Origin of the sequence: Lentzea alba (assembly GCF_047445655.1) — a bacterium.
Taxonomy (GTDB): Bacteria; Actinomycetota; Actinomycetes; order Mycobacteriales; family Pseudonocardiaceae; genus Lentzea; species Lentzea alba_A.
In genome coordinates this window covers 1-48,032 of the sequence record NZ_JAJAEG010000054.1, presented here as the reverse complement: position 1 = coordinate 48,032, position 48,032 = coordinate 1, and the positions used below count along the sequence as shown (strand labels likewise).

At 67.2% G+C, this 48,032-nt stretch carries 29 protein-coding genes and 1 pseudogene; 16 read left to right on the top strand and 14 right to left on the bottom strand.

Annotation, left to right across the window (positions count from 1 at the left end; translation table 11 throughout):
- Positions 1-447 precede the first annotated feature (447 nt).
- Positions 448-588: a hypothetical protein gene (locus LFM09_RS47385; RefSeq protein WP_414103227.1), complete on the bottom strand. Its 141-nt coding sequence runs from the start codon at positions 586-588 to the stop codon at positions 448-450.
- Positions 589-1,019: 431 nt separating this feature from the next.
- Between LFM09_RS47385 and LFM09_RS47380 the strand changes: the two genes are divergently transcribed.
- From LFM09_RS47380 to LFM09_RS47360, 5 genes are read left to right on the top strand one after another with little or no spacing between them, the layout of a single operon-like run.
- The gene (locus LFM09_RS47380; protein WP_414103226.1) at positions 1,020-3,650 is read left to right on the top strand and encodes a helix-turn-helix transcriptional regulator; all 2,631 of its coding nucleotides are present in this window, start codon (positions 1,020-1,022) and stop codon (positions 3,648-3,650) included.
- Positions 3,647-4,852 (top strand): branched-chain amino acid ABC transporter substrate-binding protein, encoded by a 1,206-nt coding sequence (locus tag LFM09_RS47375; protein ID WP_414103225.1) that lies wholly within the window; start codon positions 3,647-3,649, stop codon positions 4,850-4,852. The genes LFM09_RS47380 and LFM09_RS47375 overlap by 4 nt, the downstream gene beginning before the upstream one ends.
- 3 nt (positions 4,853-4,855) lie before the next feature.
- On the top strand, positions 4,856-5,653 hold the full coding sequence (locus tag LFM09_RS47370) for an HlyD family efflux transporter periplasmic adaptor subunit (RefSeq protein WP_414103224.1): 798 nt from the start codon (positions 4,856-4,858) through the stop codon (positions 5,651-5,653).
- Positions 5,653-7,791, top strand: coding sequence for an NHLP family bacteriocin export ABC transporter peptidase/permease/ATPase subunit (locus tag LFM09_RS47365; RefSeq protein ID WP_414103223.1), 2,139 nt, complete (start codon positions 5,653-5,655; stop codon positions 7,789-7,791). The genes LFM09_RS47370 and LFM09_RS47365 overlap by 1 nt, the downstream gene beginning before the upstream one ends.
- A gap of 1 nt (position 7,792) precedes the next feature.
- The gene (locus LFM09_RS47360) at positions 7,793-10,354 is read left to right on the top strand and encodes an NHLP bacteriocin export ABC transporter permease/ATPase subunit (protein WP_414103222.1); all 2,562 of its coding nucleotides are present in this window, start codon (positions 7,793-7,795) and stop codon (positions 10,352-10,354) included.
- Position 10,355: 1 nt separating this feature from the next.
- Here the strand turns inward: LFM09_RS47360 and LFM09_RS47355 are convergent, their stop codons facing one another.
- Positions 10,356-13,067, bottom strand: coding sequence for an AAA family ATPase (locus LFM09_RS47355; RefSeq protein WP_414103228.1), 2,712 nt, complete (start codon positions 13,065-13,067; stop codon positions 10,356-10,358).
- Positions 13,068-13,148: 81 nt separating this feature from the next.
- Positions 13,149-14,042 (bottom strand): ROK family protein, encoded by an 894-nt coding sequence (locus LFM09_RS47350; protein WP_414103221.1) that lies wholly within the window; start codon positions 14,040-14,042, stop codon positions 13,149-13,151.
- A gap of 144 nt (positions 14,043-14,186) precedes the next feature.
- Here LFM09_RS47350 and LFM09_RS47345 point away from each other — a divergent pair, with 144 nt between their 5' ends.
- The 3 genes from LFM09_RS47345 (at position 14,187) to LFM09_RS47335 (ending at position 16,932) form a co-directional block, all read left to right on the top strand.
- Entirely contained in the window at positions 14,187-15,227 is a 1,041-nt protein-coding gene (locus tag LFM09_RS47345; RefSeq protein WP_414103220.1) for a Gfo/Idh/MocA family protein, read from the top strand.
- Entirely contained in the window at positions 15,224-16,066 is an 843-nt protein-coding gene (locus tag LFM09_RS47340; RefSeq protein ID WP_414103219.1) for a sugar phosphate isomerase/epimerase family protein, read from the top strand. Before LFM09_RS47345 ends, LFM09_RS47340 begins: the two co-directional genes overlap by 4 nt.
- Before the next feature lie 98 nt (positions 16,067-16,164).
- The gene (locus LFM09_RS47335) at positions 16,165-16,932 is read left to right on the top strand and encodes a DeoR/GlpR family DNA-binding transcription regulator (RefSeq protein ID WP_414103218.1); all 768 of its coding nucleotides are present in this window, start codon (positions 16,165-16,167) and stop codon (positions 16,930-16,932) included.
- Here the strand turns inward: LFM09_RS47335 and LFM09_RS47330 are convergent.
- The 7 genes from LFM09_RS47330 to LFM09_RS47300 form a co-directional block, all read right to left on the bottom strand.
- Complete coding sequence (locus tag LFM09_RS47330) at positions 16,886-17,551, bottom strand: HAD-IA family hydrolase (RefSeq protein ID WP_414103217.1); 666 nt, start codon at positions 17,549-17,551, stop codon at positions 16,886-16,888. The genes LFM09_RS47335 and LFM09_RS47330 overlap by 47 nt on opposite strands.
- A complete protein-coding gene (locus LFM09_RS47325) occupies positions 17,548-18,438 on the bottom strand; it encodes an alcohol dehydrogenase catalytic domain-containing protein (RefSeq protein ID WP_414103216.1) in 891 nt (296 codons plus the stop codon). The genes LFM09_RS47330 and LFM09_RS47325 overlap by 4 nt, the downstream gene beginning before the upstream one ends.
- 214 nt (positions 18,439-18,652) lie before the next feature.
- Positions 18,653-19,639 (bottom strand): XdhC family protein, encoded by a 987-nt coding sequence (locus LFM09_RS47320; RefSeq protein ID WP_414103215.1) that lies wholly within the window; start codon positions 19,637-19,639, stop codon positions 18,653-18,655.
- Entirely contained in the window at positions 19,636-21,822 is a 2,187-nt protein-coding gene (locus tag LFM09_RS47315; RefSeq protein WP_414103214.1) for a xanthine dehydrogenase family protein molybdopterin-binding subunit, read from the bottom strand. The genes LFM09_RS47320 and LFM09_RS47315 overlap by 4 nt, the downstream gene beginning before the upstream one ends.
- Before the next feature lie 19 nt (positions 21,823-21,841).
- Entirely contained in the window at positions 21,842-22,822 is a 981-nt protein-coding gene (locus LFM09_RS47310; RefSeq protein ID WP_414103213.1) for an FAD binding domain-containing protein, read from the bottom strand.
- Complete coding sequence (locus LFM09_RS47305; protein ID WP_414103212.1) at positions 22,819-23,361, bottom strand: 2Fe-2S iron-sulfur cluster-binding protein; 543 nt, start codon at positions 23,359-23,361, stop codon at positions 22,819-22,821. Before LFM09_RS47305 ends, LFM09_RS47310 begins: the two co-directional genes overlap by 4 nt.
- Before the next feature lie 24 nt (positions 23,362-23,385).
- Complete coding sequence (locus LFM09_RS47300) at positions 23,386-24,438, bottom strand: LLM class flavin-dependent oxidoreductase (RefSeq protein ID WP_414103211.1); 1,053 nt, start codon at positions 24,436-24,438, stop codon at positions 23,386-23,388.
- Positions 24,439-24,716: 278 nt separating this feature from the next.
- Between LFM09_RS47300 and LFM09_RS47295 the strand changes: the two genes are divergently transcribed.
- From LFM09_RS47295 to LFM09_RS47270, 6 genes are all read left to right on the top strand, one after another.
- On the top strand, positions 24,717-24,878 hold the full coding sequence (locus LFM09_RS47295) for a hypothetical protein (RefSeq protein ID WP_414103210.1): 162 nt from the start codon (positions 24,717-24,719) through the stop codon (positions 24,876-24,878).
- The gene (locus LFM09_RS47290; RefSeq protein ID WP_414103209.1) at positions 24,875-25,069 is read left to right on the top strand and encodes a hypothetical protein; all 195 of its coding nucleotides are present in this window, start codon (positions 24,875-24,877) and stop codon (positions 25,067-25,069) included. The genes LFM09_RS47295 and LFM09_RS47290 overlap by 4 nt, the downstream gene beginning before the upstream one ends.
- Before the next feature lie 284 nt (positions 25,070-25,353).
- On the top strand, positions 25,354-25,545 hold the full coding sequence (locus LFM09_RS47285) for a hypothetical protein (protein ID WP_414103208.1): 192 nt from the start codon (positions 25,354-25,356) through the stop codon (positions 25,543-25,545).
- Positions 25,546-25,679: 134 nt separating this feature from the next.
- A complete protein-coding gene (locus LFM09_RS47280; RefSeq protein ID WP_414103207.1) occupies positions 25,680-28,772 on the top strand; it encodes a lantibiotic dehydratase in 3,093 nt (1,030 codons plus the stop codon).
- Entirely contained in the window at positions 28,769-29,650 is an 882-nt protein-coding gene (locus LFM09_RS47275) for a DUF6624 domain-containing protein (protein WP_414103206.1), read from the top strand. The genes LFM09_RS47280 and LFM09_RS47275 overlap by 4 nt, the downstream gene beginning before the upstream one ends.
- 198 nt (positions 29,651-29,848) lie before the next feature.
- Positions 29,849-30,598 (top strand): SDR family NAD(P)-dependent oxidoreductase, encoded by a 750-nt coding sequence (locus tag LFM09_RS47270; RefSeq protein ID WP_414103205.1) that lies wholly within the window; start codon positions 29,849-29,851, stop codon positions 30,596-30,598.
- Between the two features lie 1,237 nt (positions 30,599-31,835).
- On the opposite strand, the gene LFM09_RS47265 is transcribed toward LFM09_RS47270, so the two are convergent.
- Positions 31,836-33,158, bottom strand: a complete 1,323-nt coding sequence (locus LFM09_RS47265) for an FAD-dependent oxidoreductase (RefSeq protein ID WP_414103204.1) — start codon at positions 33,156-33,158, stop codon at positions 31,836-31,838.
- Between the two features lie 297 nt (positions 33,159-33,455).
- Positions 33,456-34,496 (bottom strand): polyprenyl synthetase family protein, encoded by a 1,041-nt coding sequence (locus LFM09_RS47260; protein WP_414103203.1) that lies wholly within the window; start codon positions 34,494-34,496, stop codon positions 33,456-33,458.
- Positions 34,497-35,119: 623 nt separating this feature from the next.
- Between LFM09_RS47260 and LFM09_RS47255 the strand changes: the two genes are divergently transcribed.
- Complete coding sequence (locus LFM09_RS47255) at positions 35,120-36,019, top strand: UbiA family prenyltransferase (protein ID WP_414103202.1); 900 nt, start codon at positions 35,120-35,122, stop codon at positions 36,017-36,019.
- A 571-nt stretch (positions 36,020-36,590) separates the two neighbouring features.
- On the opposite strand, the pseudogene LFM09_RS47250 reads toward LFM09_RS47255, so the two are convergent.
- A pseudogene (locus LFM09_RS47250) lies at positions 36,591-37,406 on the bottom strand (transposase family protein).
- 382 nt (positions 37,407-37,788) lie between these two features.
- Between LFM09_RS47250 and LFM09_RS47245 the strand changes: the two are divergent.
- Positions 37,789-38,094: a hypothetical protein gene (locus tag LFM09_RS47245; RefSeq protein ID WP_414103201.1), complete on the top strand. Its 306-nt coding sequence runs from the start codon at positions 37,789-37,791 to the stop codon at positions 38,092-38,094.
- Positions 38,095-38,402: 308 nt separating this feature from the next.
- Here the strand turns inward: LFM09_RS47245 and LFM09_RS47240 are convergent, their stop codons facing one another.
- Positions 38,403-47,477, bottom strand: coding sequence for a hypothetical protein (locus LFM09_RS47240; RefSeq protein WP_414103200.1), 9,075 nt, complete (start codon positions 47,475-47,477; stop codon positions 38,403-38,405).
- Positions 47,478-48,032 lie beyond the last annotated feature (555 nt).

Below are 48,032 nucleotides of genomic sequence, written 5' to 3'. Positions count from 1 at the left end.
CTCCCGCCTCACTCATCTCACCACTGCCTTCGCTTCATGGTTACGTCCGCTACTGGCCTCCGTCCGGTCACCTGCATTGCGTGATCGGGCGTCGGCCGCGTGCGTCAGCTCTGCGCTGGTGACGCGGCAAGCGGAAACCGGCCTTTCGGCATACGCGAGCAAGACGCCGATCATGAACTCGCCGAAGTGCCGACCACATCGCTGCCGCAGAGGTTCTCAGCCGATCATCACTCAAGTAGACCCAGCGCATTGACGGCAGAACGTCAACTCGGCCATGGACGGCATCTAGGACCACAAAACAGTGCCCATGAGCACATGCCAGTGCCCCCGGCGCGACCGTTCGCGGCAGTGATCTGCGGGATCCACAGACGTGGCCGGGACGTTGTTTCTCGTGGCGCTTCCAACGTTGCTTGTGCCGCTTGTAGCGCTGTGATGCTGGGAGCCGACTCAGCCCAGGCACTTGAGGATGTGGTAGATCGTCGAGTGCCCGATCTGCCCGTCGTGGTATCGACGCAGGTGCACCTCGATCTTCAGCTGTCGGAAGTGCTCGTGGGGTGTGGTGCGAAGCCCCTCCGCGAGCGCGGCCACCCCAGGTTTCAACCACCTGGGGGCGAGTGGTCTCGACGATCTGCGCGAATCCTGTGTCGTCGACGGAGCGGAACAGCTCATCGACATGGAACGGAGAAGGCAAGCCCTTCGGTATCGAGCGTGTTTCCCTGCGATGGCGCGCTGGAGACTCCTGTCCCGGTTTTTCGACCGGATTCCACTGTCTTCCCAAGGGCTTCCTGTCCACACAGTTCCACAGCCAGATGTGTCTCGTGTGGATGGACCGTGTGCAATAGGCGTTGACCAGCGCCGTCCGACGGTCTCACGCTTTGTCGACGTCGTAGCGAGCGTATAGGTCAGTTGACGTAAAGAGACGTACATCTCACCGCTGGGAACCTGTGGGTCGTTCAGCTGAAGCGGCAGCGGAACGCTTCAGTCCACAGTGGTCGGACGCTGGGAGGAACGGGTCAGGTATGTCGTTGTCGCCAGATGCTTCAGTCGCACCGAGATCATCTGTCCTGGTCGGCCGGGACGAGGTGATGTTGGTGTGTCTGGACGCGCTCGATGATGCCCGGTCGGGAACGGGAAGCACTGTCGTTGTTCGCGGCGGTGCGGGCGTTGGCAAAAGCGCTGTGCTGCGTGAGTTCGGCCGGATGGCTGAAGCGGCCGGGACGGCGACCGTGCTGAGCGCGGGAGGGTGCTACAGCGAACAGGATTGCGACTTCGGACTGGTCGAGAGGCTGTTTCCAAAGCTGGGCGGAGTCGCACACACACCCACGTCCGCCCTCCAGTTGTCGCATGACGGCGGGAAGCCCGTTGTGGTCATCGTGGACGACCTGCAATGGGGCGATCGTCGGTCGCTGCGCTGGTTGTCCGTGCTGGCGGAACAAGCGACCCAGTTGCCGGTCGTCCTCGTCGCCGCAGTGTGCGACGGAGTGCTGGGCGCAGGCGGAAGTGAGGTCGAGGACATTCTCTTCGCTGGTTCACATCACGTGCGGCTCGGCGGCGTGGACCGCTCAGGCGTCCGGCTGATGCTGGAACGACTGCGGGGCGAGCGTCCGAGCGAGTCTGTAGTGACGGAGTGCCTGCGCGACACCCGCGGGATTCCGCGTCTCGTGGCGGCGTTCGCACACGGGGACAACGGCGGCGTGGCATTGTCGACCAGGGTTCGTCTTCGCCGTGCGGGACCGGTGGCTCAGGACCTTTTCGCCTGTGTCGCGGTGTTCGGACAGGTATCGGTGGACGAGGCAGCGCGGTTCTGCGGACATCCCACTGCCGAGATCGTCACCACGTGCTCGACGCTATACGCTGCTGGGCTGCTCGAGTTCGCCGAGACCGAGATCTCCATCGCCCAACCGCTCGTGCGACAGGCCGTGCTGCGGGAGTGTCAACCAGCCGAACTGCGGGCGCTGCACGGGAAAGCTGCGAAGGTCCTGCATGCGGAAGGCGCCGAGCCGATCGAGGTCGCCCAGCACCTCCTCCGCGGAGATTCCAATGCGGAATGCTGGGTGGTGGACGTCCTGCTCGCTGCTGCCGAGCGTGCGATGTCGGCGGGAGACCCGGATTTCGCGGCGCGACTGCTTCGGCGCGCGCTGGCCGAAACCCAGGAGCAGGAGTCGCCCCTCCTGCTGTTCCGGCTTGCTGAGGCGTATGCGCGCACCGATGTCGTCGAGGCCTCCAGAACCTTGGTCGCTGCGGTGAGGTCCGCGCCACCTGAGGCTGCTGTGGTGGATCTTGGCCTGCTCGACGTGATGCTGCTGGACGGGCGTGGGGACCAGGCAGCGATGGTCGCGGCGGCCGTCGACAACCGCGACGGTACCGCGGCGCGGATGCTGGCGCGGACGTCGTGGCGGCACGAGGACCTGCCCGAACCGTTGCGGGCTACCGAGGATTCGCTGCTCTCGGCGCTCGCGGCCATGAACCATGCGATGGCAGGGCTGTCTCGGGAGGCGGTACTGGGCGTCGCGACCGAACTCTCTGACCGTGCTCTGGTGGACACCGACGTGATGTTGGCCCGGATCATCTCCTCGGACCTGTTCGTGTTCGCCAGCAGGCTCAACGCCGCGCAGGAATCGTGTGATCCAGTTGTGGCCGTTGCCGATTCCTTGCGGCATTTGCCCGTCCTGGCGTGCGCACTGGCCGTGCGTGCGCACATCCGCCAGCGCAAGGGCGAACTTGTAGCGGCCGTGCGGGATGTGGAACGGGCGCTGGATGCCGCAGTCACCTGCGGTCTGGACCAGACCGGTGGGGTGGTGCGGTCGATGCTCGCTCGACTGGTCGACATCTCGCTCGATCGGGGTGACACCAGGGGCGCGGCCGATTTGTTGACGGCGGGCCAGCCGATCGCCGCCGACATCGTCGAACCCGGCGGCGAGGTGCTCCTCTTCGCAAGGGCTAGATTGAGAGCAGCCACCGGCGACTTCCGGCGGGCGCGCACCGATCTGGTGCGTTGCGGCGATCTGCTGATGTCCAAGGGAATGCGCAACCCTGCCTGGGTGCCGTGGCGGGGCAGACTCGCAGTGGTGCTGGCGTCCATGGACGCGGAGACGTCGGCTCTGGAACTCTCTGCCGAGGAAATCGCGGCGGCGCGGCAGTGGGGGGCGCCAGCGACGGTGGCGCAGGCGCTGCTCACAGGGAGCGCGGTGGCGCCCGACAGCTCCTTGTTGATGCTCGATGAGGCGGTTGAGTTGCTCACCGGATCCGAGGACGTGTTCCTGCTCAGCCGGGTGCTGCTGCGGCGGGGAAAGCTGCTCTCGCGCAGTGGGAATGTCGTGGCGGCCAGAGCGGAGTTGCGGCGAGCACACGAGATTGCAGCAGGGTTGGAGTGCGAGCACCTTCTCGGGCGCATCCGCGCCGAGATCGCGGCGATCGGCGGCAAGCCCCCGAAAACGAGCGGGAAGGGTGTCGACAGCCTGACAGACGCGGAAAGTCGTGTCGCCCGGCTCGTTGTGCTGGGCCGCAAGAACCGGGAGATCGCCCGCGAACTCTTTGTGCAGGAACGCACCGTTGAGGTGCATTTGACGAGGGCCTACCGAAAGCTCGGCGTCGAGGGTCGGGCTCAGCTCATCAGGCTCTTCAGCGAGTCGGGAGGACTTGGTCGATGATGAAGAGACGTGGTGCGTTGATCGTGGCGTGCATGATTCTCGTGTCGTCGTGTGGCGTTGGCACAGCGAACGATGGTGTGGAAGGCTGCGACCACAGCGATGGCACCCTCGTGATCGGTGTCATCGCGTCGCTCAGCGGTGAGGTCGCGGCTCGCGGCACCGGCCTGCTCAACTCGGTGAACCTAGCCGTCGAACAGGCCAATGAGCGGTGCTCAGTCAAGGGATACCGCCTTGAGATCGCCGCGAAGGACGAGCGCAAAGATCCGGCCACGGCAGTGCGCGCGGCCAGGGAACTCGCAGCGGACCCGAGAACGGTCGGTGTCATCGGTACGCAGGGATCGCACACCGGGCAGGCCGTGCAACCCGTGCTCGCGGACAAGAAGATCGTGCAGATCTCCCCGGCCAACACCAACCCTGCGTTGACGAAGGGGCCTCGCTTCGGCACCGCGCCCGCACGTCCGTTCCCCGCCTACTTCCGGACCTGTACGACCGACGACAACCAGGGTCGGTTCGCGGCGCGCTACCTGGTGAACCAGGCCGGTGTGCACACCGTCGCCGTGGTCAGCGACGGCAAGATCTACGGGGAAGGCCTCGCGGAGGCGTTCCTCGGTGAGGCGCAGCGGCTTGGTGCCGTCGTCGTCGCACGGGTGAGGATCGACGAACACGTCTCTGACCTCGGCGCCGTAGCGGGGAGCATCAGCGCGCTGGCTCCTGGCGCCGTCTACTACGGTGGGGAGTACGGCACGGCCGGCCGGTTGTCCAAGGCCCTCAAGGAAAAAGGTCTCGGCGCGCCGCTGATGGGTGGCGACGGCATCGTCGACCCGGCCTATGTCCGGCTCGTGGGCGTCACGGGCGATCTTGCCACCTCGGTGGGTGCGCCGCCGGACAGTCTCGACACCGCGAAATCCTTCGTAGAGGCCTACAACGAGCGCTACAGGGAGCCGTACGGCGCTTCCGGCAGTCTCGCCTACGACGCGGCCAACGTGCTGATCAGCAGCCTCGCCAGGACCCTGCGGAAGGTCGAGTGGGCGGAGGCCCGCAGGGAGGCTCTCATCGAGAACGTGCAGGCGTACATCGGTGAGGGGGCGAGCGGCACCGTCGCGTTCGACGAGTTCGGCGACACCATCACCAAGCTGCTGACCGTCTACCGGGTCGAGGACGCCGGCTTTGCCGCAGTCCAGACCGGCAAACTCGAAGGGTGACCCGTGCCGATCTCCACTGAAGTCGAACTCCGGGCTGTTGAAGGTTTCGACGAACCTGTCCGGCTCGTTCCGCCACGAGTGCGCGTAGCTGTCGCCGTGGTCGCGCTGGTCGTAGTCGCCGGAGCGTTCTGGGCGTGCTTCGGGTCCCTCCCGCGCACGGTGGGCGCTCCCGGTGTGCTGACCCGGCCAGAAGGCAGCTTCACCCTACAAAGCCCCATCGCCGGCCAGATCACCGGCGTCTTCGTCCGTGAGGGTGCGACGTTCGCGGTCGACGCGCCCTTGTTCACGGTCATGGTTGGGAACACCACGCAGACTGTCAAGGCGATCGGCCGGGGTCGCGCCACCGCTCTGCTCGGCGAGGTCGGCCAGATTCTCGACAAGGGTGACCACCTGGCCGTGATCGAGCGGATGGAGGAGGGGAACTCCCAGCTCGTCGCCGTGCTCTACGTGTCGCCGGACAAGGTGGGGCTGGTCGCGGTTGGCCAGGAAGTAGACCTGTCGCTGCACGCAGCGCCAGCGCAGCAGTACGGCGTCCTGCGCGGCCAGGTGCAGTCCATCGACCGATTCCCCAGCAACCGAGAGCAGATCTCCGAGTTCCTCGGTGACAGCCAGCTCGGCGCCGCTTACAGTCAAGGCGGTCAGCCGTTCAAGGTTGTTGTGCGACTGATGAGGGCGGACACGATCAGCGGGTTCGCCTGGTCGACGCGTCAGGGGCCGTCATTCCAGATCGACTCACGCACCTCGGTCGACGGCACCTTCCACCTCGCGCCGATGCGCCCGCTCGACTGGGTGATCTCCTGATGGCGGCCCGGACACCGACGGTCCTGCAGATGGAGGTCGTCGAGTGCGGGGCGGCCTCGCTGAGCATGGTCCTGTCCCACCACGGCAGGCATGTGCCGCTCGAGGAGCTCCGCCTCGCCTGTGGTGTGTCGCGGGACGGCTCCACGGCCTCCAACGTGGTGCGTGCCGCGCGGAGCTACGGCCTCGCCGCCAGGGGCATCAGAACGCGCGCGGACCAACTCGCCGACCACCCGATGCCGATGATCCTCTTCTGGGAGCGCAAGCACTTCCTGGTGCTCGACGGGTTCGTGCGCCGGTTCGGCCGGACGTACGCACGGCTGAACGACCCGGCGCGCGGACGGCGCACGTTGCGGGCCGAGGAGTTCGAGGCGTCCTACTCCGGGATCGCGCTGACGATGCGGCCTGGGGAGGACTTCCGGCGCGGCGGTCGCCGTCGTGGCGTGCTCGCGGGTTTGCCCGCGCGGCTGAGCGGGATGACGGGCCTGCTCGGGCTCGCGATGACGGCGGGGCTGCTACTCGCGGTGGTGGGTGTGGCGAATCCAGCGCTGCTGCGGGCGTTCGTCGACTCGGTGTTCGTGCGGGGCGACCACTCCGTGCTCGGTCCGGTACTCGGGATGCTTGTGGTGACGCTGCTCGTGACGGGGTTGCTGACCGCGCTGCAGCAGGGTTTCCTGCTGAGGGCCCGGATCGTGGGCGGCACGCTGGGGAGTGTGCGGTTCGTGCACCACCTGCTGCGCCTGCCCGCAGTGTTCTTCGGGCAACGTGGGCAGGCCGACCTAGGTAACCGGGTGCGGTTCAACGACGACGTCGCGAGCGTCCTGTCCAAGGAACTCTCCGGACTCGCCGTCAACGTGCTGATGATCCTTTTCTACGGGTCTCTGCTGTGGACCTACAACCCGTTCCTCACCGTGCTCAGTGTGGGCATTGCCCTGGCACACGTCGCCGCGATGAGGATCGTCACCCAGGTCCGTGCTGCGGCGGTGGACAAGGCCGACACCGACGAGGTCGCCCTGATGTCCGCGTCGTACCACGGACTCCGCACGATCGAGACGATCAAGGCATCCGGTGGCGAGGAGGAGTACTACCGCCGGTGGGCGGGTGCGCTGGCGAAGGTGGTGTCCAGCCACCAGAAGATCGGCGGGCCCACCGCCGTGCTCGCTGCCGTAGGACCGGTGCTCGCCATCGTGAACACGGCGCTGATCCTGCTCATCGGCGGTCTGCAGGCCGTCGAGGGCCTCATCACCGTCGGCGCCCTCGTCGCGTTCCAGGCGTTCACCACCGCGTTCACCAGCCCGTTGACCCAGGTCGTCGGTGTCGCCGGCAAGGTGCAGGACTTCGCGGTCAAGGTGGCCAGGCTGCGTGATGTGGAGAACTTCCCCGCCGAAGGCAGCGATCGTACGGAGCGCCCGGTCGCCTCGCTCGACGGGCATCTGGTGTTCGAGGACGTGACCTTCGGCTACGCCCCGCTGGACGATCCGCTGCTGCGCGAGGTGTCGTTCACGGTCCGGCCGGGGGAGCAGCTCGCGCTGGTGGGCCGGTCCGGCAGCGGCAAGTCCACCGTCACGCGGTTGCTCGCAGGGCAGTATCAGCCTTGGCGCGGCAGGATTCTGATCGACGGCGTACCGCGCGAGGAGCTGGCCCGGCACGTGCTGGCGGCCGACGTGGCATTCGTCGACCAGGACGTCTTCCTGTTCGAGGGCACGGTGCGCGACAACATCACGCTGTGGGACTCCTCGATTCCGGATGACGACGTGGTGGCCGCGTTGCAGGACGCGGCTGTCTACGAGGCCGTCGCCGCCAGATCGGGCGGCATCCACAGCCGCATCGCGGAGGACGGTCGTGACCTCTCTGGCGGCCAGCGGCAACGGCTGGAGATCGCGCGCGCGTTGGTGCGCAGGCCCCGGTTGCTGGTACTGGACGAAGCAACCAGCGCGCTCGACACCGCCACCGAACGTCATGTGATGGCGAGTGTTCGGCGGCGTGGGTGCGCCACGGTCGTCGTCGCGCACCGGCTCAGCACGGTGCGGGACAGCGACGAAATTCTTGTGCTGGAACGAGGTGTCGTCGTCGAACGGGGTACGCACGACGACCTCGTCACGGCAGGTGGCCCCTACAGCGCGTTGATCCGGGAGCGCTGACATGACGCACCTGCTCAAAGATCAGCCAACGGGCACTCCCTCGCTCTGGCTGGTGTCGGCCGGCACTGCCGAGCTGTTCGCGGTCGCCGGAAACGGCCCTTGGCACCACGTCGGACAGGTCGAGGCAGGAACCGTGTTGCTCTCGGTGACCGGCTACGACCTCGTGCTCCGGCCGGACGAGGACGCACTGTTGCGGGAGTTGTCCCTCACCGAGCTCTCCGAGCCGTTGATTGCGGCGGGACTGGGTCAGGGGCTGACGACTGTCGCGGAACACCTGGGCGCCGAACCGCCGCGAGACCTTGCGCGGCACGTGGACGCGTTGCGCGACTGGATCACGGCCGCGCTGGACATCGCGATCGGTCGTCGACTGCACGAGCGCGAACGTCAGGCGGACGCGCACCGGGACGAGGACCGCGCCGTCGCGGAGCGGGCGACGCGGTCGTTGCGGGCGGTCCTGAGCCCGGCGGAACAAGCTGTTCACGCGGGCACGATCCTCAACGCGGGCCCCGTCCTCGCCGCGTGCGCCCTGGTCGCGAACGACCTGGGCCTGACGCTCACCCCACCTCCCCGTCACACCACTTCGGGTGCCGCCCTGGTCGAGGAGATCGCCGCGTATTCCGGCGTGCGAACGCGCGTCCTCACCCTCACCGGTCGCTGGTGGCGCGAAGACACCGGACCACTGGTGGGTCGCAGGGAAGACACCGGTGACTTCGTCGCGTTGCTCTGGCGGCGAGGTGGATACCAGGTCCATGATCCGGCAACCGATACGGGCGAACGGGTGAACGCCCAAATCGCGGCGAACTACGCCGCCCAGGCGGTCCAGTTCTACCGGCCGCTCGCGGACGGCCCAAGGCCGAAGCGGCGACTGCTCCTGCACGGCGTGCGTGGCAACGGGCGAGACCTCGCTTTGCTCGTGCTGAGTGCGCTCGTGGCGGTGGCGATCAACCTTCTCATCCCCGTCGCGACCGGACAGGTGCTTGGAAGACTCGTGCCCAGCGCCCAGAGCGGGCTCATCGTCCAGGCCGGCGCCATGCTGATCGCGGCCGCCGTCGCGGCGGGCGCGTTCGGCGTGGTGCAGAACTTCACGCTGTTGCGCATCGAGGGCCGTTTCGAAGCGGCCCTTCAGTCCGCTGTCTGGGATCGGATGCTGAGGTTGCCGGTCGCGTTCTTCCGCCGGTTCGGCATCGGTGAGCTCGCGTTCATCGCGCTGGGCGTGGGGTACGTGCGGCAGGCCGTTTCGACCGTCAGCGCCACCATCGTGCACTCCACGATCGTCGCGGTGCTCAACTTCGCGCTGTTGTTCCTGCTCGACGTGAGGCTCGCGCTGCTCGCCACGGTGCTGTTGCTGGTCGCTGCCGCGGTGTTCACGGTGCTGGGCGTTCGGCAGACGTCGTGGCAGGCGAAGTCCGTGCGGCTAGGTCACGAGATCATGAGTCGCGTCTTTCAGACGTTGCGCGGTCTGCCCAAGCTCCGGACCGCCGACGCGACGCGGCGGGCGTTCGCGAACTGGGCTGCCGCGTACGCCGCCCAGAAGGAGATCGACAAGAGGGCGGGCCGGTACCAGAACATCGTCGCGGTGTTCAGCTCGACCTACCCGATCCTGTGCACTGTCGCGTTCTTCGCCGTGATCGCCGGTCCCGTGCGGAACGACCTCTCCGCGACCGCCTACCTCTCGTTCAACGCGAGCTTCGCGATCATGCTGGCCGCGACGATCCAGGTCGCGACAGCGGTGACGACCAGCATCGAGGCGTTCCCGCTCGTGGAACGGATCGTTCCGGTGCTGACCGAACCTCGCGAGGTGCGCGCCGGGGCCGTCGATCCGGGCGAGATCTCCGGCGAGATCACCGTGAACCGGTTGACCTTCAGCTACGCGGAGAACATGCCGCCGGTGCTGGACGACATCTCGTTCCACGTCGGCGCGGGAGAGTTCGTCGCCATCGTCGGGCCCAGCGGGTGCGGCAAGTCGACTCTGCTCCGGCTGCTGCTGGGGCTCGAGCAACCGGCGACGGGCACCGTTCTCTACGACGGCAAGGACCTCGCGACGCTCGACGTGGTCGCGGTGCGCAGGCAGTGCGGTGTCGTGCTGCAGCAGGCGATGCCGTCGGAGGGCAGCATGCTGGACGCGATTACCGGCGGCCGCGGGCACACCGAGCAGGACGCGTGGACGGCCGCCGAGATGGCGGGTCTGCGGGCGGACATCGAGGCGATGCCGATGGGCATGCACACCGTCATCACCGACGCGTCCGCGTTGTCCGGCGGTCAGCGGCAACGTGTCACGATCGCGAGCGCGCTCATTCACCGCCCCCGTGTGTTGTTTCTGGACGAGGCGACCAGTGCGCTGGACAACGAGACCCAGCGCGTCGTCGCGGAGAACACCCGGCGACTGAACGCGACGAGAATCGTTGTTGCGCACCGGCTGTCGACGGTGCAGGACGCGGACCGGGTCGTCGTGCTCGACGCGGGCAAGGTCGTGCAGGTCGGCAGTCCCGCCGAGTTGCTCGCGGATCCGAACGGTCTGTTCCACCGGCTCGCCCGGCGCCAGCTCACCGACGATCCCAGCTGACTCAGCTGTCGCCCACCACCTCGCGGAGCTGATGGCGGCCGCGGACGCCGAGCTTCGCGTAGGCGTGGTGCAGGTGGGATCCGACGGTGCGAGGGGAGAGGTACATGCGCTCCGCGATCTCCCGGTTGCGCAGGCCCTGAGCGGCGTGCCGGACGATCTCCTGCTGCTGGGCGGTGAGCTTGGCCAGCGGTGACTCGGCCTGCTGTCCGCCGACACCAGTGGCGCGCAGCTCGCGGCGGGTGATGCCCGACATCCCCTGCACCCTGAGGCGCTCGAACGTGTCCAGCGCGGCGAGGAGCAACGGCCGGGCGTCGAGTGACCGTCGCTGCCTGCGCAGCCATTGCGCGTAATGCAGCTGTGCCATGGCGTGGTGCAGGGGCCACCTCGACGCGGAGAGGTGGGTCGCCGCGACGCGGTAGTGCTCTTCGACGTCGTCGGTGTCGCCCAGGAGGGCTTCCGCGTGGTGCAGGGTGATGATCATTCGGTCGCTGGGGTGCGCGTGGGCGTAGGCGCGGGCGTTGCGGACGATCGGCGCGATCTCCTGGGCACGGCCGCTCAACGCCGCCGCGAGCGCGAGTTCGGTGAGTGACCGGATCGCGAGATAAGGGTGCCGGGGCAGGCCGTCAGCGGTGAACAATGTTCGCAGCTGCCGGAATGCGCCGTCGTTGTCGCCGTTCACCAGCGCTGCGATCCCGGAGGCGCGCTGGACTCTGGCGTGCGTGGCCCCGTTCTCGAACAAGTCCAGCGGTACATCGTCCGTCCATGCGGGAGGTTCACCGCGCAACGCGCTCAGCTCATCCTGCAGCGCTTTCGCGTCGACTGCGAGGTAGCGGTGCCGACGCAGCAGTGCGATCGCGCGGAGTTTGCACAGCAGGTGACCGGCCTGCTCCCAGTGTCCGGTGGCGATCATCGACGCTGCCACGGCTGGCAGAAATCCAAGGTCGATGCCGCGTACCTGCTGAGTGTCCAGTGCAGTCAGCAGCGGTTGCATCGCGGTGACGCACTGTTCCGGTTCGTCTGCCAGAAACGCGACCACGCCATAGCATTTCCGGCGGATGATTTCGGCGTAGCCGTCCAATGCACGGTGCACCGCCGCGTCGTCGGTACGGACTAGGCGTAAGGCGCGCGCCGGGTCCTCCAGCGCGCGGATGAACTCCCGAGCTGCAGGCCGGACATCGCGAGGGAGCAGGTCTGAGTGTGTGCCGTCATCGGCGCAAAGTTCGCCGAACGAGGACGACACGGCCCGGTAGTGCTCCCGCAGACCGGACTGGAACGCGATCGAGGCCATCAGCGAGATCAGCATGAGGGCGGTTCCGGCCTCGGCTGGGTTGGTCGAACTCAGGATGTTGTGCGCCAGGGAGAACGCTTCACATTGGCGGCCGTCGAGCGCCATGGCATGTGCAGCGCTGACGGCCGCTGCCGCGAGCACGTGCTGGTCGGTCGCCGACCCGACGAGCTTTGCGTGCAGGTCCCGCAGCCACGTCGGGTCGCCGACGTAGTTCGCGGCGTGCAGGGCCTTGGCATAGCGACTGGTTCGTTCATCGGTGGCGGGCGTGTACTCGGCGGAACGCTCGAATGCTCGTGCAGCCGCTTCGAAAGCACCGCGTTCCAACGCGGCTTCGGCCGCCTGTGCCAGCGTCTCCGCAACTGTTTCCTCCGCCAGCACAGTGCTTTCCGCGAGGTGCCACGCGCGCCACTCTGGCGGGGAGACCTTTGCGAGTTCACGATGTACAACGGCACGGTGGCCCGCAGACGCGTACTCGTATGCGGTTTGCTGGATCAGTGGGTGGTGGAAGACGATGCGGCCGCGGGCGATGGTGATCAGGTCGGCGCTCTCGGCCGGTTCCCACGCGGTCAGGTCGTTGCCCATGCCGCTGGCGAGCATCACCGCTCGCAGGTCTCCGTCGTGATGCGCAGCGGCATAGAGCAGCAGCCGGGCCGTTTCCGCCGGCATCGCGCGTACCCGGTGCCCGAAGAGTTCACGGGCGCGATGGCTCATCGTGCCCTCGGGTGAGGCCGCACGGGCCAGTTCCACCAGTGCCAGCGGGTTGCCCTGAGCCCGCCGCAGCACGTCGAGCCGTGCGCACCCGGTCACCTGCCAGGGCAACGCGTCCACCAGCTGAGCGGCAAGCGGAGGACCGAGCGGTTCGAGCTCGATCACCGTCGTGGGACCGATCGCCCAGCAGGGACGGGCGAAACCTCGCGTGGTCACCACTATTGCCACGTTCGCGGTGTCTAGGCCACACAGCACGAATGACAGCAGTTCGTGCGACGCGGTGTCGGCCAGGTGCATGTCGTCGACGAGAACGACGGTGGGGCTCGTGCTTGTGGAGATCCGGGTGAGCAACTCGACCGTCGCCGTGCGCAGCACCAGGTGGTTCAGCGTGCCAGGCTCGGCGGTGATGCCGAGCGCGAGGTGCAGCTCGCGGCGGAGGTGCGCGGGCAGCTTGGCGATCTCGGGCAGTACCGGGCCGAAGAGCTGGCGCAGCAACCCGAACGGCCTCTCGGGCTCGGCCTGTCCACCGCATGCGGCCAGCACCCGGCAGCCCGCACGCGCGGCCGTGTGAGCGGCGATGTCGAGCAAGGAAGTCCGGCCGGAGCCGGTCGCGCCGAGCACGACCGCCGACCGCGCGCCGGTGACCGACGCGGTGACCAGGTCCGTGAGAGCGCTCACATGCGAGTCGCGTCCTACTAGACGATGCTCTGGTGTCATGGTGTGCCCGACCATCCCTGGACTGTAGGTAAGCGCTTTCCGGCTGGCGGGTGCCGGACTGATGTACGGGTGTTGTCCTGCTTACACGAGCGTTGCGCTCCGAGCCAGGTCGGCTGCTCCGAGCAGTCCCGCCCGCGCGCCCAGTCCGGCGGGCCTGATGGTCACCTCGGCGCGGGTCGGGTGCGTGCCGAACCCGGCAAGTGCGCGGCGGACGTGCCCGACGAACCGCGGATCGCAGCTCAGACCGCCGCCGACGATGATCTCCTCGGGGGCGAGGCATGCACCGAGGATCGTCAGGCCGTGCGCCAGATGACCGTCGACGGTGGCGACGACCTGTGTGGCGCGGTGGTCTCCGGCCTCCGCCGCGGCAAGGACGTCCTCGCTGGAGTTCCACCCACAGCGGCGCGCCTCGGCGACGAACGCCGAACCGTTCGCGTACCGCTCCCAGCACCCCGTCGCCCCACACTCGCAACGCCGCCCGCCGGGCATGAGCGGCAGATGTCCCCACTCGCCGCCGAGTCCTCGGTGGCCCTTGGTCGGCCGATCACCGACTACCGTCCCGCCGCCGACTCCCGTTCCGATGGTCACCAGCACGGCAAGGTCGCGGACGCGACCTGCGCCGAACCGGTGCTCAGCCCAGGCGGCCGCGTGCCCGTCGTTGCTCAGCCGTACGTCCTGTCCCAGCGTTGTGTGCAGGAGGCCTCCCAGTGGCAGGGCCTGCCAGCCGAGGTCGAGTGCACACAACACGACGCCCCGGACCTGATCGGCCGGTCCGGGTACTGCGACCCCGACGTGGGACACGGCATGCCGTGCCTGCAAGGCCCGCACGAGGGTGATGATCTTGGTGACCGCCGCGCCGCCCCTCCCTGTGACGGTGTGGGATCCGACGTCCGCCGCCGATCCGTCGGAGTCGACGACTCCGCAGGCGATCTTGGTGCCTCCCACCTCGAGGCAGAGCGCGGGAGTCGAGATCATGCGCTGTCCTCCAGGTCTGGTCTTGCCTGTCGTCCGAGACGTTCGGTAGCTTTGGTTTAGTTTCGTATGCGATCGAAACAAGTGGTCGATGGTAGCAAATAAGAAGCATTCGAACATGTCAAGGTGTGGCAGCCTGGAGGTGCTGTGACGAGCCCGGTACGGCTGGGGTTGATCGGCTGCGGCCGGATCGCCCAGGTCGCCCACCTGCCCGCGGCGGAGAAGGCGGAAGGCATCAAGCTGGTCGCGGTGTGTGATCCGGACGCCTCGGTGACCGGCGCGGTTGCGGCTCGTTACGGAATCGGCACCGTGCACAACGACCACACCGCCCTGCTTGCCGAGCCCTCGATCGAGGCTGTCCTGATCGCCGCGCCCGACCGGTTCCACTTCGACCTCACCAGGGCCGCGCTCGCGGCGGGCAAACACGTGCTCGTGGAAAAGCCCCTGGCCAGCACGGTGGCGGAATGCGACGAACTTGTCGCGCTGGTGCGCACGGGCGGGCTCAAGCTCCAGGTCGGAGCGATGAAACGGCACGACCCCGGCCTGGAGTTCGCCCACCGGTTCGCCGACGCGAAACTCGGCCAGATCCGTTCCTTCCACGCCTGGTACCGCATCGGCAGCATTCGGCCCGGCGTCGAAGCGACGTTGTTCCCGAAGGTCTTCGACGACGACATGCGACGGCACGCCGAGACGACGTTCAAGGTCGACCGGGAGCGCTACCTTCTCGCTACCCACGGTGCGCATGTGTTCGACACCGTGCGGTTCCTGCTCGGCGACGTGAAGGCCGTGACGGCGGCGCACCGGGGGTTCGGGCGCGACCACGCCTGGAACGTGCTCGTGACGCTGGCGTCCGGTGTGGTCGGCTCAGTGTCGATCACTGTGGACGTAGCGGGTGACGGGGCCGAGGGGATCGAGGTGTTCGGCGCGACCGGGCAGGTGGCCGTGCGCACCCACTTCCCGTTCTTTCGCAGGGCGTCCGACGTGTGGGCGTACAGCCTCGCGGACGGCGTGGCCACCGTGCCGGTGCTGGCCGACACCGACGCCTACGAACGACAGGTGGAGGCGTTCGCGCGCGCGGTTCGTCGTGATCTGCCCGTCAGCCCGGACGCGGAGGACGGTCTCGAGGCGGTCCGGATGATCGCCGCCGTGGAACAGTCCGTCGTCGCGGGTGCGGAGGTGCTCCTGTGACTTTTCCCGCGCGCCTCGGCGTTTTCGCTCGCACCTTCGTCCGTGACCGGCCCGCGGAGGTGTCGGCCGCCGTCGCGCAGGCCGGGTATTCGCTGGCCCATTGGAACTTCGCGGCGATCGGGCTGCCCACGCTCGGCGACGGCGTGGCCGAGGACGTGTTCGCGGACGTGCGCACGGCGTTCGAGGCAGACGGTCTGCGCATCCCCAGCGTTTCGGGCAGTTTCAACGCGATCGAACCCGACCCGGAGTGGCGCGCCGAGCAGGTCCACCAGGCGGTGCGGCTGATCGGGCAGGCTCCGTTGTTGGGCGCGGAGATCGTGACCCTGTGCACGGGCACGCGCAACACCCAGAACATGTGGCGCTCTCACCCGGAGAACACGAGCGCGTCGGCGTGGCGCGACCTGAGGGTCACGCTCGACGCGCTGCTCGTGGCGGCGGACGAGGCAGGGGTCGTACTCGGCGTCGAACCCGAGGCGGGCAACGTGGTGAACGACGCGTACGTCGCGGCCCGGCTGCTCAGCGAGCTCGGTGTCGACGCGCCGGTCGGCATCGTCTTCGACCCGGCGAACCTGCTCTCGCCTGGCACGCTCCACCGTCAGATCGACATCCTCACCGAGGCAGCCGATCTGCTCGGGCCCCAGGTCGTCGCGGTGCACGCCAAGGACGTGGTGGACAGCGGGTATTCGGCGGCCGGTGCCGGAGGCATGGACTACGGCCTCGTTCTCCGGTTGCTCGACCGGATTCCGCCGGTGCCGGTGATCGTCCAGGACGTGAGCGAGGTTGACGCCGTCAGGGTACGTGGCGATCTTCTCGCGTGGCACCGTGTTGTCAGATCATGACCGGGCTTCGCCGCACGCCGCAGCCGCCCTGACCACAATGCGTGAGCTGCGATCGAACTTCCGGCTCAGGACAGCAGCCGCCTGCTAACGTCGTGGGTGTGCCCGCGGAACAGCCCGTTTTCGCCGAGGAACGGCAGCAGAAGATCCTCGCGATGGTCAACGCGCAGGGACGCGTTCGCATCGCCGAACTGGTGACCTTGCTGAAAGTGTCGGAACCGACGATCCGCAAGGACCTGAGCGCGCTCGAGGAGCAGCGGCTGGTGCGTCGCACGCACGGCGGCGCGATCGCGGTGCACACCCAGTTCGAGCGCACGATCGCCGCGCGCAGCGAGTTGCACGGCGCGGCCAAGGACCTGATCGCCAAGGCGTGCCTGGCGGAGATCGTCGCCGGTGACTCGATCTTCCTTGACAGCGGCACCACTGTGCAGCGGATCGCCGAGGCGCTGGACCAGGTCCACGTGAACGTGCTGACGAATGCGCTGGGCGTCGCCGCGACGCTGGCCGACCGACCGATGGTCCGGCACACGCTGCTCGGAGGTTCGGTGCGGTCGCTGGGTGGCACGCTGGTCGGCCCGGTGGCGATCGAGACGCTCGGCCGGTTCACCGTGAACACCGCGTTCATCAGCGCGAGCGGCTTCACCCAGGACGGCGTGTCCGTTGCCGACGTGGCCGAGGCCCAGGTCAAGCAGGCCGTGATCGAACGGGCGCGCCGGGTCGTGCTGGCGGTGGACAGCAGCAAGTTCGGCGTGCAGGACTTCGTCGCCGTCTGCCCGCTCGACAGAATCGACGTCGTGATCACCGAGGCCGCGTGTGACGACGTCAAGGCGATCTGCGCTGAGCACGGGGTGCGGCTGATGATCGTCTGAGCGGGTGGGGCAGGTGCAGGCCGTCGCCGGTCCAGCGGATTCCGCGTAGATCGCGCACGGTCACGGCAGCCGGCGCGCCGAGGCCGACGCCGACCACCTGTGCCGGCTTTGCGGCGAGACCCGCGGCTATCCCGGTGAGGCTGTCCTCGAAGATCACGCACTCCCCGATCGGCAGACCGAGCGAGGCGGCACCGCGCAGGTAGCCCTCAGGATCGGGTTTGCCACACGTCACGTCTTCGCTGGTGATGGTGACCGGTGGCGGTGGCAACCCGGCGGCGGCGAGCCGGGCCGCCAACAGACCAGGGGAAGCGGACGTGACCACACCCCAGTTCTCCGGCAGGGCTGCGAGAAGCTGAGCAGCGCCGGCGATCGGTGAGGTCATGGCGGCGCCGTCGATCTCGATGCGGTCGATCCGCAGCAGAGCGGGCTTGTGCAGGACCAACGGCAGGTGCAGGCGCACGGTGTCCCATGAACGCCGTCCATGCACGCCTTTCAGCACTTTGGTGGGGTCGAGTCCGTACTCACAGGCCCACTGCGTCCACGCCCGCTCCCCCGCGAGGGTGGAGTCGACGAGGACACCGTCCACGTCGAACAGCACACCGCGGCAGTCCAGCTTCACGGCGCGATCACTCTCTTCAGAGAGGCGCGGTCGTCGTGCTGCGCCAGACCGAACCGGTGCGTCACCAGGCCGTCGGGCCGGATGCGTTCCGTCCGCAGCATTCGCATCGCGCGGTCGAAGCCGAAGGAACGGGTGAAAGGTGCATTGACGGTCAGTTCACCGTGGAGGAAGTCATAGGGGTTCACGGACAGCGGCGCAGTTCCGCCGCCATTCCGTAGATCAGCAAAGTGCAGCCCTCGTGCAGCAAGCCGAGCCCGTGCGACATCGCCGACGGGGACCCGGTCGCGTCGATCATCGCGGCCAGCCCGTCCGGCGCCAGGCTCCGCAGTTCCGCCGCGGCGTCGGGCTTTGACGGCGTCGAGGACGTGACCGTCACCCGCCCGACGGCGGCGCGCAGCAGTTGCGTGACGAGCCGGCCGCCTGGTCTCGTCTCCGACGATCGGCACGCCGCTGTCTGTTTGCGCGCGGAGCAGGTCCAGGCCGTGGATGGCGCAGGAGAACGGCTCGGCGAACCCGTCGGGCGTGGTGACGACGAACGCCTCGGGGTTCTCGCTGAGACCCGGCTGAGCGCGCCGGCGGCACGCGCAGCCGCGGCAGGGGACCACGTTGTCGACGGCGACCAACTGAACCGTGGCAAACCTGGTAGCGCCTTCCCCGAGAGCGACGACCTCGCCCACCATCTCGTGCTTCGGCGCCAATCGGTACATCGGACCGAGCTCGCCGGTGTGCCGGTTTACCCCCGCGCCGCAGACACCGGTGACAAGAACGCCGAGTAGCACCCCGCTGTGTACCAGTTCAGGATCGGTGAAGGGCTGCTCCAGCGGCCGGGTGCACCGGATGGTCTTCAAAACGGCGTTCTTCCGATCGGCGGGGCAGATCAGGTGCAACTGTTGAGCCTCTGGCAGCTGCTGGCGACGGCGACGGCGACGAAGGCGCTCCCACCGAGGAGCGCCGAGAGAGTGAGCGCTGCGGCTATGGCGCGCTTGACCACAGTGGATCTCCGGCTCATTTCGGTTCTCCGCAAGGAAAGGTTCATTTGTGCACAATGGACAGACTTCCGCGAGTGCCCGCCGTGTTCAGGCACGGCGGGCACTCGCGACGTCACCGCGCGGGCAACGTCGCCCTGATCGGCGTGTGGACCTCGCGCAGCCGCTGCCCGGTTCGCGCGTTGCCCGCCGCCACCACCTCAGCGAGGATGGACAGGGCGGTCTCGGCGAGTGAAGCTCCGCCGAGGTCAAGTCCGGCCGGGCCGTTCAGGCGGTCCAGACCGGTGGTTCCGTGCAGCCGCAGCAGCCGCCGGGCGTGGGTGGCCCGGCTGCCCAGCGCGGCGACGTGTCCCGCTCCGCTCAGCAGGGCCGCACGGATGGCGCGGTCGTCGATGCGAGGGTCGTGCGTGAGGGTGACGACGGCATCCGCGGCGGTGAGGTGGATGCCGCCGATCCATTCGTCCGGCCACGCGCGGATCACCTCGCAGCTGGCCGGAAACCCTCCGGACATCACGTGACCGGGGCGTGGATCCAGGATGATCACTCTGCGGTGCAGCGGTTCCGCCAGCCTCGCCAGTACCGCGGCGAGATCGGTGGCCCCGATCAGGACGAGAGTGCTGCGCAGTACCAGCTCCTCCACGAACGCGGGTCCGCCGGTACCGCGCCACGTGGCGGTGTCCGCCACCGACCACGAGTACGGCGGCTCCAGCTCGACGCGCACCGCCAACGGCCGGTCGTCCGCCAGCGCCGAGGTGATCGCGGCGCGGATCGGCGCCGCAGGGGTACGGGTGAGCAGAACCTGGAGTTCGCCCGCACATGCCGGCGTTTCCTCCCACGGCATCAGGTGCGCGCCGGGTGACACCGCGGCCACCTTGGGCGCGGCGCCGTCCAGCACCGCGCGGGCCGCGTCCAGGACCATGCCTTCAACGCAGCCGCCAGACACCGAACCGCGCCACGTGCCGTCTTCTGCGATAGCCATGGTGGCGCCGAGCGGCCGGGCGCCTGGACCGTCGCGGTCCACCAGACGAGCCAGCACGACGTCGTGACCCGCGTCGTGCTGAGCCTCGACGAACGGCCAGATTTCCCGCAGCACGGCGCTCATGCCTCGACGACGCGGTCAAGTCTGATCGGCAGATCCCGTTGACGCTTGCCGGTGGCGTGCCAGACGGCGTTCGCGATGGCGGCGGCAACCGCCACCACGCCGATCTCGCCCGGACCCTTCATCCCGAGCGGGTCGTCGGGCTCGTGGTCGTCGACGAAGTCGGCGTCGATGAACGGCACGTCCGCGTTCGCCGCGAAGTGATAGCCGGCGAAGTCCGCGTTTACGTGTCTGCCGGTGACCTCGTCGCGCACGATCTCCTCCTGCAGCGCGATCGACAAGCCCATGATCATCCCGCCGACGAGCTGGCTGCGGACCATCAGCGGGTTGACCACGCGGCCGACGGCGAAGCGTCCGACCAGCCTGCGCACCCGCACCTCGCCGGTGGCGGGATCGACGGCGACCTCGGCGAAGATCGCGCTGTACGAGTGTCGTTCGCGGTGCGGTCGGGACGTGATCGCCTCCGTGGTGTCGGAGGTGACCGACACCGGCAGCGGTGGCCCGGACGCCAGCTTTTCGCGCAGGTCCGCGGCCGCCGCGACGATCGCCCAACCCCACGACGTCGTGCCCAGCGACCCACCGGCCTGCCAGGCGGGACCGATGGCGCTGTCGCCGATCTTCAGGCGGATCCTGTCCCATCCGACGTGCAGCGCGTCGGCGGCGATCGCCTGCAACGCGGTGCGCGCCCCTGTGCCGATGTCGATCGCCGCGATCGAGACGGTGAACGTGCCGTCCCGCTCCGCCGTGATCGTCGCGGACGACGGGAACGCCGAGGTGAAGAACGAGGTGCCCGCCATGCCGGTGCCGATCAGCAGTCCGCCCTCCCTGCGGCGGCGCGGCCGGTGGTCGCGACCCGCCCAGCCGAACCTGCGCGCACCCTCGGACAGACAGCGGTGGAAGTTGCGGCTGGTGAACGGGAGTCCGGACACCGGCCCGACCTCCGGTTCGTTGCGCTTGCGGAGTTCCAGCGGGTCCATCAGCAGCCGCTCGGCCAGTTCGTCCATCGCGGACTCCAGCGCGAACGAGCCCGGCGCGGTGCCGGGCGCGCGCACCGACGCCACCGGCAGGATGTTCAGCGGCACCACGTTGATCCTGGTGCGGATCGCGTCGGCCGCGTAGAGCGTCTTGGCGATCTCCACGCAGTTCTCGATGAACTCCGCCTTGCCGGAGATCTCGAACGCGGCCTCGTGCCCGATCGCGCGCAGCCTGCCGTCCCTGTCGGCGCCCAGCCGCACGCGCTGGTCGGTGCGCGGCCGCGAGGACGTCGTCAGGAAGACCTCCTCCCTGCTCAGCTGCACGCGCACCGGGCGGCGGAAGACCATGGCGGCCATCGTCGCCAGGATCAGTTGTGGGCCGACCCCGGTCTTCGAGCCGAAGCCACCGCCGACCTGCTCCACCTGGACGCGCACCTCTGCCAGAGGCTTGTCGAACAGTGTCGCGAGAGAAGCCGCGACGCCGTACGGAGCTTGGTTCGAGTCGCTCGCGCGCACCGCGCCGTTCTCCAGCCACACCGTCGCCACGTGCGGCTCCATCGCGCAGGACTGCTGGGCGGGTGTGGTGTACCGCTCGTCCACCACGACGGCGGATCTGGCCAGTTCGGCGTCCAGGTCGCCCTTGTTCGCGTCCGGGCCGAACGTCGGCAGCGCGGGCCGGAGCGCCGGGTGGTCAGGAGAGAACGCGATGTCGGGCGGCTGCTCCACATAGGACACCCGCAGCTGCTCGGCTCCGGCACGGGCCTGTTCCGGAGTCTGGGCGACGACGAGCGCGACTGGCCAGCCGCCGTTGACGATCAGGTTGTCCTGCAGCAGCTGCAACTGGCCGTCCGGCCCGAAGAACGGGGTGCCCGCCTTCGGGTTGAGCCGCGGCGCGTTGCGGTGGTCGATGACACCGATCACGCCGGGCGATGCGAGCGTGGCGCTGGTGTCGATGGCGGTGATGCGGCCACGGGCGATCGTCGCGGTCACCATCGCGCCGTGCACGAGCCGGTCGACCTCCAGGTCGGCGGTGTAGCGCGCCTTGCCACTCACCTTGTCCCGGCCCTCGACTCTGGTGCGGGGCGAACCGATCGCCTTGCCGGGCGTGGTCTGCTCCGCGTCCATCGCCGCTTCCGCGCTGCCGCCGGACGAGACGGACAGCGCGGCGGCACCGAGGCCCATGCCCTTGAGCACCTGTCGGCGCGTGGTCATCGTGTCACTCCCATCCGGGTCAGCGGGCGATGTCGGTCAGCACGGCCTGTATCAGGTTGCGTGCGAGCGTCAGCTTGTAGCCGTTGTGGGGCAACGCTTTCGCGGCGGCGAGTTCGGCTTCGGCCGCGGCGCGGAACCTCTCCGGGTTGGCTGGGCCGCCGCGCAGCCTCTCTTCGGCGATCTTCGCCCGCCATGGGTGCGAGGCGACGCCGCCCAGCGCGATGCGCACCTCGCGCACCTTGCCGAACCGCACCTTCAGATCCGCCGCCACTGACACCGTCGCGAAGGCGTACGAGGCGCGTTCACGCACCTTGCGGTATCGCGACCGCTCTCCTGCAGCGGCGCGGGGGAGTGTCACCGATGTGATCAGCGCGCCGGCCGGTAGCGTCGTCTCCACGTGCGGCGTGTCACCGACTGGCCAGAAGAACCGCGAGATCGGGATCTCTCCCTTGCCGTCCAGCGTCTCGTACTGCACGACCGCGTCGAACAGCATCATCGGCACGGCCATGTCCGACGGGTTCGTGGCGACGCAGGCCGTTGACGCGCCGAGAATCGCGTGGTTGTGGTGCACGCCGTTCAGCGCGGCGCAACCAGTGCCGGGTGTCCGCTTGTTGCACGCCGAGGCCAGGTCTGTGAAGTATGCACACCTGGTGCGCTGCAACAAGTTTCCGCCGACTGTCGCCATGTTGCGCAGCTGCCCGGACGCACCGGCCAGCACCGCCTGCGACAGTGCCGGGTAGCGGCGGCGGATCTCCGGGTCGGCGGCGGCGTCGCTGTTCGTCGTCGTCGCACCGATCACGAGATCACCGTTGTGAGCCTCGCGTACCCCGGCCAGCGGCAGGGAACGCACGTCCACCAGGCGAGCGGGTGTCTCGACGCCACGCTTCATCAGGTCGACGAGGTTCGTGCCGCCCGCGAGGAACTTGGCGTTCTGCTGGCCGGACACCGAGGTCAGCGCGTCGCGGACGGCGGTGGCCCGGCGGTACGCGAACTCCTTCACTTCTTCACCTCCGCACGTCCGGCGGCGTCCAGAACGGCCCGCACGATCGACGGATAAGCGCCGCAGCGGCACAGGTTTCCGCTCATCCGCTCGCGCACCTCGTCGGCGTTGAGCGGGCGGCGCGGGCAGTCGGGGGAGACGTCCTCGGTGACGGCGCTCGGCCAGCCGGCCTTGTGCTCGGCGAGCACACCGACGGCGGAGCACAGCTGACCCGGAGTACAGAACCCGCATTGGAGCCCGTCGAGCCGCACAAACGCTTCTTGGACCGGTCGCAGTTCGTCGTGGCTGGCCAATCCTTCGACGGTGGTGATCTCGGCGCCCTCCGTAGCGACCGCGAGCGTCAGGCACGACACCACGCGCCTGCCGTTCACCAGCACCGTGCACGCGCCGCACTGGCCGTGGTCGCAGCCCTTCTTGGGGCCGGTGTTCCTCGTGTTCTCCCGCAACGCGTCCAGCAGCGTGCGGCGGTTGTCGATGGCCAGCCGGTGCGTTCTTCCGTTGACCTTCAACGATATTTCACTTCGAGTGGCGTCCGTCATCGGCCTCCCCTTCGACTGGTTCGATCAAATCAGCGTGCAGGGGTCGGGAGTGGCCTGATCCTGCCGACCTCTTGCCTGATCGTGCTGACTCCACTTCAGGGCGGGAATCGTCAGCTCGGCGACGAGTTCGTAAGAGCGCAATCGGTCCTTGATGCCGTGCAAGGGTGTCAGGATCATCAGCTCGTCCGGCCTGATCGCGTCCACAAGCGACCACAGACCGGCGCGAACGGTGTCCTTCGACCCGGCGACCATGCGGGCGTACTCGTTGTCCATCCGGACTCGCGCGGCGTCGTCGTAGGCGTGCGCCGAGGCCTGCTCCGGAGTCGGCAGCAGCTCAGGGCGTTTGTCGCCCAATGCCACGCCCATCAACGTCGGCCCTGCGAGCCAGCGAGCCTGCTCGTCTGTTTCCGCCGCGATCACCGGGCACGGGATCATGACGTGTGGTGCGGCGAGTGCGGCCGAGGGCTCGAAGAGATCGCGGTAGAGCGCTACGGCGGCTGCTGTCTTCTGCGGGAAGAAGTGGTGCGCGAACACGTACCGCACACCGAGCTTCGCGGCGAGGCGCGCGCTCGCTTCGCTGGACCCGAGAATCCAGAGCGGAGGAACGTTCTCCTCGGCGGCGATCACGCGCACTGCTCCCGCCCGAGGCGGACCGAAGTACCCGGCGAGTTGAGCCACCTCCTGGGCGAAGGTGTCCTCCTTCGTCAGTGGACGGCCGCGCAGCAGCTCCGCCGTCTTCGGATCGGCACCGTGCGCCCGGCCCACACCCAGGTCGATCCGGCCGGGGAAGAGCGCTTCGAGAGTCCCGTACTGCTCTGCGATCGCGAGTGGGGAGTGGTTGGGCAGCATCACGCCACCCGAGCCGACGCGCAGGCGCCGGGTCGCCGCCGCGACCCGGCCGATCAGGACACCGGGTGCGGCACTGGCGAAGCCCGGCGCGTTGTGGTGTTCGGTGAGCCAGAAGCGGTGGTAGCCGAGCTCTTCGACGTGCCGGGCCAGCTCGATCATGTCGCGGTAAGTCGACCGGACGTCGCCACCGTGCGCCACGAGGGACAGGTCGAGAACGGAAAGTCGCATCCCTGCCAGTGGGCAGTCAGGGCTGCTCGGCCTGCTGGGCATGCGGCTCTCCTCTGAAGGTCGGGAATGGGGACCACCGCACCAAGTCATTCAGCCGGTCTCGCTCGCGTCAACGATGTGGCCGACATTGTTCGGTTGACTGTTCGGGTGCGGCTCATATGGCGTCTCACGTTTCGGGCTAGATGTGTACCGTCATTAATCATCTGAATCGTTGACCGCGCTTGTCATAAATGTTCTTCTCTGTCTGTCCAGACATTGCTGAGTGGAAAGGAACGAACATGACGGACGAAACTCCGAACGGCTCCGGCGATCTGAGTCCTGAGATCGCGGACACCGAGCTGGGCAGCGTTTCCGCTGGTGCCGACGAGCCGCCGCGTTACTGCGGCGCGCAGAGCTGTCAGCCGAACTGGAACGCCAGCGCACCACCGGTCCACGAGTGACGCGCGCTTCCGTCGATCTCGAGGTCGGCGGAAGTGACTTCGCGGCTCCAGTGGTGATCTCCCGTGGCGTCGAGTGGGCGGTCCGGCCGTCCTGTGAGGCACCGTTGGTGACGATGCTCGGCCAACCGGGTGCGGGCTCTCGTTCGAAGGTTGAGGACGGGGACCGCCGAGCGTTCTTCAACCTGTTGTGACTGGTTGGAGTAGGTGCGAGGAGTGCCCGGTGCGCCTGATGAGAGCGTGTCCAGTCCCATTCGGGGCATCCACGAACAAACGCACCCGATCATGAGGATGGAAAGCGCTCACTGAACCGGGCTGTTCGTCTGGTCTCCGCTCGCGTCAACGATGTGGGCGGCATTGTTCGGTTGACTGTTCGGGTGTGGCTCGGACGGCATCACGCGTTCCGGTTTAAATGTTTACCATCGTCGATACTCCGAATCGATGATGGGCGTTTGCAGAGAATGATATATCTGCCTGCATGGGATTTGCTGAGCGGAAAGGAAAGAATGTGACGGACGAAACTCCGAACGGCTCCGGCGATCTGAATCCTGAGATCGTAGACACCGAGCTGGACGCCGTTTCCGCTGGTGCCGACGAGCCGCCGCGCTACTGCACCGCGGCGAGCTGCCAGCCAGAGCAGTGGAAAAGTTCACCGCCCATCCGCGACTGATGTGTGCTTCCGCCGATCCTGAGGTCGGCGCACGCGACTCTCCAGGGCTCCTGGGGGCTCCAAGGGGCGACCTCAAGTTCGCCCCTTGGAGCCGTGGGATTCCGCATTGTCACCACCCGCGGAAGGAGAACGGGATGACGCACGACTTTCGGTGCGCCGATGTCGCGCTGGTGCGCGCAGCGCTCGGATCCGCTGCTGCCGCGGACGAGTTCGCGGGTGAGGGAGATGTCGCGGCGCTGGAGGCGGCGGCGAAGGACGGCCTGCTGCGGGAAGCGGTGGTCGTGGCGAGCCCGTCGCTCGACGCGGCATGGGACAAGGCGCTGTTCAACAGCGGAATGTCAGCGGCGAAGCTGCGTCGCACCGCACATGCCGTGGAGCGTTATCGGCTCAGGTTCTCCTCCCGGGCGACGCCGTTCGGCCTGATGGCGGGAGTGGCGGCGGCGAGCTTTGGACCGCGCACCAGGGTCCGCTGGGGATCGCACCACGTCAGGAACGCGCGGGTGGACCTGGAATGGCTGCTGGGACTGGTGGACCGGCTGGAGCGCGAGCCGGACGTGCTGAGGACGGCTCGGGTCGTCACCAACGACCTCGCTTTCGTCCGGGACGGCAGACTGGTCGTGCCGTGCCGGTCGTCGTTGCCGCCGCTGCGAGCCGCAACCGAGCGCTCGGTGCGTCGGACACCGGCGGTCGCGTTCGTGACGAGGCGGGCCTGCGGAGGTCGCCCGCCGACCTTCGCGGACCTGGAGCACGAGCTGCGTGAGCGTTATCCGGCAGCGGATCCGGCCCGGTGCACGCGGTTGCTCGTCGATCTCGTCGAGGCCGAGGTGCTGCTGACTGACCTACGCCCGCCACTGACAGCAGCCGACCCGCTCGACCACGTGCTGACGCGCCTGCGTGAAGCGGATGAACTGCCGCTGTGGTGCCGTGACCTCGCCGGCGAACTCGCCGCGGTGCGCGACGACCTGGCCGAGTACGTGCGCACACCGCTCGGCGGCGGGCGAGCCAGCTGGAAGGTGGTCACCGATCGCATGCGGAAGCTGAGCGAGGGTGAGCGGTTGATCCAGGTGGACGTCGGCCTGGACGCCGAAGTCCACTTGGGACAGACCGTGCGCGAGGAAGCCGAGGAACTCGCGCAGACGATGTGGCGGATCTCGGCCGGACTGTCGGTGCCGGTCCGGCTGGGGGAGTACCACCACGAGTTCGTGGAGCGCTACAGCGTCGGCAGGCCGGTGCCGTTGCTGGAACTGCTCGATCCCGACGTCGGCCTGGGTGCTCCGGCGGAATACCGATTCCCGCCGAGTCACCGGATGTCGCGCTCCGCACCCACCGCGAGCACGCGGGACGTGGCGCTGCTCGCGCTCGCCCACGAGGCCGCGTACTCGGGCGCGCTGGAGGTGCTTCTCGACGACACGCTGCTCGAACGGTTGTCCGGTGAGGGCGTGCCCCCGCCGTCGTTCGACCTGCTGACGCAGCTGCTCGCCGACTCGCCCGAGGCGATCGACCGGGGTGACTTCCGGCTGCTCGCCGAAGGCGGTGGCGTGCTGGGCGGTGCGTTCGCCGGCCGGTTCGCGCCGTTGCTCGGCGTGGCGGACGAACGATTCGCCGAGATCCTCACAACAGCACCCACCGACAACCCGGACGCGGTCAGGGCGCAGTTGGTCGTCCAGCCGTTCCGCGGACCGGCCGGTGCCGTGGCCCAGGTGCCGCGCCGTTTCGACCACGTGATCACCATCGCGGCGTTCGCCGATCAGGCAGAGGGGCAACTGGGTCTCGCCGACCTCGCCGTGGTGGCCGACGCGGACCGGCTGGCGCTGGTGTCGGCGAGCCTGGGCACCGAGATCGTGCCCACCACACCGTCGATGCTCGCCACCGCGAACCACTCGAGCAACGTGGCGAGGTTCCTCGACGACCTGGGGCGGTTCGGCGGGCGGCAACCACACTGGTACTGGGGGACGGCCGTGAGCTTGCCCTACCTGCCGCGAGTGCGTCGCGGCCGGAGCATCCTCGCCTCCGCCCGGTGGCACCCGGCCGCACCGGAACTGGCCGCTGCACCCGACTTCGACAGCTGGTGCGAGCTCTTCGCCGAGTGGCGTGCCCGCTGGCGGGTTCCTGACCGCGTGCGGATGTACGACCCTGTCACCTGCCTTCACTTCCATCTCGACCTCACCGCGATCTCGCACCTGTCCCTGCTCCGGCACGATCTCGGCCGCAACCCGGACATCAGGCTGGAGGAAGTCCCCGGCGGGGGCGAGTTCGGCGCAGGCTGGCTCGGTTTCCCCGGCACCCAAGGCCACGCCAACGAGATCGTGTTCTCTGTGCAGCGGACCGAACAGGTGCGCACGCGGCCGGTCAAGGTGGCTCCGAGACGGGAGCGCAGGGTGTTCCGGCCTGGCTCGGAATGGCTCTACGCCAAGGTTTACTGCTCACGGGAGCGGCAGAACGCCATCCTGGTGGACCACCTACCACTGCTCCTCTGGCAGCTTCCGTCCGCAGTGGACAGCTGGCACTTCGTGCGCTACCGCGACCCGGAACCCCACTTGCGGCTGCGCTTCCACCTTGCCGCGGCGACGCTTCTGCCCGACGTCCTGGCCGCGCTGCACGACTGGTCGGCTTCGCTGCGCGCCGCGTGCGTCGCGGATCGGCTGGTGCTGGACTCCTACGACCCAGAGCTGGAGCGCTACGGCGGACCGGCCGCGATGGACTGCGCCGAGCAGGCCTTCCACGCTGACAGCACCGCGTGTCTAGACCAGCTGGTGCTGTTGCGCGACAGCAAGTTCCGCGCTGACCCGACTGTCCTGCTCGCTGCGGACTTCCTCGACGCCGAGCGCCGGTTCCTGGGAGCGGACTCGTCCGGTGGCTGGTTGCGCACCGTCGCCACGCCCCTGGAGGTGCACGAGGTCCCGGCGCACCTGCGCGCGCAGGCGAAGGAGCTCCTGGATCCCGGAGGCGACTGGACGCACCTGCGAGCCGAACCCGGCGGCGAGCGCTTGATCGAGATATGGGAACGCCGGGCACCTGCCCTCGCCGCGTACGGCGGGTTGTTGCGTGACCTCGGCGAGCAGGCGTGGTTCGAGCGCGGATCGGTTCTCTCATCACTTCTGCACATGCACCGCATCCGCCTGCACGGCGTCGACCACCGCCTGGCCGAGCACCAGGCGCTGGCCCTTGCCCGTGCGGCGGCGTTCGCACACCAACGTCGGCTACTGCACCGAGGAGACGTTCGATGACGACCATCAGCGTTCACGTTCTGGCCCGGTTCCACGACGGGTGGCGCATGTGCGTGACCTCGTCACTGCCCACCGTGCGATCCGGCGCGGTGGAACCGGGAGAGGTCCGGGCGGCAGCCGCACTCCGGCACGTGGCCGCCGAGACGGGTTACGAGGCCAGGCTGGTGGCCGCGCTGAGCCCGGACGGCCACGTCCTCCCCCTGTCGGACAGCGCGGAGCGGTTCGTCGCCGTCGCCGACCGCGCCTACTTTCCCGCGATGAGAGTGGCGTCCGTACAGTGGTTGCGCGAGTCCGAAGTGGATGGTTCAGATCCGCTCGCCGGGCGGGTGTTCGGGCAGATCGAGGACTTGGTGACCGCGCCAGCCGTCCAGCGCGACGAGGAACTCCGGCGCGAGCTGCTGCGCAGGCACGAGAAGGACCAGGCGGCGCGCCTGGCCTGGTGGACGGACAGGTCCGAACCGAACCGGCTGCGGGTCCTCGAAGTCGACAGGGAGAACCTCCCGTGGCTGAAAGAACTCGTCCTCGCCCAGGGCTGGCCGAGTACCGCGCTCGTCGGAGAGGACGGTGCCGAAGCGGCCTGGTACCTGAGCCTGCACGCCGACCTCGACAAGGCGTTCCAGCTCCACTGCGTGGACCTGCTCGGCGTCGCGGTCACCGAGGGCGCGGTGCCCGCGAAGCACTTGGCCTACCTGGAGGACCGGGTGCGAGTCTTCAGCGGTCGGCCGCAGATCTTCGCCACGTTGGTGTGGACCAACGACGAGGGTCGCAACATCTGCTACTCCACTGTGGACCCCGAGACCGTGCACGAACGCCGCGCCGACTGGGGGCTCGCCAACCTGCCGCCCGCTGAGTTCCAACAGGTGGCCGAGATGAGTTGAGACAGATCAACCCGGCCTGCAAGCGATTGCGCAGTTTGAGTCGTTCGTTTGACTCTGGTTGGGTCATTCGATGCCTACGTCCGGGGCAGATGGGAGAATCAGGCAAGAAACGAAGAGGATCAATCCTGCCTACATGCCTGTTAGGCAGGCAGTATCGGTGTTGTCGAAGTCGAACCGAACAAGACAGGTGGGCAGAATATGCGAGTCGCGATCGTCACTGGTGGAAGCTCTGGTATCGGGCGGAGCACGGCAGCCGAGCTCGCTCGGCGTGGTGCCGCCGTGATCCTCACCTACAGCTCGAACGAAGCTGGCGCCAAGGAAGCGGTCTCGGCCATCGAGGGCGAAGGCGGCACCGCGATCGCCCTGCCACTGGACGTGGGCCGTAGCGACACCTTCCCGGCGTTCCGCGCCCAGGTCACCGAGGTGTTGAAGGTCTGGGACCGCGACTCGTTCGACGTCCTGGTGAACAACGCGGGCTTCGCCCGGACTGCGCTGTTCGAGGACACGACCGAGGACCTGTTCAACGAGTTCTTCCGCGTTCTGTTGAAGGGCCCGTTCTTCCTCACCCAGACCCTGCTACCGCTCATGACCGATGGCGGGGCCGTCGTCAACACCTCGAGCAGCGCGGTGGCGCACGCAGAAGCCGGCTACTCCGGCTACGCCACCATGAAGGGAGCGCTCATCGTCCTGACCCGATTCCTGGCCAAGGAGCTCAGCCCACGCGGCATCCGCGTCAACGCCGTGTCGCCCGGCGCCACCAGGACCCGTCTCAGCGACAACGTCTTCGAACGTCACCCTGAGGTGATCTCAGCCCTCGCGGCCAAGACAGCCCTCGGACGGATGGGCGAGCCCGACGACATCGGAGTGGCGATCGCGGCATTGACCGGTGACGACGGCCGCTGGATCACCGCGCAGAACATCGAGGTGTCCGGCGGCTTCGCACTCTGACCAGATCTACCACGGCGAGTCGGGGCAGCCACTCACGCGGCTGGCCCGTCTCGCCGTCAAACTGCGCAACGCCACAACCGGACCACGCCTCGCGTTTTCTGGATGAACGCGCCACCACTTACGAGCGTTGCGATGGTTCACCTCGTCGTCCGATTGGTTGTCGGGCCCGCTGCGGTGATGGAGAAGCGCGGTCACTACCTTCGTCTGTTCGCGCGGGGCATGAACAAATCCGGGCGTGCCGGACCGTTGGGTGTTGCGCGCAGGACTCGCCCGCTGCGGGTGACCGCCGACATCGGCAAGGTCCGGTGTGGACGTGGATGAGTACGAGCGAGCGGGTGTCGGCGCCTCGACAGGCACTGGACGGCTTTCCCGGACTCTTGATCGCGGCGATTCAGGGGCCCAGGGCTATCGCGGCCGGTGCCAGGTCCTGCGTGACTATCTGCGTCCGCGTCAGCGCACAGGTTCCCGCGCGTGTCCTCGGCGCCAAAGGTTCCGTCGGCCGTCGGTTTGGATCATGTGCATCCCGAGAACTCGACTGGTGACGATCCGCGGCAGCTGGGCCAGACCCTGAGCCCAAGCCCACGAACTGACTGTGCTGCCAGGACATGGTCGCTCGTTCGCCACCGCGTTGTTCGCCCTGCGCGGTGATCGTCTCGAGGAGTGGTTGGCTGCGGTCGACGCCGATGCCCTGCCCGCGTTGTGCTCGTTCGTGATAGGCGTGCGGCGCGACCAGGACGCTGTTGCCGCAGGACTGACATTGCCCTGGAACTTCGGCCCGTCGACCGCATCAAGATGTTCAAACGACAGATGTACGGACGAGCCAGCCTCAGTCTTGTCCGCAAGCGCATTCTGCTCGATGACTGGCATCGCAATCCGGCGGCTTACGGGAACCGCGCCAGATTCCATTTTCACCCGTCGACGGTGGTCACCGTTTCACGAGTCTCTGGCACAGACGAACGGTACTCTCGCCGGCGTGGGGCTGCAGCGTCGAGGGCGGGCGAGTCCACCGTGTCCACGATCGCGGCGTTCTGTCGTGATCGCAGAGGGCCTGGCCCCATCAAACCGATTGCGGTTGCCGTTCGGCAACCGCAGCGGGTAGGGGAGCTGTTGTGCGTCCCAGCGCAACATTTTGGAGAGGTACAGCGGCGCGATCCCGCGACTGCGGGATCGCGCGGAGGCTGTGATTCACCGACCTCATGGCATCGGTTTTCAGCTATCTGGCCTATGAGGTCTGAGATCACGGAAAGGCGGCACTTCGGCGAGGTTCAGACCGGCGAGCCACCGCCGATCGGATGACGGGCCACACCACGCTCGGATGCAGAAGGCTTCCAGGCCCGCTCAGCATTTGCGCGACCATGCCGAATCGTCGGTACACAGCGGGGTGCGTGGGAATCAACCGCACGATCTGGTCGAAGTACCACTGTGAGACCCGTGCCGTCCATGGCTGCTCGTCGGCTGTCCAAGCCGCGTCGGCGCTCGTCGCGACAATCCACGGCATACGCAGGACGTTGGCCGACCTCCGGCGGAACTTCGCCACCACAGCCGACAGGTCACGGTTGCGGGAGAGTACCTGATGCAGGACCTTGGCCTGCAGCGCCACGACCGTCATGCCCTGCCCGTACACGGGATTCAACACGCACACGGCGTCGCCGAGGCAGAGCAATCGATCAGGCCAGCGGTTCATACGGTGGTAGGGCGTCCAGCGGTTGTTCAGACCAACGAACCGGTAGGTCGCCTCCTCCGACGGGGCGGTTGCGACGCATTCGGCGATCGCCGAGTTGCGTAGCGAGCGCGCATAGGCCAGGAAACCCTCGTCGTCCACCGGCGGCCGCTCGCCGCTCGCTCCGATCAACGTGATCTGCCACTTGTTCGCCTCGACCCTGTTGACAACACCGCCCCGCCGAACATCGGGCGCGTACGTGAGTTCATTGTTCGTACTCCAACCCTGGTCGGCATCGGTCGGGATGCTGGCCACGCGGGAGGCGTAGGACATGTTGCTGTCCACGACGATGTCTGCGGGAACGTCGTACCCGGCCTCGGTCAGCCACTTGGACAGCCTGGCGGTGCGGCCTGAGGCGACCACGACCAAATCCGCGTGCACTGTCTCGCTCGGACCGTGCACGCCTCTGACCTCGCCGCCGATCAAGTGCAATCCTTCGACGGAGAAATCTTGCCGCAGTGTTACTTCCGGCAGCGCTAGTACGCGAGCTCGGAGGAGGTTCTCCAAGGCGGCACGGGTGAACGTCTGGACTGGCACGCCGATGTCGGTGAGCGGTGCCCAGCCTGTCGGAAACAGAACCCTGCCGGACTCTCCCAGGTCGAACAGCGGCGCCCCAAGCTCGATCAGTTCCTCTCGCAGCCCGGGGAAGAGGTCCTCTACGACGTTGGCGCCTGCGGCGAGCAGAGCGTGGGAGTGGCGTGCTTGAGGCACACCGCTCCGGTGACCGTCTCCGGCCGGGCCGTTGTCTCGTTCCAGTATCGTGACCAGGGCGCCGTGCTCAGCCAACACTCGCGCCGCCAGCAGACCACCGATTCCGGCTCCTACCACTACCGCCCGCATGCCCTTCACCTCCGTTCCCAGGTAGTGCAGCGGTTGACAGTTCCGTTCGTGGTCACGGTGAGACTCACGTCTGCTGGTGTCCACAGTTCACAATCACATCCACCTGGCAACATCACGACTCCTCATGACGAAATGCTGATGCCGTCGTCGACATGTGCTAGGACCACGCCCTCAGGCCCGCTATTGGAAGGCTGGACGGCCATCTGCAGGGCGCTGGTCGCGTTGAGGTCCGCCGACAGGTTGTCGATGCCGCGTCTCAAGGCTGCGAACCGAAATTCCACCCGCGCGCACATGGCGTCACTTGCTGCGGGTGAGCATCAGATCGGCAAGTGCCCGCGTGGCTTCGATTGCTTCGAGGTCACCACCTATCTCGTCCAGGCAACGCAACGCGAGCCTCCATTGATGTTGGGCTTCAGCCTCCGTCCGCTCACGCCCGCCCGCCTGGTCCACCAGCTCAACGGCCTCCGGAAGACGCTCGGCAGTGATGGATCGCGTTCGATAGAGCGCGACGAGAGACTCGCCCGCGGCCGAATCAGAAGCCATCGCCGCAACGACCGGCATGGTTTTCTTGTATCGCAACAGATCCGCGCCGACTGGCTTACCCGTCACGTCTGGGTCTCCGTAGATTCCGAGTACGTCATCGACCAGTTGGAACGCCAGCCCCATGTGATGGCCGAACCGGCGGAACGCGGACACCTGGTGATTCAGCGCGCCACCCGCCATCGACCCCAGCACGCACGCGCCGGAGATCAGCGCGGACGTTTTGCCCGCAGCCATCGTGAGGTAGTCGTCGACCGAGACGGCCGGCAGTTGTTCAAAGTCCATGTCCCGCTGTTGGCCTTGGCACAACGCGACGACCACCGAGCCCAACTCCGCGCACAGCGCGGCTGCGTTCGGCTCACCCTCCTGCGCCAACACCTGACCTGCCAGCGCCAGCAACGCGTCACCGAGCAGGATTGCACTAGGCACACCGAACTGCGTCCAAACCGTCGGTCTCCCTCTACGCGTTCGGTCAACGTCCATGATGTCGTCGTGTACCAACGAGAAGTTGTGCACGAGCTCGATGGCGATACCTGCCCGCAACGCGAGGTTGTTGTTGCGGCGGTCTCCGTCGAAGGCACGGGCTGCGTTCAGCACCAGCGCTGGGCGCAACATCTTGCCGTGCGGTGCGGTGACCGGGTTCATTTCCGCGTCCCACCACCCGAAGTGGAACCCCGCCGCCGCGCAGAGCGGCTCGGGCAACTGGGCAACGGCCGCACGCAAAGGGCCATCGATCTCAGCCGCGCTGTATTGCAGCAGTTCGGCTGCCGCAAACGAGTTCGTCCTGGAGACAGTCATGTAGGCCTCTCGCCTTCGTGCGGATTCGGGTGAACTTCAGCAAGAACTCGCCGTCGAGAGCTGTGGACCAGCATTGAAACGCGATTCGCTTCGGCCTCCGTGACGACTTTCGACACGACGGACGGGCCTGGTGGGTGAGGGCTGTAGTACAGCGAGCGCCTGATCATTTCACCGTCCACAGGATCTTCCAGATCGAGTGCCTACACGCAGTTGGTAGGCCGTTGAGTTGACCGGATCGGAGCCCAAGGATGGTCGTGGGTGCAGCTACGGCCTCAACCGCAGCTGCCCGAAAGGTACGTCCGCGCACTGACAACTGCCCGAACGACCATGAGTTCGAGTGGGTCACAAGGTTCAGCTTTCCTCAGACCGACGACTTGCTGGAGAGGGGCGCTGAGTAGGGCCTGCACGGACTGTCGGACCAGAATGATCAGGCAGGTCAGCTAGCGCCTCGCTGTGGTGAGCCGGGCATGGATCCCTGCCCTTACCCGCGTTGTGGTCGCAGAGGTGTTGACAGGGAGACCGCCGACACGCAACGTGCTCGTCCTTGAGGAATGGGAGTTTCCGGCCCGCACTCAGCTCAGCAGTGACAAGTCGATCTACAGCATCCCGAAGGGATCTGCGACATGGCAACAGTGACGGCAGAGTCGGTGTATCTCCGGTCGTTGAGACGCGTTTGGTTTGAAATGAAGCTCAGCTTTCAGTTCAATGCCAATGACGGCCTCGAGTACATGTTCCCAATGACTGTCTGCACCCTGGGGGCGTGGTTGAACATTAACGAACCGGATCGGCCTCTACTCTTGTTATTGTTCGTTAATACTGCGCTTGCGTGGCTAGCGTTGTATTCTCACACACTATCGAACCAATCCTCTGGAATGGCTGAGGATTTAATCAATAAACCTTATCGTCCAATTCCTCGCGGGCTTGTAACTGTTCGTGGAGCCAATGTCCGGTTTGTTGCCGTTTCATTTCTCTTCTTGTCCTTGTCCTTGCTCTGGGGGGTCTTGTGGGCGGCGATCAGTGCGTTGGGCTGGGTTGTGCTGCACAACTATCTGGGGTGGCACAGAAACTGGTTTGGGCGCCAGGTTTTCAACGTTGCGGTGACCTTTACGAGCTATGCGATGGCATGGCGCTTGGCCGGCCCGGTTGGTGAAGTCGGGTGGCGATGGATTTCGGTGCTGGCCGCTGCCCAGACTGTCATCTTCCTTCAGGACCTCAGGGATGTCGATGGCGACGCTGAAACTCAGCGGAGGACAGTCCCGCTCGTCATCGGCGACTGGCCGACGCGCATACTCGGCGCAGGTATGCTCCTCGGGCTTGCGGTTTTCGCGTCCTGGATGTTGCCCATCGATCGGTTCATGGCAGATCTCGGGCCGTGGTGGGCTGCCGGTTACGGTGTCGGCTGTGCGTTGATTGCCGCTCATTTTCTCGTGTACAGAGGGCCCAGCGATGACGACCGTGCTTATCGCGCCTATCAGCTGTTCGGTCACGGCTGGCCTATCCTTGGCTTGTTCCTGATGTCGTGAAGTGATCAGGTTGGTCACGGATGTCTGGCCGGAACCACTGCATCGGGACAGCAGGCGCTCGGGAAGGCACCCCTGCATAGGCGGACGGCGAAGACGAGCGTTCGACCCCTTTGGTGCCCTTCCGCAAGTGGATGGGCATATCCATCCTGCCGCCAGTACGACCAGTCATCCGTGGGCAGCCAGGGCACTCTCATGCCCAGGGTCCGGGTGTGCGCATGTCCATCTGGGCACTCTCGGCGGTGTGAACAGGCTCGATCACCTTCCGGGATTTGTCATTACGAGGAGCCGTCGCGGTTACTGGACCAGTGAGGCGTGGGGCACTGCGGCTCAGTGTCCTCATTGGAACCTTTCGAACAAGAGAGGTAGCTCATGGAGCAGTACGAGATCCTCGCCGACGAGGACGGCCACGTTCGCGGCTACGACTGAAGTGGAGTGGCCTCGTGTTAAGGGGCAAGGTGAGGCGCCCGCGAGGACTGTTCTTGGCGGGCGCTTCATGTTCGGACACCTTGATCCCTGACAGTGAGGCTTTCCGAGTAACCCTTCGTGGCGTTGTGTGATCAACTGTTGTTGGTCATGTGGTGCGTCCGTGTTCGCGGTGGAGCAGGACCAGTGCGGCGGCGACGATGCCGCCGAGGCGCCAGGGGCAGCCTCGGTAGCGGCGCAGGGCCTTGTAGCTGGTCTTGAGCAGGGAGTTGGCGCGTTCGCCGAGGCAGCGCAGCGCGCCGTGAACGGCGTTGTAGGTCTGCTGGTCGAGGGTGAGCTGCCCGTGCTTCGGTGTCTTGATAGGGATTGTGAAGGTCTCGGGCTCGCCTGCGTAGCCCAGGTCGGTCAGTGCCAGGGCGCCATCGCTGATCCAGTCGGTGATCGCGGCCAGCAGTTCGGGATCGGCGCTGATGTCGTGCTCGCGGCCGGGCCGGACGTCGGAGGTCCACAGGGGCTATCCGTCCGGGGCGGAGACGACCTGGATGTTCCCGCCGTGATGGTGGTGCTTTCCGCTCCACCACAGATCCACCCCCGTGGTGGGGCCGGGTGTGGAGATCCGGTCGGTGCGTATCAGCGTGCCGTCCACGATCACATGCGAGTGCCCGGCCGCCTTGGCCGCCAGCAGCGCCCCGTGCAGCGACGGCCGGCCCGCCGCGAGTACCGCGACGCCCTCGTCGCGATAGGTGTACGCGGTGGACACGGCGATCGCGTTATCCCTGGTCAGAGCCGACATCCTGGTGTCCTCCAGGAACCAGCGCAGCACCAGCACCGCCTGCTTGTAGGTCCCCAGCGCGCGGGTGCTCTTGCGCGTACCTCGCCGTTCACGCTCGGCGTGCAGCAACGTCGATAAGAACAGAACGGTGTCCTCGGTTGCTTCCAGGACAGCGGTGTATGTGACACTCATCGAGCGCGGGACCCCTGTGAAGTTGATCTGTGAGAGGACCACTTCATACCGGGGTTCCGCGTCTTTTTGTTGCACCACAACAAGTCCGGCGCGTCACCAACCGCTGCTACACAACGTCACCGCCAGTTACGCGGAAAGCCTCAGTGGGTGTTGTCAGGGGAGAGGATGTCGTCGCGGCAGATCGCGCAGGAGTTGGATGTGTCTCGCATGAGACGTTGCGGGGCTGGGTTCGGACGCCTCGTAAGCAGGCCGATCCGGAGCAGGTGGTCAAGGCGAAGCAGGCCGGTGAGACGCGGATGTTGCGCAAGCGGCTGGCTAAGGTGCAGAAGGAGAACGAGATTCTCCGCAAGGCGGCCGCCATATTCGTTCGCGAGATGGGGCGATGATCCGCCTGTACCGGTTCATCTCCGAGCACCGCGCCGAGTTCGGCGTGCAGCGGTTGTGCGCGGTCCTGAAGGTCCGCAGGCAAGGTTTCTACGAGTGGCTGGCCGGCGAGTCCGCCCGCGCGGAGCGGACCGAGTGTGACCGGGAGCTGGCCTCGGTGATCACCGAGATCCACAGTGCCCATTGCCGCTGCTACGGGCGGCCGCGCATCACGTGGAGCTGTAGCGACGCGGCGTGGTGGTCAACACAAGCGGTTCAGACGGGTCATGCGCGAGCACGCCGGGGGCATCGGCCCCGGACCTGATCGGCCGTGACGGCCTCGGCCCGTTCTGTCGAATGTGTCCAGCACCAATCCCAAGAGGCCAGCGTGGCGGTCAAGCGCGGCACACCCGGCAAGCAGCGCGCGGAACTCCCTGGCCTCCGTCAGGGCAAGCAACATCGATAGCCATGCCCCTGCGGTTCTCAACGAGGCGCTGAAACCCAGGCAGCGTGCATGTTGAACCGTTGTCCGGCGCGGGCAGTGCGTTGAGGTGCGCGACCGATTGTTGCTGTGCAGCACGAGGTGTACAGACTGTCGACAGCGCGGCGCCGGCACTGAAGTTCCTTGCGGCGTCAGTTTTGTGGGTGTTCGTATTCGCGAGCGATGGCATGCGCGCCAACCAGATCCGCGATGCGCAGCCGGTCGCGGACCGCGGCGATTGCCGCGGCCGGTGTTCGCACACCGGTAGCCAGAATCTCCAGGGCTTCGGCGCTCAGTCGAGCTGCAGCCGCTGCGGCCTGTGACCCACCAGTGGTCAGTTCCGCTGCGATGTCGTCGATGATCGCGGCCATCAGACCCGCTTGAGACGCTGGATCTGTGGTACGGGCTGCACACAACGAAGGAAGGTCGTACAGGCTTGCCAGGTCGGCGGCGGAACACATCGTCTCGCCGGACAGCGCGACGGCTGCCGCGGGCGTGGCCGGTTTCGTTCCGTCGACGGTAACGATTACCTGCTGGGGCCGCCCTAGTGCCTCAGTGATCACCATGCCCACGTCGACACGACCGACGCGTTCGCTCGGCTCACGTCCCGCCTGTGCTGCGTGCAGGTGCCGGTCAACCGCCACGGCGAGCAACGCGCCGATCGTCTGGCGGTGGGTCGGCGCGCCGCTGGCGACCACGACCTGGGGCAGGTTCATCCCGCGGTCATGGCGGGCGAGCACCGCATCGGCGAGGTATTCCGCGAGCACGTCCAACCGGGCCATTGATGCGGGATCCGGACGAGTTGTGCCAGGTTCGAAGTCGAACATGACGTGTGCCTGGACGCCGGGTATCTGCGGCACGATCTCCGTGGGCGGCGCAAGCCTCGCCGAGTAGCGGTGGCCGGGTCTTGGCGCCACGTTGGTGAACTCGATCAGGTCCAATGCGGCGTTGAGCGGGTCGTGCTCCTGGATGTCCTTCAACGCCACAGGAAGGACGACCGTGTGCACTGCCGTCGACGGGTCGGCGGCGATGGCGTTCACCACTGCCGCCCAGAGCACTTCTGCGGAGGGATAGGTTCCCGTCGCGGTGACGGCCAGGTTCAGCACACCGTCTGTGAGGTTGAGGTCCAGCGCGGACCTGAGGTCGCGGGCTGCTTTAGGGGCGGCCGGATCGCGTGCCTGGAGTAGTGCGGCGATTTCAGCGGCCTCGTCGCGCGGAGTGCGCGGCCGGCGGCGCAGGATCGCGGTGAACTGCGGGTCGTCGTGGAACCGTGCGGTTCGGCGACCACCCCGGTCGGACGGGATCTCCGCGCCGATGTCCAGCCACGTTGCGGCGGCTTCGGTCAGGCCTCGATCGCTGTGCGCAACGGTGACGGTCCGCACGAGGGCCCGCCACGCCGGGCGTCGGGCGATAGCGGCGACCGCGGCTTCCAAGACGAGGTCGCCGCGCGGGTGGGCGCGCAAGAACCGATCGAGTACAGCGAAGTCCAGGTCTCCACGGGCTCGCAGCCGTCGCACCAAGGTGATGACGACGTCCGCGACTTGCTCAGTCAGCTCGGCGCGGCCTGGTGTTGGCGGAGCGGGCCGGGGCACGGTCTCAGGCGACAGGACCGCACCTCCGAACCTGGCGGCGATCTCCGCGCCGAGTACACCGTGTGCCTGGTCGTGGTGCGGGTCGGTCTCGTCGTCCATGGCGGCGTCGAACGCCTCTTGTTCGGCCATCGGGGCCTGGGCCGTGAAGACCTCGTCGACGTTGACGACCACGAACCCGTTGGCGCGCGCCATGTCCGCCATCTCCCGGACGGAGGCGAGGTCGGCGTCGGAACAAGACCTGGCGGCCACGAAGTGCTCACGTGGTACGTCGGTCCACAGCACTGCGGGCCACCCGCGGTCACGTGCGGCGCCCGCGTTCGTGGCGAGGTGCTCCACTGTCGCGGCGTCGGTGACCGGGCCACCCAGTACAGGCACGTGCACTGCTTGGAAGTGCTCCAGGTCGACACGCCGCAATCCGTCGTCGACGAGATCCGCCACGTACCGGGGCGGTGGCATGGGCCGGACTACGCCGGTGACTTCGGGTGACTCCTGGACGATGGCCAACTCGAGCGCGCTGATCCGTTCTAGGCGTTGTGCGGCCCGCAAGTCGTTCAGGTATTGCTGCCAGGTGGTCCACCACGTGGTCTCGGCGTCGGCGAGCGCAATCACCAGGTCGTCATCGGGTTTGCCGTCGACACGCGCGGTGGCGAGCGCTGCGGCCTCGTCTGCCCACTTCTTGCTGGCGCTGGCGAAACTGTCGACGGCATTCACGAGCCCTTCAGGGAGCTTGCCCGCGAACTTCGCGGCCACGGCGTCGCGAACCCGCACGAGGTAGGCGCGGTCGACCGTCAACCCCGCGACGCCGATGCGGGACCCGTCAGTGGTGCGGGCGACGACTCGGAACTCGACGCCCGCGAGAAGTCCGCGAGTCATCGACTGCGGCTTGGTGATACGGAACCCTGCCTTCGGGGTGCGGTCGGAGCTCGAGTAGAGGTCGGCTTGGGTCCTGAGCCTCTGGTCGAGGCGGGTGTCCACGAGCGGGGTGTCCTGTGAGGTGGTGGTGTGCACGGACTGGAAGTTCTGCGTGGCGGCCAGGGCCGTGCCGGGGTCGGCGTTGGGCGGGTTCTCGCCTGCAGACAGAACAGGTGCCACGAGGGTGGAGCGGAACACCTTGCCTGAGGCCGAAGTCACGCCGCCTCTCTCGGTGGTGATCGCGTTGCTGTCCATTTCGACGCGGTTGCTCGCGGAGGCCAGCATTGGCTTGGGTTTGAGTCGAGCGTGCACCACGAGGTCACGACCGAGGCTTGGCGGCAACGGCACAGCGAAGTCGCCTTCGGTCATGCTCGGCAACCCGGCCTTCACCGTTGTTCCGGTCACGGCGGCACGAACCGCGAGCACAGCCGCAGTGTCGATCTCTGCCCCGGACTCGGCCAGGGCTGCCAGCACTGCGCGGCGCAACGTGGTGACACGGCCGAGAAAGTGCTCGACCTCGTACTCGCCAGGCTGTGGCAGGGAAAAACCACCCGAGCGCCAGTCGTCGTGGAACTTGGGGAACAGCTCGATCGGGGACTCCTGGCCGAGCCTGCCATCGACATCGGCTGGCAGCAGCGTCTCCTCGGCGAGTTTGCGGACGCGCACTCGCCGCACGGTTTCGATGCGCGCGACCGGCTGTCCGACTGTCTCGGTCATCGTCTCGGGGTCGAAGCCCAGTTTGCGGTCGATCCGCACGATCAGGCGAGCATCGCCCTGGTACACGCCGACCGGTCCGCTGCGGACCTCTGCATACATCGTGCGTTCGGTGGTGGCGGTTCGTGTCGCGGTGTTCGAGTGCGAGACCGGTGTGTACTGGACCTGCAGGCCGCCGCCGACCGTGCCCGCGCGGATCTTGTCGTCCTCGCCGGGGTCGATGTCGCGGATGCGGCCGTGGGTGCGGGCATTGACAGTCAGCGTGCCCGCGCTCGTGGCGCGCAGGGACTCTTTGGTGTCCACCGACGAAAAGATGGTCCGCGCGGCGAGCCTGCGCACGAGTTCGACGGACCCCTCCCCAGGCGGGGAAGCCCACTCCACGTCGATGCTCAACACGTACGTCTCGCCGCTGAACCGGCGCTCGACGCGGATCGGGGTGCTTATGCCGCCGTTGACGGCGATGCCGAAAACCTTGTCCACCCCGCGCAACTGCTCCTCTGCGATCCGCGCGTTGTCATGCACTCCGAGTAGCGTGGAAGGTGGCAGCAACGCATCAGCCAGCTCATCGCCGAGCTGTTCACGCAGCTCCGGTAGCACGTCGCTGATGTCTATCACGCCGTCGACCGCGCCGATCCCGAGCGAGCTGACGTCGGAGGACAACGATTCAGGGGCAGGCAACGTGCGTGCAGGGACGGTTGGCGGCGCGACCACAGCCTTCTGGCCTTGCAGCTCGGCCAGTTGCTCCTCGGTCATCCACACCAGCACCGAGTCCGGCAGGACGAACTGCTCACCCGCGGTGTGCACCGGGCTGGGGGTCGTCAGCTCCAGCCGGTCGAGGTTGCCGCGCACCTGTGTCTCGGCGACGACCTCGACCCGTACCCCGATCCGGACCAGTACCTGTTTCTTGACCTCGGACATGAAGTAGGTCTTCTCGGTGCCCTGCATCTTCCGCGCGCGTTTGCGGCCCCGCCTCACAGACCACAGCGACACCGTCGCGCCGACCACACCGAAGGAGGCACCGTCGGCTTGCTCGTTGTGCGAGGAGATCGCGCCCCTCGGCGTGAACGTGGACGACAGGTCCTTGTCGACCACGGTGCTGATGTCTCTGGACCAGTCCGCCCACGTGCTGCCGATCGCGGTCCGCTTGAGCCACTGGTACTCCTCGGAGCTCAGCCGCTGCGGCGCGACAGGACTGAGCACCACGACGACCTGGCCGTAGACGTCGGCTCGGCGGCGGGAGTAGACCAGGCCTTCCACCACATGCCTGCCGAACAGACGAGGCTCCTTGCGGAGGTGGTCGGGCGAGAACCGCTCGGTGACAAGTTCGGCGTTCAGGCCCTCGGACATGGCGAACGCGTCGTCACCGGAGGCCAGTGCGAGCATCTCCGACGCCGAGCGAACAATGTGCTCGGTGCCGGCGATCGACAGGACGTTCGTGCCGTCCAGCACTGCGGCTCCAGGCCTGAGATCGCGCGCGCTGGTGCCATCTGGCAGCGGTCTGCGGGCGACGGGCGTGACCTCGATCTTCTCGGGCCGGACGCCGGTCACCAGGTGGTCGGGGACCAGGAACTCCACCGGCACCGTCAGTGGATCGACCGGCACCTGCATCCGGGCAGGAACATGCCGACCGCGTCGTCCGAAGGTGACCGAGCGGACCTCGTTGCTCGCCCGGCGATAGGCGGTGACCGTGGGCGTGATCCGCAGGTCTCCTTTGAAGTGCCGCAGCCTCAGCTCTGCGACGGTCGCGCCGGTGACTCTCGTACCGTGCTTGTGCAGCACCACCTCGCCGGCCTCGGCGCCCACCGCGCTCATCTGGGTCCACGTGCGGCCGAGCCTGACCGTCGAGGCGAGCGCTTCCGCGGCCCGCCGCAGGAACAGCGTGACGCGGCCCTGCACGGTGCCGCCGACTGTGGTCGCTCTGGTCGTGGTGAGCGTGCGGGTGTCGCGCTGCTTCACCCTGGACTCCGAGGCGGACTGGGCCGCGCCGACCTGGAGGTCGCCGTCGGCTAGCCCCTGCAGGGTGGCCTTGAGCCGGATGGTCACCACGTTGTCGTGGAAGAAGCCCTGCTTCACCAGAGTGATCACCAGACCCGGTCCGACGAGCTGGTCCACGAGTTGAGTGAACTGCTCGTCGGACAGCCGGTGCTTGACCGACTCCTGCCGCTTGATGATGTCGTTGACCGCGGCCTTCAATCCGACCGCGAGCGCAGGGTCGTCGAAGTCTTTGATGAACGCTGACGAGCTGAAGTGGTACCAGCGGTGGCCAGGTACGCGCCGTAGCGTGTCGGCGATGGCTGCGTAGACCCGGTCGTGGGTGCACAGGGCCTCCACTTTCGCGCCGGTGAGCGAGAGTCCGGACTCCAGGTGAGCGGGGCCGAAGTGAGTGCGGTCGCCACCGCTCCGATAACTCGATGGCCGGTCGTCCTCCGCGGCTGGAGCCACGATCCCGGCCGCGAGCGCCCTGTCCCACGTCGTCCACTGGTAGGCGATGACGTCGCCCTCCAGTGTGCGGGCCGGGCGTCCGAGCGTGCGTATCTGGAGTTCGTGGACGGTTCGGTAGCGCACCAGCCTGCCCTTGTACTCCTGGTTGTAGCGGGACCCGATTTCCCGCTTGAGCGCGGCCGTGCGCGACCGCTCGTGGCTCATGTCGAACCCCGGGCCAAGCGAGAACATCAGCACGCCCGCGTGCTGGACGGCGGCGACCGCACCGCTGATCCCGGCTTTGCGTCTGCCGGTGCGGCTGCCGGTGCGTCCGGCCTTTCCGGAACTCCAGTCGTTGAACTCCATGTCGGCGAACTCGTCGAGCACCTCCACCTGGCGGGCAACCAGCCGCATCTCGACCGCGTTGCCGTAGCGGATCAGATCCAACGGGCTCGACAGCGCCCCAGTAGTCAGCGGCGCGGACCGACGCCACCCCGACTCGGGATGCTGGCCGGGGTCGTGCACGACCATGCCTGGGAGCTGTGCGGCGATGTTTGACCGGTGGAGGAACTCAGCGAGCACCTGGCGGCCCGGTGAACCGATCTTGGTGAGGTACTCAGGCAGCATCGCCACGGCCTGGTCGAACAACGACGCCTGACCGAGGATGACGTCCTCCAGCGCGAAGGCAACTGGCGGTGCGCTGAACAGGGGTTTCAAGCCGGTGCCGTTGTTGGCGCGGTCACGGGTTGGGTGGCCCGCGATGAAGGTCCCGGTCAATCTCTTGTCTTGACCGTGGCCGAGTTTCCCGACGACCCTTTCGTCCGCGTCCACAAGTTCGACCGCATAGGACACACAAATGCAAGTGCGGCCGGTCTCGGTGTCCACGGCACTGGCGGCCCGCTTGAACTCGTGCTGTACGTCCTGGTCGCGAATCTCGTTGACGTTGGTCGTGAACGACGGGGTCAGGGTTGCGATCATGGGGGCCACCGCGGCGACCGTGATCGGTACGGCTACTGCCGGGGTGGATGCCGTACCGGTGTGCGTGGTGGCGAACCGCCGCGTCTTGGTCTTCGGCACGAACGTCCGGCCTGTCTTCCCCGGCAGCTGATCGGAGGCGTTCCAGTCGAGCTCGGTGTGCACGATCAGTTCGTAGTCCTTTCCTCCCTGCCGGATCGGATAGCGTCGAACGTCACCAACAAGCGTGGCGACGCTGTTGCGGAGATCGCGCTCCACTCGGTCGATCCCGTGCACTGGTTGCCGCTGGGGCCTCGGCGCGTGATGGCGAACCAGCACCGCTGGTGGCGTTGGGAGCAGTTCGCCGACAACAGCGCGAATGTCGACACCCTCCACATGAGAATGTTGCACAGACTCGCCCAATCCCAGACTTTGCGCGAGGTAGTCCGGCATGGCGAGCCGCGCTGCCAGTGGCAGGCCGGGGTTCGGGTGCGGCTGCTCGTCGTCCTCAGGATTCGTCGTGAGCCCACTGGGGTTGCGGGAGATCGTCCGGTTCGGGTTGAGCCCGAGGTCGGTGAGCCCCTGTCTGTCGACCTCGAAAACCACCGCTCCGTCGTGGCCGCTGAGCAGCGGATGGCTCCCGGGTGGCGTGACCTCCCACGACGGTACGGCCCGCACCAGGTAGCGGTCGCCGACGATGTCCAGCAGCTCTCGCTCGTGCAGGTCTGCTTTGAGCACCAGGGCCGATCCGTCAACTTCGATCCGGTGGCCCTGTGCGGAAAGAGCCTGCGGCAAGTTCTCTGACAGCGCTTGACCGGTCGTGGCCGTCGTGACCGCGGCGAGATCATCGCGGGGCACCGCACGCAGTATCGTGTTGTGCAGGGCGTGGGCGGCGAACAGTCGAGTCTCCACAATGGACTCTGGTCGCAACCCTGGCAGGCCACCCAGTTCCCACTCCCGGCGCACCGACCCGCTGACCCGGTCCAGCGAAACGCCCACAAACTGCTCGTCCGAGAACGTGTCAGCCTGGAACACCACTGATCGGACTGCATCGGACACCACGACGTCGCTCCGCCATTCGTCAGACTCGACTGTGATGCCGACCCTCATGTCGTGTCCGAAGTGGTCTGCGCCGCCCAATGACTCCCGGAACTCACCAGGGGCCAGAGAGGCCGTCAGCACGGCGTTCTGCTCGACCGGACCGGCCGCGGTGTCAACCGCGACCCGCAGAAGCACACCGCGGCTGAGCAACTCGGCCAGCACCGCGTCCTCACCGCGATCTGGGCCAGTCGCCAGCGCGACGGTCACGGCCACATCGTTGAACGCGGTGGTTCCAAGTCCTCCTGCAGGTTCTCGCAAGCCGAACAGGTCGAGCAGGCGCGAGCTCAGCAACGCCGTCGCGTGCATCGATTGGGGCCGGGTGGCAAGTTCGTGGCGTACGGCGGTGCTCAGGTCAGCCAGCACTCCGGGTCGGTCGAAAGCCACACTGCCAACGCCATGTCCAACTCCGTGTGGAGCATGGCGTGCCGCGCCTCCAGCAGGGTTCGGCAGCGCGCTCCTCTCGCCGGGAAGCGCCTCGTTGCCATCGCCGGCCGGGGACACCGCACCGTCGAGGTCGTCTGCACGCAACCTGCTGCCGTCGTCGACAGAGCTCAGTTGCGGGACCGTCAGCGGTCCGGAAACAGCCAGGTGCGTTTCGGGTGGTGCGATCGCCCTGAGGTGTAGGGACTTGGTGTTGTCGATCGCGGTGCGGCGATTCCTCAGAGCCTGGACGCCTGCACCGGAGATGGCACCGTTCAGCATGCCTTTCCAAATGTCTCCTGGAGCGCCGCCGAGCGGGATCGTGAGGGCGCCGACTATGCCTTCGGTGACCGACTCGACGAACGCGGCTTGGGCCCAGTTCTCCTTCCACTGCGGTCTCCACACGTTGAGCCCGCGGGCCAACGCGCCTGCGAACGCTCCCGCGGCCGCGCCGAACGCGAACGAGTAGGCCGACGACAGCTCGTCCCACGATTGCCGGTTCTGCTCGGCGAACTGGACGGCCTGGACGATCGCATCCTGGCCGACTTCTTCCGCACCCTCCTGGACGGCCTTCTGTGCGATCATTCCGAGCGTTGAAGTCAGCAGTCCTGGGGCTGCTTCCTTCGTGACAGCGATGCCGAGCAGTCGTCGCACCCCGGCCACGAATCTGGCCATCATCCCCTGGACAACTTCCTGCATCATCGTCAAGAAGGGGCCGATCAACGGCCATTCGAAGGGGTCGATCAGCATCCGGGTGACCTCGAACGCGGTGAACGCGATCTGCACGAGAATGGAGTACTTGGCGGCTTCGACGTTCAACGCGTAGTTCCGGGCCACGTCAGCCATTTCGCGCGCGGAGCGCGCGTGCAGCGCTGGTTGGTCGGCCAAATCACGTCCGTAGCGCAGGAAGGCGCGGCCGACGGTCTCGTCGACGTGGTTAGTCACTTCGCGCAACGACTCGACCAAACCGAGCACGACACCGTCGATTTCGTCGGCGGTGTCGTCCAGCGCTGCAGCGATTGCGCGGATTCCGTCCTCATCACCTTTGGGCCAGTTATTGCCCGCTACGACGATGAAGAACCAGTCGAGTTCAGGCGGGACCGTGACGCTCATGGACGCCTGCTTGCCAGCCGGTCCGTCATGATCCTCAGCCTCCTCCGAGACACTGGGCCGGGCGGCCGGTAAGGGTAGGCTACCCTAATCTTACCTGAGGTGTAATGGCGTGAGTGCGGGATGTGGCTGAGGTCTCGCGATCGTCTCCGGGGGCAAAGGGAGCCGTGCCGACGTGCGAGAAAGTTGCAGATGCGAACATGGTGGGTGAAGCTCCTTGTAGCGCTTGCTGTGGCGGAATTGCCTTCTGCAGCGCAGGTGGTTGGGGGCTGATCTCGGTCCGGTGACCAATGTGGGCGGACGGGCACGGAGTCGCGCTCGACAGTGCATCAGCGGCCAGTCGCTCGCCTCACCTTCAGGCTTCGTTATTTACCCTGTGGTGGAGGGGATGAGGCCTGAGAACCTGGTACTGGATTTGTGTGCCGACCGGGTGTTGCCTCGGTGGCGAGAGGGCGGTTGATGGCTGTCCGCGGCAACATGACGATTCCCGGTGAGCTCAACTGGGTTTTCATCATTCTTGCGGGTGGTGATTGGCCGCCGGGTTTGGAGGGGGATGTC

Coding starts and splice junctions, on each gene's coding strand:
- LFM09_RS47255 (WP_414103202.1), top strand. CDS start 35,120: ATGGCAACAGTGACGGCAGAGTCGGTGTATCTCCGGTCGTTGAGACGC.
- LFM09_RS47300 (WP_414103211.1), bottom strand. CDS start 24,438: ATGCGACTTTCCGTTCTCGACCTGTCCCTCGTGGCGCACGGTGGCGAC.
- LFM09_RS47295 (WP_414103210.1), top strand. CDS start 24,717: ATGACGGACGAAACTCCGAACGGCTCCGGCGATCTGAGTCCTGAGATC.
- LFM09_RS47360 (WP_414103222.1), top strand. CDS start 7,793: ATGACGCACCTGCTCAAAGATCAGCCAACGGGCACTCCCTCGCTCTGG.
- LFM09_RS47240 (WP_414103200.1), bottom strand. CDS start 47,477: ATGAGCGTCACGGTCCCGCCTGAACTCGACTGGTTCTTCATCGTCGTA.
- LFM09_RS47270 (WP_414103205.1), top strand. CDS start 29,849: ATGCGAGTCGCGATCGTCACTGGTGGAAGCTCTGGTATCGGGCGGAGC.
- LFM09_RS47305 (WP_414103212.1), bottom strand. CDS start 23,361: ATGACGGACGCCACTCGAAGTGAAATATCGTTGAAGGTCAACGGAAGA.
- LFM09_RS47245 (WP_414103201.1), top strand. CDS start 37,789: ATGATCCGCCTGTACCGGTTCATCTCCGAGCACCGCGCCGAGTTCGGC.
- LFM09_RS47355 (WP_414103228.1), bottom strand. CDS start 13,067: ATGACACCAGAGCATCGTCTAGTAGGACGCGACTCGCATGTGAGCGCT.
- LFM09_RS47320 (WP_414103215.1), bottom strand. CDS start 19,639: ATGAGCGCCGTGCTGCGGGAAATCTGGCCGTTCGTCGAGGCTCAGCAC.
- LFM09_RS47285 (WP_414103208.1), top strand. CDS start 25,354: ATGGGATTTGCTGAGCGGAAAGGAAAGAATGTGACGGACGAAACTCCG.
- LFM09_RS47260 (WP_414103203.1), bottom strand. CDS start 34,496: ATGACTGTCTCCAGGACGAACTCGTTTGCGGCAGCCGAACTGCTGCAA.
- LFM09_RS47380 (WP_414103226.1), top strand. CDS start 1,020: ATGTCGTTGTCGCCAGATGCTTCAGTCGCACCGAGATCATCTGTCCTG.
- LFM09_RS47315 (WP_414103214.1), bottom strand. CDS start 21,822: ATGACCACGCGCCGACAGGTGCTCAAGGGCATGGGCCTCGGTGCCGCC.
- LFM09_RS47280 (WP_414103207.1), top strand. CDS start 25,680: ATGACGCACGACTTTCGGTGCGCCGATGTCGCGCTGGTGCGCGCAGCG.
- LFM09_RS47350 (WP_414103221.1), bottom strand. CDS start 14,042: ATGATCTCGACTCCCGCGCTCTGCCTCGAGGTGGGAGGCACCAAGATC.
- LFM09_RS47375 (WP_414103225.1), top strand. CDS start 3,647: ATGATGAAGAGACGTGGTGCGTTGATCGTGGCGTGCATGATTCTCGTG.
- LFM09_RS47275 (WP_414103206.1), top strand. CDS start 28,769: ATGACGACCATCAGCGTTCACGTTCTGGCCCGGTTCCACGACGGGTGG.
- LFM09_RS47365 (WP_414103223.1), top strand. CDS start 5,653: ATGGCGGCCCGGACACCGACGGTCCTGCAGATGGAGGTCGTCGAGTGC.
- LFM09_RS47265 (WP_414103204.1), bottom strand. CDS start 33,158: ATGCGGGCGGTAGTGGTAGGAGCCGGAATCGGTGGTCTGCTGGCGGCG.